General features: G+C 71.0%; 41 protein-coding genes and 1 other RNA gene. 26 read left to right on the plus strand and 16 right to left on the minus strand.

The window, feature by feature from the left end:
- Nucleotides 1-117: 117 nt before the first annotated feature.
- From ACFV8H_RS28750 to lanL, 3 genes are all read right to left on the minus strand, one after another.
- Nucleotides 118-261, minus strand: coding sequence for a VenA family class IV lanthipeptide (locus ACFV8H_RS28750; protein ID WP_157882160.1), 144 nt, complete (start codon nt 259-261; stop codon nt 118-120).
- A gap of 146 nt (nt 262-407) precedes the next feature.
- Nucleotides 408-2,399 (minus strand): alpha/beta fold hydrolase, encoded by a 1,992-nt coding sequence (locus tag ACFV8H_RS28755; RefSeq protein ID WP_380405635.1) that lies wholly within the window; start codon nt 2,397-2,399, stop codon nt 408-410.
- Nucleotides 2,400-2,406: 7 nt separating this feature from the next.
- Nucleotides 2,407-5,511: a class IV lanthionine synthetase LanL gene (lanL, locus tag ACFV8H_RS28760; protein WP_380405638.1), complete on the minus strand. Its 3,105-nt coding sequence runs from the start codon at nt 5,509-5,511 to the stop codon at nt 2,407-2,409.
- A 419-nt stretch (nt 5,512-5,930) separates the two neighbouring features.
- Here lanL and ACFV8H_RS28765 point away from each other — a divergent pair, with 419 nt between their 5' ends.
- From ACFV8H_RS28765 to ACFV8H_RS28775, 3 genes are read left to right on the plus strand one after another with little or no spacing between them, the layout of a single operon-like run.
- Nucleotides 5,931-6,767 (plus strand): Nif3-like dinuclear metal center hexameric protein, encoded by an 837-nt coding sequence (locus ACFV8H_RS28765; protein ID WP_380405641.1) that lies wholly within the window; start codon nt 5,931-5,933, stop codon nt 6,765-6,767.
- A gap of 23 nt (nt 6,768-6,790) precedes the next feature.
- Nucleotides 6,791-7,534, plus strand: coding sequence for a zinc ribbon domain-containing protein (locus ACFV8H_RS28770; protein WP_380405644.1), 744 nt, complete (start codon nt 6,791-6,793; stop codon nt 7,532-7,534).
- Nucleotides 7,535-7,538: 4 nt separating this feature from the next.
- Entirely contained in the window at nt 7,539-8,702 is a 1,164-nt protein-coding gene (locus ACFV8H_RS28775) for a bifunctional RNase H/acid phosphatase (protein ID WP_380405646.1), read from the plus strand.
- 18 nt (nt 8,703-8,720) lie between these two features.
- On the opposite strand, the gene yaaA is transcribed toward ACFV8H_RS28775, so the two are convergent.
- The gene (gene yaaA, locus ACFV8H_RS28780; RefSeq protein ID WP_380405649.1) at nt 8,721-9,506 is read right to left on the minus strand and encodes a peroxide stress protein YaaA; all 786 of its coding nucleotides are present in this window, start codon (nt 9,504-9,506) and stop codon (nt 8,721-8,723) included.
- A 10-nt stretch (nt 9,507-9,516) separates the two neighbouring features.
- Nucleotides 9,517-9,966, minus strand: a complete 450-nt coding sequence (locus tag ACFV8H_RS28785; RefSeq protein ID WP_380405652.1) for a DUF3995 domain-containing protein — start codon at nt 9,964-9,966, stop codon at nt 9,517-9,519.
- Between the two features lie 144 nt (nt 9,967-10,110).
- On the opposite strand from ACFV8H_RS28785, the gene ACFV8H_RS28790 reads away from it, so the two are divergent.
- The 10 genes from ACFV8H_RS28790 (at nt 10,111) to ACFV8H_RS28835 (ending at nt 34,481) form a co-directional block, all read left to right on the plus strand.
- Entirely contained in the window at nt 10,111-10,488 is a 378-nt protein-coding gene (locus ACFV8H_RS28790) for a hypothetical protein (protein WP_380405655.1), read from the plus strand.
- Entirely contained in the window at nt 10,485-10,859 is a 375-nt protein-coding gene (locus tag ACFV8H_RS28795) for a type II toxin-antitoxin system death-on-curing family toxin (RefSeq protein ID WP_380405658.1), read from the plus strand. Before ACFV8H_RS28790 ends, ACFV8H_RS28795 begins: the two co-directional genes overlap by 4 nt.
- A 96-nt stretch (nt 10,860-10,955) precedes the next feature.
- Complete coding sequence (locus ACFV8H_RS28800) at nt 10,956-12,422, plus strand: RNB domain-containing ribonuclease (RefSeq protein WP_380405660.1); 1,467 nt, start codon at nt 10,956-10,958, stop codon at nt 12,420-12,422.
- 97 nt (nt 12,423-12,519) lie between these two features.
- Entirely contained in the window at nt 12,520-13,989 is a 1,470-nt protein-coding gene (locus tag ACFV8H_RS28805) for an MFS transporter (protein ID WP_380405729.1), read from the plus strand.
- A 13-nt stretch (nt 13,990-14,002) separates the two neighbouring features.
- Nucleotides 14,003-14,400: RNase P RNA component class A (gene rnpB / locus ACFV8H_RS28810), an RNA gene on the plus strand.
- A 419-nt stretch (nt 14,401-14,819) separates the two neighbouring features.
- Nucleotides 14,820-16,166 (plus strand): serine/threonine protein kinase, encoded by a 1,347-nt coding sequence (locus ACFV8H_RS28815; protein WP_380405663.1) that lies wholly within the window; start codon nt 14,820-14,822, stop codon nt 16,164-16,166.
- A 163-nt stretch (nt 16,167-16,329) separates the two neighbouring features.
- Nucleotides 16,330-19,395, plus strand: a complete 3,066-nt coding sequence (locus ACFV8H_RS28820) for an SNF2-related protein (RefSeq protein ID WP_380405666.1) — start codon at nt 16,330-16,332, stop codon at nt 19,393-19,395.
- Between the two features lie 49 nt (nt 19,396-19,444).
- The gene (locus ACFV8H_RS28825) at nt 19,445-25,114 is read left to right on the plus strand and encodes an Eco57I restriction-modification methylase domain-containing protein (protein ID WP_380405668.1); all 5,670 of its coding nucleotides are present in this window, start codon (nt 19,445-19,447) and stop codon (nt 25,112-25,114) included.
- Nucleotides 25,111-32,145: a DEAD/DEAH box helicase gene (locus ACFV8H_RS28830; protein WP_380405671.1), complete on the plus strand. Its 7,035-nt coding sequence runs from the start codon at nt 25,111-25,113 to the stop codon at nt 32,143-32,145. The genes ACFV8H_RS28825 and ACFV8H_RS28830 overlap by 4 nt, the downstream gene beginning before the upstream one ends.
- The gene (locus ACFV8H_RS28835; protein WP_380405674.1) at nt 32,142-34,481 is read left to right on the plus strand and encodes a UvrD-helicase domain-containing protein; all 2,340 of its coding nucleotides are present in this window, start codon (nt 32,142-32,144) and stop codon (nt 34,479-34,481) included. Before ACFV8H_RS28830 ends, ACFV8H_RS28835 begins: the two co-directional genes overlap by 4 nt.
- Before the next feature lie 61 nt (nt 34,482-34,542).
- Here ACFV8H_RS28835 and ACFV8H_RS28840 read toward each other — a convergent pair whose 3' ends face one another.
- Entirely contained in the window at nt 34,543-34,665 is a 123-nt protein-coding gene (locus ACFV8H_RS28840) for a hypothetical protein (RefSeq protein WP_380405677.1), read from the minus strand.
- 538 nt (nt 34,666-35,203) lie between these two features.
- Between ACFV8H_RS28840 and ACFV8H_RS28845 the strand changes: the two genes are divergently transcribed.
- Entirely contained in the window at nt 35,204-36,310 is a 1,107-nt protein-coding gene (locus tag ACFV8H_RS28845; protein ID WP_380405680.1) for a hypothetical protein, read from the plus strand.
- A gap of 122 nt (nt 36,311-36,432) precedes the next feature.
- Here ACFV8H_RS28845 and ACFV8H_RS28850 read toward each other — a convergent pair whose 3' ends face one another.
- Nucleotides 36,433-36,816 (minus strand): hypothetical protein, encoded by a 384-nt coding sequence (locus tag ACFV8H_RS28850; RefSeq protein WP_380405683.1) that lies wholly within the window; start codon nt 36,814-36,816, stop codon nt 36,433-36,435.
- A gap of 63 nt (nt 36,817-36,879) precedes the next feature.
- Here ACFV8H_RS28850 and ACFV8H_RS28855 point away from each other — a divergent pair, with 63 nt between their 5' ends.
- The 4 genes from ACFV8H_RS28855 to ACFV8H_RS28870 all read left to right on the plus strand — a co-directional run bounded on the left by ACFV8H_RS28855 (nt 36,880) and on the right by ACFV8H_RS28870 (nt 43,059).
- Nucleotides 36,880-37,512, plus strand: a complete 633-nt coding sequence (locus tag ACFV8H_RS28855; protein WP_380405686.1) for a hypothetical protein — start codon at nt 36,880-36,882, stop codon at nt 37,510-37,512.
- Nucleotides 37,509-40,610, plus strand: coding sequence for a hypothetical protein (locus ACFV8H_RS28860; protein WP_380405689.1), 3,102 nt, complete (start codon nt 37,509-37,511; stop codon nt 40,608-40,610). Before ACFV8H_RS28855 ends, ACFV8H_RS28860 begins: the two co-directional genes overlap by 4 nt.
- Nucleotides 40,607-41,890 (plus strand): hypothetical protein, encoded by a 1,284-nt coding sequence (locus tag ACFV8H_RS28865; RefSeq protein ID WP_380405692.1) that lies wholly within the window; start codon nt 40,607-40,609, stop codon nt 41,888-41,890. The genes ACFV8H_RS28860 and ACFV8H_RS28865 overlap by 4 nt, the downstream gene beginning before the upstream one ends.
- A gap of 332 nt (nt 41,891-42,222) precedes the next feature.
- The gene (locus ACFV8H_RS28870; RefSeq protein ID WP_266269172.1) at nt 42,223-43,059 is read left to right on the plus strand and encodes a class I SAM-dependent methyltransferase; all 837 of its coding nucleotides are present in this window, start codon (nt 42,223-42,225) and stop codon (nt 43,057-43,059) included.
- Between the two features lie 11 nt (nt 43,060-43,070).
- Here the strand turns inward: ACFV8H_RS28870 and ACFV8H_RS28875 are convergent, their stop codons facing one another.
- From ACFV8H_RS28875 to ACFV8H_RS28885, 3 genes are all read right to left on the minus strand, one after another.
- Nucleotides 43,071-43,784 carry a phytanoyl-CoA dioxygenase family protein gene (locus tag ACFV8H_RS28875; RefSeq protein ID WP_380405695.1) on the minus strand — a complete coding sequence of 238 codons (714 nt, stop codon included), beginning with the start codon at nt 43,782-43,784 and terminating at the stop codon, nt 43,071-43,073.
- 486 nt (nt 43,785-44,270) lie between these two features.
- The gene (locus ACFV8H_RS28880) at nt 44,271-44,528 is read right to left on the minus strand and encodes a Prokaryotic metallothionein (RefSeq protein WP_375887995.1); all 258 of its coding nucleotides are present in this window, start codon (nt 44,526-44,528) and stop codon (nt 44,271-44,273) included.
- Nucleotides 44,529-44,661: 133 nt separating this feature from the next.
- Nucleotides 44,662-45,060, minus strand: a complete 399-nt coding sequence (locus tag ACFV8H_RS28885; RefSeq protein WP_380405698.1) for an ACT domain-containing protein — start codon at nt 45,058-45,060, stop codon at nt 44,662-44,664.
- Nucleotides 45,061-45,308: 248 nt separating this feature from the next.
- Between ACFV8H_RS28885 and ACFV8H_RS28890 the strand changes: the two genes are divergently transcribed.
- Nucleotides 45,309-45,893 (plus strand): PadR family transcriptional regulator, encoded by a 585-nt coding sequence (locus ACFV8H_RS28890; RefSeq protein ID WP_380405701.1) that lies wholly within the window; start codon nt 45,309-45,311, stop codon nt 45,891-45,893.
- 54 nt (nt 45,894-45,947) lie between these two features.
- Here the strand turns inward: ACFV8H_RS28890 and ACFV8H_RS28895 are convergent, their stop codons facing one another.
- Both ACFV8H_RS28895 and ACFV8H_RS28900 read right to left on the minus strand, forming a co-directional pair.
- Nucleotides 45,948-46,157: a hypothetical protein gene (locus tag ACFV8H_RS28895; RefSeq protein WP_375887998.1), complete on the minus strand. Its 210-nt coding sequence runs from the start codon at nt 46,155-46,157 to the stop codon at nt 45,948-45,950.
- Nucleotides 46,158-46,198: 41 nt separating this feature from the next.
- Nucleotides 46,199-46,489 carry a hypothetical protein gene (locus ACFV8H_RS28900; protein ID WP_380405704.1) on the minus strand — a complete coding sequence of 97 codons (291 nt, stop codon included), beginning with the start codon at nt 46,487-46,489 and terminating at the stop codon, nt 46,199-46,201.
- A gap of 448 nt (nt 46,490-46,937) precedes the next feature.
- On the opposite strand from ACFV8H_RS28900, the gene ACFV8H_RS28905 reads away from it, so the two are divergent.
- Complete coding sequence (locus ACFV8H_RS28905) at nt 46,938-47,636, plus strand: bifunctional DNA primase/polymerase (RefSeq protein ID WP_375888002.1); 699 nt, start codon at nt 46,938-46,940, stop codon at nt 47,634-47,636.
- A 19-nt stretch (nt 47,637-47,655) separates the two neighbouring features.
- Here ACFV8H_RS28905 and map read toward each other — a convergent pair whose 3' ends face one another.
- Nucleotides 47,656-48,501, minus strand: coding sequence for a type I methionyl aminopeptidase (gene map, locus ACFV8H_RS28910; RefSeq protein WP_375888004.1), 846 nt, complete (start codon nt 48,499-48,501; stop codon nt 47,656-47,658).
- A gap of 116 nt (nt 48,502-48,617) precedes the next feature.
- On the opposite strand from map, the gene ACFV8H_RS28915 reads away from it, so the two are divergent.
- The 3 genes from ACFV8H_RS28915 (at nt 48,618) to ACFV8H_RS28925 (ending at nt 49,465) form a co-directional block, all read left to right on the plus strand.
- The gene (locus tag ACFV8H_RS28915; RefSeq protein ID WP_380405707.1) at nt 48,618-48,848 is read left to right on the plus strand and encodes a hypothetical protein; all 231 of its coding nucleotides are present in this window, start codon (nt 48,618-48,620) and stop codon (nt 48,846-48,848) included.
- A gap of 91 nt (nt 48,849-48,939) precedes the next feature.
- Complete coding sequence (locus ACFV8H_RS28920) at nt 48,940-49,209, plus strand: type II toxin-antitoxin system Phd/YefM family antitoxin (RefSeq protein WP_380405710.1); 270 nt, start codon at nt 48,940-48,942, stop codon at nt 49,207-49,209.
- Nucleotides 49,202-49,465, plus strand: a complete 264-nt coding sequence (locus ACFV8H_RS28925; protein WP_380405713.1) for a type II toxin-antitoxin system RelE/ParE family toxin — start codon at nt 49,202-49,204, stop codon at nt 49,463-49,465. The genes ACFV8H_RS28920 and ACFV8H_RS28925 overlap by 8 nt, the downstream gene beginning before the upstream one ends.
- Before the next feature lie 25 nt (nt 49,466-49,490).
- Here ACFV8H_RS28925 and ACFV8H_RS28930 read toward each other — a convergent pair whose 3' ends face one another.
- Together ACFV8H_RS28930 and ACFV8H_RS28935 are read right to left on the minus strand one after the other, a co-directional pair.
- On the minus strand, nt 49,491-50,819 hold the full coding sequence (locus ACFV8H_RS28930; protein WP_380405716.1) for an MFS transporter: 1,329 nt from the start codon (nt 50,817-50,819) through the stop codon (nt 49,491-49,493).
- A gap of 46 nt (nt 50,820-50,865) precedes the next feature.
- On the minus strand, nt 50,866-51,507 hold the full coding sequence (locus tag ACFV8H_RS28935; RefSeq protein WP_380405719.1) for a hypothetical protein: 642 nt from the start codon (nt 51,505-51,507) through the stop codon (nt 50,866-50,868).
- A 47-nt stretch (nt 51,508-51,554) separates the two neighbouring features.
- Here ACFV8H_RS28935 and npdG point away from each other — a divergent pair, with 47 nt between their 5' ends.
- Together npdG and ACFV8H_RS28945 are read left to right on the plus strand one after the other, a co-directional pair.
- Nucleotides 51,555-52,247: an NADPH-dependent F420 reductase gene (npdG, locus tag ACFV8H_RS28940; RefSeq protein ID WP_375892651.1), complete on the plus strand. Its 693-nt coding sequence runs from the start codon at nt 51,555-51,557 to the stop codon at nt 52,245-52,247.
- A gap of 113 nt (nt 52,248-52,360) precedes the next feature.
- Nucleotides 52,361-52,552 (plus strand): hypothetical protein, encoded by a 192-nt coding sequence (locus ACFV8H_RS28945; RefSeq protein WP_380405722.1) that lies wholly within the window; start codon nt 52,361-52,363, stop codon nt 52,550-52,552.
- On the opposite strand, the gene ACFV8H_RS28950 is transcribed toward ACFV8H_RS28945, so the two are convergent.
- A complete protein-coding gene (locus tag ACFV8H_RS28950; RefSeq protein ID WP_380405725.1) occupies nt 52,549-53,364 on the minus strand; it encodes a site-2 protease family protein in 816 nt (271 codons plus the stop codon). The two genes, ACFV8H_RS28945 and ACFV8H_RS28950, sit on opposite strands and share 4 nt — an antisense overlap.
- Nucleotides 53,365-53,557: 193 nt before the next feature.
- On the opposite strand from ACFV8H_RS28950, the gene ACFV8H_RS28955 reads away from it, so the two are divergent.
- Nucleotides 53,558-56,956, plus strand: a complete 3,399-nt coding sequence (locus tag ACFV8H_RS28955) for a BTAD domain-containing putative transcriptional regulator (protein ID WP_380405728.1) — start codon at nt 53,558-53,560, stop codon at nt 56,954-56,956.
- The last annotated feature ends 45 nt before the right edge of the window (nt 56,957-57,001 follow it).

The raw sequence follows: 57,001 nt of genomic DNA on the forward strand, positions 1-57,001 counted from the left end.
TTTGGGTGTGTTGGACGGGGGCTGGGTACGGCGGTTTGGGTAGGGGGGGTTTGGTACGGGGGTGGCCGCCCTCGCCTGTCCGGACAGGCGAGGGCGGCACCCGTGGGCCGTTCCTGATCAGCTGTTGGTGAAGATCAGACAGGTCAGGATGAGACAGGTGTACTGGCAGCCGCTGCCGTGGCCGGTCAGCTCGACGGACTCGGTCTCCGGCAGGTCCTGCAGCGCCGCGAGGTCGGTCTCGAAGTCCACCATGTTCTCCATGATCGGGTCCTCCCCTTGAGGGTGTCGCCCGCCGCGATCTGCCTGCGGGCGTCGGGTGTTGACCCCCGGCGCGGCCTCCATCCGCCGCACCGGGGTGGTGCCCCGGGCCTCGACGGGCCCGGGAGTCTGTGGGTGGCCGGGCGGGATCAGCCCGGTCGGCCGGTCCGCAGGAACGCGGCCAGCAGTTCGTGCAGCACGGCGGCGCCCTCCTCGGCGAGCACCTCGTGGCCGGAGCCGGCCGCCTCCACGTACCGGAAGTCCGCGCCCTCGATCCGGCCGATCCGCAGCAACTCGTGCCGCAGCGACCGGGATTGGCCGACCGGTACCACCTCGTCCCGGTTGCCGTGCACGACCAGCAGCGGGGCGCTCAGCCGGTGCGCGAGCTGGAGCACGTCGCGCGGTCCGCGGGCGTCCAGGATCGGGTCGCCGCCGCCCAGCCGGGTGGTCAACGCCCGTACGGGGGGCGCCGCTTCGGCCATCAGCCGGGCGCCGGACAGGAACGGTGCGACCACCGCGCAGCGGGCGACCTGCTCGGTCGGCGCGTGCGCGGCCGCCAGCAGCGCCAGGAAGGCGCCGTAGCTGACCCCGAACAGGGCGGGCGGTTCCAGGCCGAGTGCCGCCCGCTGGCCGGCGATGCCCTCCAGCAGGTAGAGCACGTCGTCCAGGTCGGGGCCGCCCCAGGCGCCCCGGATGGCCAGCGCGTGCGGCACCCCGTAGCCGGTGGAGCCGCGCTGGTTGGGCGCGACCACCGCCAGGCCCTCGGCGGCCATCCGTTGCAGCGCCGGGTCGAACTCCAGCCGCCAGGCGTCGGCGGGGCCGCCGTGCAGCGCCAGCACCAGGTGCGGGCTGCTCAGCCAGGCGTCGCCGCCGTACACCACGGCCTCCAACGGGCCCGCCGGGCCCGCGAGTTCGAGGCTCTGGGCGGGCTGCCAGCGGCTGCCGTCGCCGGGCTGGGTGCTGCCGTCCAGACGCCACCCGGCCGGCGGGGTGCGGGTGACGCGCGGTGCACCGGGCTGCCAGGGCAGGGCGGTGTCCCGCCACGGGCCGGGCAGGCCCGAGCCCAGGGGCGCGAGTTGCAGCGGCAGCGGCATCGGGGCGGTCTCGGCGAGGGCCGGGCCGTGCGCCAGCAGGGCGTCCACGTCCAGGGTGGCCAGCGCCGCCGGGTGGTCGGGCGAGGAGTACGGGATCCGCAGCCCGGCGCCGTCCCAGTGCCCGACCGCGCCGAGCCGCCCGGGTGGCACCGGCAGCGGGTCCAACCGCCCGACGGCGGGCCGCCACAGGGCGAGCGCCGAGCCGGCGCCGTGGTCGATCTGCACCGCGACCCGCGGGCCGTCCGCCGCCTGCCGCAGTGCCACCGGGCGCAGGAACATGCCCGAGACGTGCAGGCATTCCGGGAACCGCAGTGGTTCCCCGCCGCCCAGCACGCCCCAGCCGAGCCGGTCGGTGCCGGGCGCGTCGCTGCGCACCATCGCGAAGCGGCTGTCGGGGTCGAACAGCACCAGCCGGTCGTTGCTGTGCTCGCCGATCTCCAGCAGCGGGGTGGTGGTGCCGCTGCGCAGGTCCAGCACCACGCTGCGGACCAGCCCGCCGGCCACCCGGTCCAGGGCGAGCAGCGCGCCCGCGTGGTCCAGCCAGGCGCCGCCGCCGTGCAGGCCGGGGATCTCGGCGACCGGCACGGGCTCGCTGCCGTCCGCCCGGATCAGCCAGGCGGTGGTCGCCGGGCGGGTGTCGGTGCCCAGGGCGATCGCCACCGGGGTGCGCGGGTCGGCGCCGGGCGCCACCGGGAGCGGCAGCAGGCGCAGTCCGGGCATCCGCAGCGAGGCCAACTGCTGTTCCACGGTGCCGTTCCCGCCGTACGAGAGGCGGACCAGGTCGTGCCGCTCGCCGTCGTGCCGGCAGACCAGCACCGAGCCGTCGGGCAGGGCGACGAGCTGCGAGCGCAGCTGCTCCGACCGGTTGCCGGACAGCGGCAGCGCGGCGGGTACGGCGGGGGAGCCGTCCTGTGGGAGCCGCCAACTCTCCACGTACCAGCCGCTGTCGGCGGCCGCGGCCAGGCAGGCCGCGTGGCTGCCGTCGGCGGCGAAGGAGAAGCTCAGCCGACGCAGGGCCCGGGTGGTGGCGCGGGTGGCCGTGTTCACGTCTCGCTCACCCCGTCGCCGTCGTCAGGGAGTTGGTCGCGGCCGGGAGTCGGCGAGGAAGGGGGGCGAGCGGGTGGCCGGGGGAGAGCGGGTCCAGCCAGAGCCGGGGGCCGCCGTGCCGGAGCCGGAGCAGGAAGGCCAACGGCCCTGCCGTGCCGGTGCCGTAGGCGGTGGCGCAGCCCGTACCCGTCTCGTCGGGCAGGACCAGCAGGCCGTTGCGCAGTGCGCTCCGGGCCGCGATCAGTCGGGCCAACCGGCGTGCCCCGGAACGGAATTCGGGATCGTCCGTGGCCTCGGCGAGGTCCAGCAGGTACTCGCCGTCACCGGCCAGGCCGTGGCAGGCGCTCACTCCGCCGTGCCAACGGCCGGCCAGGACGGCCCGGCCGGCGGCCCGGGCGAGGCGCAGCGCCTCGGTGTCGCCGCTGGCCCGCCACAGCCGCAGCAGGAAGCTGCCCGCGCCGGAGGAGCCGCTGCACCAGTGCGGGAGCCGGATGTGCGCGGGGTCGGCGGCGCTCTGCGGCCACCAGGCGCAGGCCCGGTCGGTGCGGCCGTCGCCGTGTCCGTCGCCGCTGCCGTCGCCCTCGCTCCACCGCACGGTGGCGCCGAGCGTCCGCCCGGCGTCCAGGGCGGCCGTCGTGCAGGCGTCCCGCAGGGCGCGGTCGCCGGTCGCCCCGGCGGCGGCGAGCAGGAAGGCGCCGACGCCCGCCACGCCGTGCGCGAAGCCGAGGTGGGTGATCCCGGCGAGCGCCGAGTCGAAGTCGGCCGGCACCGGCCAGACCGTCCCGTACGGTTCCCGTCGCGCGGCGGCGAGCAGGGCGCGGGCGCAGCGGTCGGCGCGCTCGGCGAAGCCGTGGTCCGCGCGGAAGTGCTCCCCGGCGAAGCGGAGTTGGGCGAAGCCAGCGCCCGCTGCGCCGTGGCAGACATCCGGGTTGGGCCACTCGACGGCGATCCGCCGGGCGAGCGCGGCGGCCCGCTCGGCCGCCTCCTGGTCGCCCAGCACCCGGGCGGCGTCGAGCAGCGCCCAGGCCGTCCCCGACCGTCCGAAGTGCAGCCCGGGCAGCACCACCGGCTCGGCGGCGACCCGCCGCTCGATCCAGTCCGCGGCGGTCCGGGCCGTACCCGCGGCGGCCGCCCGGACCTCGGCCGGCAGGCCGGGTGCTGCGGCCGCTCGCGCCAGTACGGCGAGCACGCCCGCGGCGCCGTGCTGGACGTTGCACGGGTCCGTCCGTTCCCCGGCGGGCACCACGGGCCACAGCCGGTCGGACCGCTGCGGTGTCGCGCCGGCGGCGAGGTGCCGCAGGCCGTCGTGCAGCAGCCGGTCGAGGGGCGGGGCATCGGCGTCCGTGCCCGGCCGAGGGGTGGCCTGCCACAGCGGGGCGACCACGGCGGACACGGCCGGGCGCACGAACGCGGTCGGCCTCGGGGCGACACCGGGGTCCACGCCGCCGCCCCACCCGCCCAGCGCCTTCCCGCCCAGCGCCTCCCGGGCCCGCGCCAGGCTCCACCGCAGCTCCGGCTGTTCGGCCCGCAGCCCCAGCACCACCGGCGCCAGCCGCCGCGCGGTGGCACCCGAGCGGGCCGCCAGGTCGAGCCAGCGGCCGAGCCGTTCGGCGACCGGGCGGGCCCGCGGCAGGTCCTCGGGCAGCAGCGGGTCGTGCCCGGTGGCCAGCAGGAAGAACAGTCCGCCGAGGGCGTAGCGGTCGGCGGCCGGGTCGGCGGTGCCGGTGCCGGCGAGGGCGAGCCGCCCCTGTTCGGGGGCGCGGTAGCCGGGGGTGCCGGCCGTGCCGGCCCGGTGGCCGGTCTCGGCGGCGAGTTCGAGGTCGATCAGCCGCAGGCTGCCGTCCGGCCGGACCATCACGTTGCCGGGGGAGAGGTCGCGCAGCACCAGGCCCTGGCCGTGCACCCGCCCGACCAGGTCGAGCAGTCCGTGCGCCAGCGGTCCGGCCTCGGCCCAGTCGACGTCCGGGCTGCCGTCGCGCCGCAGCCGGGCGGCGACCCAGGCGCCGAGCGGTTGCCCGGCGATTCGTTCCTGCACCAGGAAGACGGAGTCGTCCTGCTCGATCAGTTCGACGGCGCGCGGTACCAGCCCCTGCCCGTCCAGCCGGGCGAGCAGCGCGGCCTCGTGCCGCAGCGCGTCGCGGGCGTCGGTCCCGGCGCGGTCGACCTCGATGTGCGCGCGGGCCTGCTTGACCACGACCTCCGCGCCGCTCGCGGCCTCACGCCCGAGGAACACCCCGCCCTTGGCGCCGTGCCGTACGGCGGCGGTCACCGCGTAGCGCCCGGCCAGCAACACCCCACCGCCGCGCCTGCCCCCGGGCCTGCCGCTGCCTCCGTCCCCGCCTCCGTTCGCACGCCTGCGGGGGTGGTCGGCACCGCGGAACGGGTCCCGGACCCACCCCGGCGCCCGGTACGACCCGCCGCGCACGTCCTCGGCCCGCTCCCCAGCGGGCCCGCGCAGCACCGAGCGGTACTCCCCGTCGTTGCCGAGCTCGGCCCGGGCCGCGAACGCGCCGTAGCGGTAGTGCACCCGGCTGCCGGGCCGGTACGGCCGGTCGGAGAGCACCACCGGCCCGGGCAGCCCGGCCGTCACCCGGTCCAGTTCGGCCGCCAGCCGCTGGAACTGGGCGTCGTCCGCCGGGTAGACGGTGATGAACTTGCCCGCCGAACCACGGTCGCTGTTACGGGAGTTGAGCTCGCGCAGCCGCTCCTCGGCGGCGGCGAACTTGAAACTGCACGGGTCCGCGGCGAGCACCCGGACCACGGCCGCGAGCACCTCCCCGCCGACCACCGAGGCGGCGCTGACGTGGAGCTTCCACCCCTGCGCCGGTAACGGCGCGGACGCGGACGGCCGGGCCGTGCACCAGAAGCCCCCGACGGTGACGTCCCAGTCGCCGTCGCCTCCCCGGCCCCCGGCGCCGGCCAGGGCCGCCCGCGTCGCCTCCGGCCACGAGCCGGCCGCAGCCGGTCCGCGGCCCGCCGTGCCCCCGCCCGCCGTTCCCCTGTCGGCCGTTCCCTCGCCCGCCGTTCCCCTGTCGGCCGTTCCCTCGCCCGCCGTTCCCCCGTCGGCCGGTCCCCTGTCCGCAGCAATGCGCAGCGATGTGTCCGCCCCCATTCGTCACCACACCCCTTCGTCTTCTGCTCGGCTGTTCGCGACCCCTTCCAGGGGCTCCCGGCCGAGGTGACCGGGGCAACTCCCGTTCGCAGGAATGAAGTTAGTTTCGAGAAATCCGAAGCCTCAACGCCGAGCCGGTCACTTCACTCGTAAGGGTGATCAGTGGGCGGTTTCGAATTCGTACGAGAACGCTGCTGTGAGTAACGGGCGCACGGCGTGCGGGCGCGTACGCCGCGCGCGGAACCCGAACACGCGCCCCAGCTGCAGGTTGACGCGCATCCGTACGCCTGCGGCACCCGCGTCCGAAGCACGCCCGCCGCCGTCCCGCCGCCGTCCCGCCGCCGCCCTGCCGCCGTTCCGCCGCCGTCCCCCGATCGGCCGAGGCCCGACCGGCCCCGCGCGCACGGTAGTCTCGACAGGTGCCGAAACTGTCCGACGTCATCACCGCGCTCGAAGAGGTCTACCCCCCGCAGTGGGCGGAGTCCTGGGACGCCGTCGGCCTGGTCTGCGGTGATCCTCAGGCCGAGGTCAGCCGCGTGCTGTTCGCCGTCGACCCCGTCCAGGCGGTCGTCGACGAGGCCGTGGAGTGGGGCGCCGACCTGGTGGTCACCCACCACCCCCTGTACCTACGCGGCACCACCAGCGTCGCCGCGACCACCTTCAAGGGCCGGGTGGTGCACACCCTGATCACCAACGGCATCGCCCTGCACGTCGCCCACACCAACGCCGACCACGCCGACCCCGGCGTCTCGGACGCGCTGGCCGAGGCCGTCGGCCTGCGGGTCACCGGCCCGCTGGTGCCGGACCCGACCGACCCGCTGGGCCGTCGCGGCACCGGCCGGATCGGCCTGCTGGAGCCCCCGCTGACCCTGTCGGCCTTCGCGGCGCAGGTCGCCGCCGGTCTGCCCGCGACCGCCGCCGGTGTGCGCGTCTCCGGCGACCCGGACCGGCTGATCGGCCGGGTCGCGGTGTGCGGCGGTTCGGGCGACGGCTTCCTCTCCGACGTACGGGCGGCCGGCGTGGACGCCTACGTGACCGCCGACCTGCGCCACCACCCGGCCTCCGAGGCCACCGAGGCCGCGCCGGTCGCGCTGGTCGACGCCGCCCACTGGGCCACCGAGTGGCCCTGGCTCGGCCTGGCCGAGCGCGCCCTGCGGGCCGTCGCCGACCAGCACGGCTGGGCCGTGGAGACCAAGGTCTCCCACCGGGTCACCGACCCGTGGACCGCGCACGCCCCCATGTCCTTCACCGCCTGACCCGATCCACAGGAGCTTTCCCCTTGAACGCCGCGCCCGCCGACCAGATCCGCCTGCTCGACCTCCAGGCCTTCGACTCGAAGCTCGACCAGCTGGCCCACCGGCGCCGGGGCCTGCCCGAGCACGCCGAGATCGACAAGGCCACCGCCGACCACACCGCGCTCAAGGACCTCGTCGTCGCCGCCGAGGCCCAGAAGGGCGACACCGCCCGCGAGCTGACCAAGGCCGAGCAGGACGTCGAGCAGGTCCGCGCCCGCTCCGCCCGCAACCAGCAGCGGCTGGACTCCGGCGCGATCACCTCGCCGAAGGACCTGGAGAACCTCCAGCACGAGATCGGCTCGCTGGCCAAGCGCCAGGGCGACCTGGAGGAGGTCGTGCTGGAGATCATGGAGCGCCAGGAGAGCGCCAAGACCCGGGTCGACGAGCTGACCGCCCGCCTGGAGCACTCCACCGTCGTCCTCACCGAGGCCGAGGGCCGTCGCGACGCCGCGTTCGCCGAGATCGACGGCGAGGCCGACAAGGTCAAGCGCGACCGCGAGACCGTCGCCGCCGTCATCCCGGCCGACCTGCTGAAGGTGTACGCCAAGCTGCGCGAGACCCAGGGCGGCGTCGGCGCGGCCCGGCTCTACCAGCGCCGCTGCGAGGGCTGCCGCACCGAGTTCTCGATCACCGAGCTGAACGCCATCAAGGCCGAGCCGGCCGACAAGGTGGTCCGCTGCGAGAACTGCGGGCGGATCCTGGTCCGCACCGCCGACTCGGGCGCCTGATCCGGTGGCGGCGCGCTTCATCGTCGAAGCGGACGGCGGGTCCCGGGGCAACCCGGGGCCGGCCGGCTACGGCGCGGTGGTCCGGGACGCCGACACCGGGCAGCTCGTCGCCGAGGCCGCCGAGTTCATCGGCCACGCCACCAACAACGTGGCCGAGTACCGGGGCCTGATCGCCGGGCTAAAGGCGGCCCGCGCGCTCGACCCGGACGCCTCCGTGGACGTCCGGATGGACTCCAAGCTGGTCGTCGAGCAGATGTCCGGGCGCTGGAAGATCAAGCACCCCGACATGCAGCCGCTCGCCGCCGAGGCGCGCACGGTCTTCCCGCGTGGCCGGGTCGGCTACACCTGGATCCCGCGCGAGAAGAACAAGGACGCCGACAAGCTGGCCAACGAGGCGATGGACGCCGGCCGCGACGGGCGCCAGTGGGAGCCGAAGCCCAAGGCCGCAGCCGGGGCCGCCGTGGTCGGGGCCGCCGCCACGGCCGAGGAGCCGCTGCCGAAGCCCCCCGCCCCCAAGGCCGGCTGGGCCGCCCCGGCCGACCTCGGCACCCCGACCACCTTCGTCCTGCTGCGCCACGGCGAGACCCCGCTCACCCCGGAGAAGCGCTTCTCCGGCAGCGGCGGCACCGACCCGGAGCTGTCCGACAAGGGCCGCTGGCAGGCCGAGCGGGCCGCCGAGGCCCTGGCCGCGCGCGGCAGCGTCCAGGCGGTCGTCGCCTCCCCGATGCGCCGCACCCGGCAGACCGCCGAGATCGTCGCCGCCCGGCTCGGCCTGGAGGTCCGGTACGAGGAGGGCCTGCGCGAGGTCGACTTCGGCGACTGGGAGGGCCTGACCTTCGCCGAGGTGCAGGAGCGGTACCCGGACGACCTCTCGGCCTGGCTGGGCTCCGCGAAGGCCAAGCCGACCGGCAGCGCCGAGAGCTTCACCACCCTCACCCACCGGGCCGGCGTCGCCCGGGACAAGATCCTCGCCCGGTACGCGGGGAAGACGGTGCTGGTGGTCTCGCACGTCAGCCCGATCAAGACCCTGGTCCGGCTGGCGCTCGGCGCCCCGCCGGACTCGATGTACCGGATGGAGCTGTCCGCCGCCTCGATCTGCGCCGTCCAGTACTACGCGGACGGCAACGCCTCGCTGCGGCTCCTGAACGACGGCTCCCACCTGCGCTGACCCTCCCCACCCGGGGGGTCAGTGCACCTCGGTGACCACCACGTCCAGCTGCCACGGCTTGCGCGCCGTGCCCTCCGCCGCCAGCTCGACCCGGTGGCCCAGCGCCAGCAGCGCGTCCATCAGCTCGGTCGGCGTCTTCGGCTCGGCCCCGGCGACCATCAGGTCGCGTACCAGCCGCCCCTTGGTCGCCTTGTTGAAGTGGCTGACCACGCTGCGCTTGCCGTCCCGCTCCTGGAGCACCCGGACGGTCGCCGTACGGGCGGCCACCTCGCCGGCCGGCTTCCAGGCCGCCGCGTACGCGGAGCTGCGCAGGTCCAGCACCAGCCCGTCCGCCACCTCCGGGAGCACGTCGGCCGTCACGCCCCGCCAGTACGCGCCGAGCGCCCCCAGCTCGGGGAGTTTCACGCCCATCGAGCAGCGGTAGGACGGGATCCGGTCGGAGATCCGCACCGCGCCCCAGAGACCGGAGAACACCAGCAGCGCCCGCTCGGCGCGGTCGTACGCGGCGGCGTCCAGGGTGGCCAGCCCAAGGTTGTCGAACAGCACCCCGGTGTACACCTCGGCCGCCGGTCGGGCCCCGGCGGTGGGCAGCCCGGCGTTCTTGGCGATCTCTCCGCGCAGCCCGGGGGTGAGGCCGAGCACCTCGGCGGCGGCGTCCTCGTCGCCCCGGCAGAGGCCCACCAGCGCGTCCAGCACCGCGCCGCGCGCCGCCGTCAGCCCCGGCAGCGACAGCCCGTCGAGCGCGAGCGGCGCGCCGTCCCCGGACGCGGCCTTGCCCTCCGAGGGCGGCAACAGCACCAGCACAGCGGACTCCTCAACAATCTGTGGCGGACGAACCCCGCCACCCTACTGCGGCCGCTCCGGCTCCCAACGCCACGCACAGGGGCGAGTAGTAGCGCAGGTTCAGCCGCCGGAACCGCGCCGAGCGCTCGCTCAGCCGCCCGAACACGACCGGCCCGGTGAGCCCGCGGGCGAGCAGCACCCCGGCCGCCGTCCGCACCCCGGCCCGCCGCAACCCCCGCGGTCCCGCGGCCGGCAGCAGCCCGGCCTCCGCCGCCACCAGGTAGGAGGCCGTCCCCAGCAGCCCCGCCACCACCAGGCAGGCCGACGGTGGCGGCGGCCCCTCGCCCGCGCCCACCACGGTGTCCACGAACTCCTCCGGCGTCCGCAGCGGCCAGGGCGTCACCGCCCACACCGCGTGCAGCGCCCCCGTCACCGCCAGCCCCGCCGACACCACGCCCCCGGCCGCCTTGACCGCGTCCATCGCCCGCACCCCCTCCGTGAAGCAACTCCCGACCCCACCGTACGAGCCCTTACACCCCTCCGGCCCCCGGCCCGCCCGGGCGGCAATTCGGTGGGCCGGCCCGGCGTTGCCCACTACGGTGACCGGCGAAGGAGAGTGAACGAGATGACCATGCGACCCCTGGACCTGGTGCCCGGCGACGGCGACGCCGAAGAGGAGTCCCTGCCCGTGCGCCTGCCCGCCGGCCTGCCCGCGGAGACCAGGCAGGCACTGGAGTTCGCGGTGCGGGCGGCGGCCGAGGCCGTGCTGGCCGGCCGGGTGCGCGTGACGGGGTCGGCCACGGAGGCGGACACGGCCGAACTGGCCTTCGAGGTCCGCCAGTCCGAACTCCCGGAGGCACTCGCGGACCCGCTCCCGCCGGCGTCGGCGGACCCGGCCCTGCAAGACAAGGCCCCGCAGGACAGGGCCGCGCGCCGGGCCGCGATGGTGGCCCGGATCCGCGCCGGGAACGCCGAGACGCTGGAGAGGTTGAAGGACCTGTGACCACGGAGTATCTGGACCTCGACGACGTCACCTACCTCGCCGGGGGCCCGCAGAACGTCCGCGACCTCGGCGGCCTGCTGTCGGCGATCGCCCGCCCGCAAACCACCCTGTTCGGCGACGACGCCTACCCCGACCTGTGGACCAAGGCGGCGGCCCTCGGCCAGAGCCTGGCCCGCAACCACCCGCTGGTCGACCGGAACAAGCGCACCGCCTTCGAGGCGATGCTGCTGTTCCTGGACTACAACGCGGAGCCCTACACCGACCCGCACCCGGACGACGCCGTGGCCTTCGTGCTGCGGCTCGCCACCGGCGGCTACGACGACGCGATCGCCCTGGCCGCCAAGGACCTCAGGTCCCTCCTGGGCCGCTGAGCCCCGACGGGCGCGGCCCCCGACGGGCGCGGGCCGCCGGCGGACGCGCCGGGGGCCTGCGCCCGGAAGCTCCCGGTCCGCCCTACGCTGGCCTGCATGCCTCGCCGAAAACTGCGCGTCAAGGCCGTCGACTCCGCCCGGATCAACACCGAGCTCACCGAGCTCCGCACCCGCCTGGAGATCCACACCGAGTGGCCCGAGGCCGTGCTCGCGGAGGCGGAGGAGGCCGCCGGGCACCCCCGGTTGCCGGAGTACGACGCCACCGACCTGCCGCTGTTCACCGTCGACCCGCCCGGCTCCCGCGACCTCGACCAGGCCATGCACCTCACCCACCGCCCGGGCGGCGGCTACCGGGTGCACTACGCGATCGCCGACGTCGCCGCCTTCGTCCGCCCCGGCGGAGCCGTCGACACCGAGGCCCGCCGCCGGGTCGAGACCCTCTACTTCCCGGACCACCGCGTCCCGCTGCACCCCGCCCGGATCTCCGAGGACGCCGCCAGCCTGCTGCCCGGCGAAGCCCGCCCCGCCCTGCTCTGGCAGCTGGACCTGGACGCCGACGGCGCCGTCGTGCTGGCGGACCTGCGCCGCGCCCTGGTCCGGTCGCACCGCCGACTGGACTACGCCGCCGTCCAGCGCGCCGTGGACCTCGGCGGCGCCGACGAACAGCTCGCCCTGCTCGCCACCGTCGGCCGGCTGCGCGAGGAGCAGGAGCGGGCCCGGGGCGGGATCAGCCTGCCGGTGCCAGAGCAGGAGGTCGAGGAGACCCTGCACGGCTACGTCCTCGGCTACCGCGCGCTGAGCCCGGCCGACGGCTGGAACGCCCAGATCTCGCTGCTCACCGGCATGGCCGCGGCCGAACTGATGCTGGACGCGGGCGTCGGCCTGCTGCGCACCCTGCCGGCCGCGCCCGCCGCCGCGTACGAGCGGCTGCGCCGGATCGCGGCCGCCCTGGACGTCGACTGGCCGCAGGCCCTCCCGTACCCGGAGCTGATCCGCTCGCTGGACCCGGACGCGCCGCTGGACGCCGCCTTCCTGAACGCCTGCACCGGGCTGCTGCGCGGCGCCGGCTACCACGCCTTCGACGAGTCCCGCGGCCTGCCCGCCCCCGCCGAGCCCGGGCACGCCGCGCTGGCCGCCCCGTACGCGCACTGCACCGCGCCGCTGCGCCGGCTCGGCGACCGCTTCGCCCAGGAGGTGTGCGCGGCGGTCGCGGCGGGCGAGGACGTGCCGGACTGGGCGCGCGAGGCGCTGCCGGCCGTACCGGCGCTGATGGCGAGCGGGGACCGGCGGGCGGCCGAGGTGGAACGGGCCTGCGTGGACCTGGTGGAGGCCGAGCTGCTGGTGGGGCGGGAGGGCGAGGAGTTCTCGGCGGTGGTGATCGAGGTGGACGGCAAGCGCCCCGGCTCGGGCGTCGTCCAGCTGCGCGAGCCCGCCGTCCGGGCCCGCTGCGACGCCGCCGACGGCACCGGGGGCGGGCCGCCGCTCCCGCTCGGCCGGGTGATCGACGTCCGCCTCACCCGGGCCGATCCGGCCACCCGTACGGTCCGCTTCGCCGCGGTCTGAGCCCCCCTCACCCGGCCCGGAGTGGGAGGATCGGTCCGTGCCCGATGCCCAGCCTCCCGTCGCACCCGCCGCCGGACCCGCTGCCCCGTCACCCGCCGTGCCGGACACCGGTCGCCGCCGCCGGCTGCTGGTCCTCGCGATCTGCTGCCTGAGCCTGTTCATCGTCGGCCTGGACAACACCGTGGTGAACATCGCGCTGCCGGTGATCCAGAAGGACCTGGACGCTCCGGCCTCCGGTCTGCAGTGGATCATCGACGCCTACACCCTGGTGCTGGCCTCGCTGCTGATGCTGTTCGGCTCGGTGGCCGACCGCTTCGGCCGCCGGCGGGTGTTCCGGATCGGGCTGGCCTGCTTCGCCCTGGGGTCCCTGCTGTGCAGCCTGGCGCCGAGCCTGGAGTGGCTGGTGGCCTTCCGGGCCGTGCAGGCGGTGGGTGGCTCGATGCTCAACCCGGTGGCGATGTCGATCATCACCAACACCTTCACCGACCCGAGGGAACGGGCCCGGGCGATCGGCGTCTGGGGCGGCGTGGTCGGCATCTCGATGGCGCTCGGCCCGCTGCTCGGCGGCTTCCTGGTGGACGGCGCCGGCTGGCCGTCGATCTTCCTGATCAACGTTCCGGTGGCCCTGGTCGCCATCCTGCTGACCTACCGTTACGTCCCCGAGTCGCGCGCGCCGCGGCCCCGCCGGCTCGACCCGGTCGGTCAGCTGCTGATGATCGTCCTGCTCGGCTGCGGCACCGCCGCGATCATCGAGGGCCCGGGCAACGGCTGGACCTCCCCGGTGATCCTGGCCCTGGCGGCGGCCGCGGTCGCCGCGCTGATCGCCTTCCCGCTCTGGGAGCGGCGGGTCGCCGAACCGCTGGTGGACCCGCGCTTCTTCGCCAGCGCGCCGTTCACCGGGGCCACCGTCACCGCGGTCTGCGCGTTCTCGGCACTGGGCGGCTTCCTCTTCCTCAACACCCTCTACCTCCAGGACGTCCGGCACTACAGCCCGGTCGAGGCGGGCCTGTGGACGCTGCCGATGGCCGGGATGATGCTGGTCTGCGCGCCGCTGTCCGGGCGGATCGTCGGCAGCCGGGGCCCGCGCCTGCCGCTGGTGGTGGCCGGGCTGGGCCTCGCGGCGAGCGGCCTGCTGCTCACCCGGCTCAGCGCCGACTCCCCGGCCGCGCTGCTGCTCGCCGCGTACGCGCTGTTCGGCTTCGGCTTCGGCCTGGTCAACGCGCCGATCACCAACGCGGCGGTCTCCGGCATGCCGCGCTCCCAGGCGGGCGTGGCCGCCGCCGTCGCCTCGACCAGCCGCCAGGTCGGGCAGTCGCTGGGCGTCGCGGTGATCGGCACGGTCGTCACCTCGGCCGTGGTGGGCCCGATGGCCACCGGCTTCGCCCCGGCCAGCCACGCCGGCTGGTGGATCCTGGTCGGCCTCGGCGGCGCCGTCCTCGTCCTCGGCCTGGTCACCACCGGCGCCTGGGCCGACCGGACCGCTGCGGCGGTGGCCGTCCGCCTCGGCGGCGAGCCGCCGGCGGCCCGGCCCAGTGTTCGGGAGGCTCCGCCCGAGCGGCTACCATGACCACTACGGCGGAAGAGCCGGCCGGGCGGTCGCGACGGGTCCCTGACCCGCCGAGGAACGTCCGGGCTCCACAGAGCAGGGTGGTGGGTAACGCCCACCCGGGGTGACCCGCGGGACAGTGCCACAGAAAACAGACCGCCCACCGCTTCGGCGCGTGGGTAAGGGTGAAACGGTGGTGTAAGAGACCACCAGCGACCGGGGTGACCCGGCCGGCTAGGTAAACCCCACCTGGAGCAAGGTCAAGATCGGTGCCCTCGGGCACCGTGCGCGAGTGTTCGAGGGCTGCTCGCCCGAGCTCGCGGGTAGACCGCACGAGGCTGTCGGCAACGGCAGCCCTAGATGGATGGCCGTCTCCCCGGGCCGCGCGAGCAACCCGGGTGACAGAACCCGGCGTACAGGCCGGCTCCATCCGCCGTACCAGGGGCTTTGCCCCCGGAAGGGCCTCTGACCTGCGTCGGAGGCCCTTTCCGATCTTTCAGGGGCTTACCGTGTTAGGCGGCAAAACGTCCCTCGAAAGTCCCTCGGACAGAGCTGAAAGTCCCTGAAAAGTCCCAGAGACAGAGGTCTCCGGGAGGAGCCCGAAGCAGCTGAGCTGAGCCGTCTGATCAGGCAACTCGGAGGTGTTGGCGAGACTGCCCCCTGCGCGGTGAGCTCCGCTGTGGATGCTGAAGCGTGACGGGTTCCGACGGATCGGGCCGGGTTAATGTGCACGCGCTCTAAACTGATCAGTGGGCTGTGCTGTGGGTTCGTAGCGGGTGCGCCGTGCCGCTTTGCACGTGGCCGCGGGGTCAGGATCGAGTTCCGAGTCGGGCGGGGGTACGAGGGCGCTGATGAAGCCGTTGGACAGCGATGTGGATCCCCTGGTCATCGGCCCGTTCGAATTGCTGGCCGTTCTCGGCGAGGGGGGCATGGGCCGGGCCTACCTCGCACGGCGGTTGCCGTTGGACAACCTGGGCCCCGAGTTGGAAGCCGGGTACTACCTGGCTGAGGGCGATGACGACCGAGAGAACACCCTCTCGGTCGTGAAGGTCATCAGCCCGAAGTACCTGCAGAGCACCCAGCAGGACGAGGATGAGAAGCGGGCCCGGTTCGCGCAGGAGATCAGCGCGGTAAGGGCCGTCGTTAGTGACAGGGTGCCTTCGCTGCTTGCTGCCGACCCGGAGGCTGCACAGCCGTGGTTGGCGATCGACTACGTGCACGGCCCGGACCTCAGCACCATGATCAAGAAGAACGACGTCTTCTCGGTCGGCCCCTACGCTGCGCTGGGGCTCGCGCTGGTGGAGGCGCTGCGTGCCATTCACGGGGCGAAACTGCTGCATCGGGACTTGAAGCCGGGCAACGTCGTCCTTGGCCCCACTGGCCCCGTCGTCCTCGACTTCGGCCTGGCGGTACTGGTCGACCGCCGTACCAGCCAGGCCGTGACCAAAACCGGCTTGGGGTTCGGCTCGGCCGGCTACATGCCGTTGGAGCAGGCGACCGACCTGAAGCGAGTCAAGGAACCCGCTGACGTGTACGCGCTTGGCGCCACGCTGTTCTTTGCGGCGACGGGCCGTCCCCCTTTTCCGCTCGGCCCGATGCTGGTGTCGCCGGTCTGGGATGACGTCGACAAGACCTTCGTCCCGCTGCTCGCCAAGATCCTTGTGCCTATTCCAGAGCAGCGCCCGTCGCTCGACGGCGTGGAGCAGGGCTTGCTCGAGCTCCTCGTCCAGCACGGGCTGTCATCCGAGGACGCGGATGCGCAGTTGCGTGAGGTCGTGGAGCGGGCAGGCCTCGCGCCGGAGCTGCCCCCCTCGGCGATCGAGAGTGCCGCGAATGCTGAGGTGCAGGCGGCGGCGCAGCAGGCGGTTGACGCCGGAGCTGCACCCGACGCGCCCTGGGTCGGTGGTGATGATCTCTTCGCGCAGCTCTTTGGCTCGGATGAGCTCGAAGTGGTGGTGCCCGAACCGGCGCAGGAGCCCGAAGAGGGTTACTCGCCCACGTTGATCGATCCGGCGAACGTGGTCACGGTGCAGCTGACGCCTGCGGATGCACCGTCAGGCAGAACGACCATGATCCTTCCGATCGAACCGCCGCAAGCCAGCGCCGACGCTCAGGCGCCGCCGCGGGTCGCACCTGCGGCCGCGCTACGCGTCGCCAAGTACCTCCGCGAGGCGTACGCCCGCAGCCGCAAACTGTAGGCGCACGCTCCAGCCGCCGACGGATACCCGGTGGCCGATGGGACCGAAGTCACCACTCGCCCTCTTCCCCGGACAGTCGGGACCTAGGGTGCTAATAGAAGAACATTCCGCCAGCTCAGCGCCCAAACAGCGGCGCGATCGTTTTTCGAGAGGTCACCACGCGATGCCCGACGCAGCAGCCGCCTCACCCGACCACGTCGGCGCAGCCGCACCGCTCGGGATCGCCGTCGGCACCGTCATCGAGGTGCGCGACGAGGACTGGCTGGTCCAGAGCATCAGCGAGCCCAGGGAAGGCGAGTACCTGATCAAGGCGACCGGTGCCTCCGACCTGGTCCGAGGGCACGAGGCCCGCTTCCTCACCTCCCTGGACCAGCCCCGGGTGCTGCGTCCTGAGGACACCCGGCTGGTGCCCGATACCTCGAAGGAGTTTCGGCGCAGCCGCCTCTTCCTGGAGGCAGTCATGCGCAGGACGCCCCTGCCACAGTCTGAGAAGGGCTTGGCGCTGACCGATGGATTCCTGCTTGACCGCATGGACTACCAGCTGCGCCCCGCTGAGAAGGCCCTGACCAACCCGCTTCGGCCACGTTTGCTGATCGGCGACGTGGTGGGGCTCGGCAAGACCCTGGAGATCGGGGTGCTGCTCGGTGAGCTGGTGCGGCGTGGGCGTGGTGAGCGGATCCTCGTGGTAACGCCGGCCCCGGTGTTGGAGCAGTTCCAGCACGAGATGTGGACCCGGTTTGCGCTTCCGCTGGTGCGGCTGGACAGCGTTGGCATCGCCCGCATCGAGCGGCGTGTCCCGGCGGGGCGCAACCCCTTCACCTACTACAAGCGCGTGATCGTCTCCATGGACACGATCAAGAATCCGAAGCGCTACAAGCCATGGCTGGAGAACGTCCACTGGGACGCAGTTGTCATTGACGAGTCGCACAACCTCATCGGGGAGAGCAGCGACCGCCGGGCGCTGGCAAACCTCCTGGCGGAGCGCACCGACGCGCTGATCCTGGCCAGCGCCACGCCCCACAACGGCAAGATGCGGTCCTTCGCCGGCCTCGTCCGGCTGCTCGATCCGATGGCCATCAAGGACGTGAACGACCCCCAGCCGGACGAACTGAGGCACCTCTACATCCGCCGCACCAAGACCAGCCGTGAGGTCTCGCAGGTACTCGCAACGAAGACCGAGGTGCGGGACGGGAAGACCGTCGAGGTGGTGAAGTGGGCGCCCCGGGGAGGCTCGTACCCGGTGGAGCGGAATGCGACGGATCTGGAGGAGCAGGTCTTCGCCGAGCTCGCTTCGTTCTGGCTGCGACGCCCCGGTGAGCGTGGCGGAGAAGGAACGGAGTCGCGCAGCGACGAGAACAGACTGTTTCCGTATGTGCTGTTGAAATCGTTCCTGTCTTCGCACCGTGCGCTGTTCGCGACTGCACGGGAACGACTGGGGAAGCTGGGCCACCAGCTGCCGCATGACCAAAAGCACGTCACCGACCCGCCGCTCGTGGACCCGCCGGCGTCCACCCCGGAGGTGGCCTCCCTGCTGCGCCTGGCCGATCTGGCCCGTGACATCGAGCAGGCCGTCAGCACCGAGGGACAGCATGGGGCAGCGAAACTCGCCGGGCTGGTGGAGGAGTTGCGCGAGATCGGCGTCAGGTCTGGCAGCGGGACGAGGGCGGTGGTGTTCTCCGAGCGCCGCGAGACCCTCGATTGGCTCGGGGTGATCCTTCCGCCGTTGCTCGGCTGGAAGACGGACGAGAGCGGCAGGAACGCGGTCAAGGTTCTGCACAGCCTTGTGTCGGACACCGAGCAGCAGGAGTACGTGGACGAGTTCGCTCGGGCCGGCAGTGATGTGCGGCTGCTGTTGACCGGTGACGGGGCGTCCGAGGGCGTGAACTTGCACCGCCAGTGTCACCACCTGATCCATTGGGACCTGCCGTGGAGCCTGATCCGGGTCGAACAGCGCAACGGCCGCATCGACCGCTATGGACAGCAGCACCCGCCGGAGTTCCGCGCGATGATCCTCGCTTCCGGCGTTGAGGGTGCGCTGGACGACCGGGATGTCGCGCAGCGGGTTCTTGACCGTGAGGCGGTGGTTCACCAGGTGCTCGGCACGGTGGAGGCTGTCAGCCAGGAACACGATGCCGACAAGGAAGAGAAGCGGCTGATGGAGTCGCTCCTTGCCGGTCACCGCCCTGAGGACGCGGTTCGCGACCTAGAGGCCCACACGGCCTCTCAGGATGGCGAACCGCTAGTCGAGCAGGCGCTGATGGCCGAGTACGACGATGGCCCGATCGGGATGGACTTCCTCGACATGCTTGACGCCGGGGGCGAAGCCGAACCTGAGGAAGCGCCGGCGGACGACCTCCCCGCTCCGCCGGTCCTGGCAGAGGAACTGCGTCTCTTCTCCACCCGGCGCGACTACGTCCTGGCCGGGCTCGATGAGCTCGAGGACCTGGAATCGTTCCGGCTGAAGACTGTCGTCGAGGGCAACGACCTGAGCTTTGACACTCCCGAGGACCTAGCCGACCGCCTTTCCGTTCTACCCGACTCCTACCGCCGCGATCAGGGCATCGACCGGCGCCTGAATCTCACCTTCGACGCTGCGGACGCCGCCGACTCGTTGCGCCGTGCCCGCGAGGACTCCCATTCCAATTCCCTGTGGCCGGACTCCCACTACGTCGGTGAGCTGCACCCGGTCCTGGAGTGGATCACCGACAAGGTGCTGGTCCAGATTGGCCGCCAGAGTGCCCCGGTACTGCAGGTGGACGCCAAGAGGGTGCCGGAGCCGGTCTTCCTGACCCAGGGACTGTGGTCCAACTCGGAAGGGCGCCCAACTGTGGTCGCCTGGCTCGCCGTCGACCTGCTGACACAGGACCATCCACGAATCCGCCCGTTGACGCGCGAACTTCTCGCCGAGCTCGGCGTTGGGCCCGGCATGGACGACCACTTTGCTCCGGGTGATCGCGACGCGCTTACCGAGCTGCTCCCAGCGGCCGTCGCCGCAACCCGCCGTGAGCTGCACGAGCTGCGCAAACTCAGCGACGAGCTGGTGGATGCCCCGCTGCACGAGTACGAGAAGAAGATCGGGCGCTGGCAGCAGACCCTGCCCGGGCTCGGCGCCCTCACGCGTAGCGCACGCGACGAGACCGCTGAGCTGCTGCGTAAGCGCGCCGAGCGGCTCAGAACCGCGGGCAAGCCGATGGTGCGCGTCCTGGCCGTCCTGGAGCCCAGCGCATGAGCGCCAACGATGTTATGAGTAACCGCGGTAGCGGGCAGGAGGAACAGGCGTGACGTACGACTCCCTGGTCAACGAGGGCGAGTACTTCCCCGCCTTCTACCTCGACGAGATCCTGCCCACGCAGCTCAAGAACGGTCCCCTCAAGCAATGGACCGCCAAGGAACGCGCGGGGGAGGACACCCCACGGCAGGGCCTGCGCAACCTGTCGGCGCCTTATCTCACCGCTCGCGCCGCACTTCGCAATGCTGCGGACAAGTTCAACGCCACCGAGGACGTGTTTGCGGTCGCCGTCCAGCAGGCCGGCGCAGAGGCGCTGAAGTCGCAGCGATCCCTGGAACACGACGAACTGGCCGCCGCCGTCGCGCACGCGAGCCGCGAGTCCGGCGCCGCCTGGGCGAGCGACAGCAGCCCCGAGGGTGAATGGCGTACGGCCCTGGCTGGTTGGCACGACCGGCTGCTGCGTGCCCTGGGCTACAACCCGGCTCCCGGCCTGCGCATCGTCCACAGTCCAGCCGGGATGGTGGCAGTGCCCGTCGCCCTCAGCGAGGATCAACTCGTTGTACTCACTGGCGGCTTCGCCACTTCCGTGGATCAGGTGCGCGGTGGCGGGGAGGATGGGAGCGGCGGGGCGGCGGGCCGACTGCCTGCCCCAGTCCGCGTCGGCTCCGGCAAGACCCTGACGACCGTCACCGACCTCGCCGCCTGGCTGCTCAGCGCGGACAATCCGCCGCGCTATGCCTTGCTGCTCTTCGGCGGTGTGATGATCCTCGCCGACCGGGAGCACTTCGCCCGGGGCCGGTACCTCGCTGTCAGCCTTGACGTCGCGCTGCCCCGCAAGGGTGCCAAGGGCGCCAACGCCGGGGAGCTCGACGTCATCGCCGCGCTCTTCGGAGCAGACTCCTTGCGTCCCAAGGAGGACGGCAAAGAGGACGACATCGCCCGCTTCGTCGCGGAATCCCGTGATCACTCGGTCGGTGTCACCGGCGACCTGCGCAAGGGTCTGCAGGCTTCGGTCCAGCTCATCGCCAACGAGGTGCTGAACCTCGTCCGGGAGCAGAAGGTACGGGTCGAGGACCTTGCCGCGTGGCTGCCCGACGTCCTCAAGGAGCCTGGCGACCTGCCCAAGCTGCTGACGACGGAGTCGCTCCGGTACCTGTACCGGATCCTGTTCCTGCTGTACGCAGAGGCCCGGCCGGAGCTCGACATCCTGCCGATGAAGAGCGAGGAGTACGTCACCGGATACAGCGTCAGCCGCCTGCGGGAACTGGTGATCCCGGAGAAGTTGACGGACAGCCGAGCCCGGCGCGGACACCACTTCCACGACTCGCTGGCGCTGCTCTTCGACAAGGTCTTCATGGGCCATCCCGTGGCCGAGACCGTCTCCACGCGTGACGCGTTGGATAGGGTGGAAGCCGCGGAAATCAGCGGTGACGACGGGCAGGAGGGCGTGCGGATCGAGGCCCTGCGCTCGCGGTTGTTCGACCCCATGTCGATAAGGCTCGTCGGGCAGAAGCTCTCCGCGCCCAGCCACGGCGCCGGCGACAGCCCTGAGATGTTGGACCTGCGGTTGCGCAACGATGTCCTGCACAAGGTGTTGCGCCACCTCACCCTGATCGAGGGCAAGGGCCGATACGGCAGGGGCGGCTTCATTTCCTACGCCAATCTGAGCATCAACCACCTCGGTGCCGTGTACGAGGGCCTGATGTCCTACACCGGGTTCATCATGGACGAGGTGAAGTACGAGGTCGCCAAGGGCGGCGACCCGGAGGCTGGGTCCTGGCTGATCACGGGCAGTCAGGTCGCCTCCGGGCGCTACCCGGACACACCAGGCGACAGCGTCTTCGTGAAGCGGACGGTAAACAAGGAGACCCGCGAGGAGGAGTCCGCGACGTACCCGGTGGGCACGTATGTCTACCGGCTCGCGGGCCGCGACCGGCAGACCAGCGCCTCGTACTACACGCCCGAGTCCCTGACCCAGGCCACCGTCGAGCAGGCCCTGCGGTTCCGACTGGACCCGGAGGGGAAGGTCGACCCGAAGGAGCCGGAGAAGGCATGGGTGAACGCGGCGGACGTGCTGCGTTGGCGGGTGTGCGAGCCGGCGCTGGGGTCGGGCGCGTTCCTCAACGAGGCGGTGAACCAGCTCGCCGAGCTATACCTGCGCCTGGCCGAGCGCGAGCGGGGCGTGCAGATCGACCCCGAGGAGTACCAGCGGGAGTTCCAGAAGGCCAAGGCGTACATCGCCCTGCACAACGCCTACGGGGTTGACCTCAACGACACGGCGGTGGAGCTGGCGGAGATCTCGCTGTGGCTCAACACCATGTACCCGGGGATGAAGGCCCCCTGGTACGGGCTGCACCTGCACCGGGGCAATTCGCTCATCGGCGCGTCACGGAAGGTGTATCCGGGAAACGCCCTGCATGAGGGCGGATGGCTCAGGAGTAAGGGACAGGCCGCGCCGAAGGAGGTACCGCTTGGGCAGCCACTGCCCGGGCAGGCGGTGCACCAGTTCCTGCTGCCTGCGCTGGGGTGGGGGTCGGTGGTCGACGACGTGTCGGTGCGCAAGCCGAAGAAGGGCGCGGCCGACCAGACCGAGACGAGTGTGGTGGCCGGGGTTGAGGCCGAGTGGCTCGAACCCGAGATCATCGAGGCGATGACGAAATGGCGGGCGGGGCTTCGCCGTGCGCCGAAGGGTGGGGGCGCGGCGAAGAAGGCTGCGGCAGCGCGGAAGGCGGCGCCTGCGACCGTCACGGCTGACGTGGCGCTGCCGTTCGAGGACGAGCACGGGCAGGGGGCGCTGGACCTTGGGTTCGATACGTGGCAGCAGGGCGCCCTGAACCTTAGCGGGTCGGCAAGCGGCGGGCGGGGGATGGCCGCGGCCAAGCGCGTCCAGCGGACAGAGGTACGGCAGGAGGAGAGCGAGCAGAGCGCGCAGGTCGGCCGGCTGATGGCGCTTGCCCAGCGGGTCGAGTACCTCTGGCAGTTGGTCGTCAAGCGGCTACAGCTGTCGGAACAGGAGATCGCTCGCACGGTGGGTGTGTGGGGCGCGAGTGCCGACGTGCTCGCGAAGACGCGTGTCGCCGCCGGTGGACTGGCCATGGACCGCGACGCGGTGCTAGCGGCACTGCACGCCGAGGGCAGCCCGTACTGGCGTTTGCGACAGGTGATGGACGCCTGGTGCTCGCTGTGGTTCTGGCCGTTGGAGGAAGTCGGGCTGCTGAACGGCACCGACCGTGCACGGTACTTTCAGGGTGACATCGATCTGACGAAGATCAAGAAGGGTTACCCGGGACGCAAGACCGCACTGCAGTCCCTCGACGATTGGATCGAGTTCGGCGAGGCCGTAGTGGGGCGTGTGGACGTCGACGCGGGGAAGCAGAGGGTGTCGTTCTTCGAGGTCGCCGAGGTTACCGACCTGGAACAGCTGGACGAGGCGGAACGGAACCTCGACGCGCAGATGATCGACGCCACGGCGTGGGAGGAACCTTACGACCTGGGCGACCTGTTCCCTTGGTACGGGACGGCTTACCGGATCGCGCGCGAGCGCGGGTTCTTCCACTGGGAGCTGGACTTCGCTCATGTGTTTGTGGAGGGTGGGTTCGACCTGATGGTGGGGAACCCGCCGTGGGTCAAGCAGGAGTGGAAGGAGAGCGGTGTCCTCGCGGAGTTTGAGCCATGGTTCGAGCTTGGGGAGAAGCCGAGCAATGAGGCGTGGACAGAGCGCAAAGCGGCCGTCCTCGCCGACCCGAAGGCTCGGTCAGCATTCCTTGGGGAGTTGGCGAACTCGGCAGCAATGTCGGGCTTCCTGGGATCGGTGGATGCTTTCCCAGAGCTGGTAGGAACGCAGCCAGACTTGTATCGGGCGTTTATGCTGCAGTCGTGGCGCGCGATCGGGGAGCGGGGCATCGCTGGACTGCTGCACCCCTCCACGCACCTGACGGGGGCGAAGGAGGGTGCGTTGCGGAGGTTGGCCTATGGGCACTTGCGATTCCATGCGGATTTCACCAACGAGCTGCTGCTCTTTGCCAACCCAGTAGGAAACAGCAGCCACTTCAGCATCAACGTTTACGGCCGCTCTCAGGACATTAGCTTTCAGCACATGAGTTGGCTGCTGCATCCCCAGGTGCTTCTCCGCTCGATGCGCCACGACGGGCGCGGTCCACTACCAGGTATTAAGCATGACGGAGCCTGGGACCTGCGCCCCCATCGAGACCGCATCATCACTGTGACCCCAGCAACGCTGTCGGACTGGTTGAAGTTGGCAGGCGACGAGAATCCGCCACCCGCCCAGGAAGCTAAGCTGCTCTTCCCGGTCACCAGTGCCGAGGAGTCGGCCATCACTACCCTCGCCTCTTGGCCGTATCGGCTTCGTGCCCTCGGCCCGCGCATCAGCCCCGGGTTCCATGAGAAGAACGACCGGACGGCGGGCTATTTCACCTGGGATCCGGGTCCCGCTGAGAGCTGGAGCGAGGTGATCCTGCAGGGGCCACTCATCTCCCTTGCGACGCCGTATGGGAAGCAGCCGCCTGCAGGCGGCTCGAAGAGCATGCGGGACTATGACCCTTGGGACCACGTTAACCTCGCCGCCGACGCGGTTCCACGAACCAATTACCGTCGATCGAGGAGCTGTGAGCCCAGCGACTATTACGCAGCGTTGGCACGCAGAACCTGGTTGGACGGCGAATTGCTCAGCGCGCTGAGCTCGGATCCGGCGGTAGCGGACCAGCTGTCAGTGGACGCCATCGGAGACGACGGCAAAGCCGCCATGCTTCGCAGCTGGGCTTCGCGACCCTACTCTCGGTTCACCCGGGTAGCGTGGCGTCGGCAGATCGCGACGAACACCGAGCGCAGTCTCTTTGCTTGCCTCGTGCCACCAGGTCCCGCACACATTCACATGGCGCACAGCATGGCGCTGTCGACTACTCGGGAGACGGCACTCGTAGCAGGGTTCTGGGCCTCACTCCCCTTGGACTATTTCCTAAGGACAACTGGGCGCAATGATCTTCAGGTTGGTGAGGCCCAAGTAATGCCTGCGCCAACGCCGGAGCACCCATTGGAGTCCGCCCTGCTGTTGCGTACTCTGCGTCTCAACTGCCAGACGGCGGTGTACGACCGCCTGTGGCGAGAGCTCTATGAGCCGAGCTGGCTCCAGGACGCCTGGACCGCTGAAAGGTTTGGAAAACGACTGCCGCTCACCCAGAGCCTTGGGCCGACATGGACCTGGCACACGCCACTGCGCACTGAGCTGGCCCGCAGAGCAGCGCTCGTCGAGATCGACGCCCTCGTCGCCGTCTGGCTCGGCATCGATGCCGACGAACTAGTCGCCATGTACCGCTCCCGCTTCCCCGTGCTCCAGCAGTATGAGGAGAACATGTGGTTCGATGCGACTGGCCGCCGAATCACCAAGGCCCACCAGGTCCACGGCTATGGCCAGCCCAAGGACGCCTGGAAGCAACTCAGCTCCCACGACGAATTCCCGCTCACGGCGAATGTCCCCACCGGCTACACCGGCCCCCTTTACCGTGCCAACCGCGAAGCGGAGATGCGCGCTGCACACGCCGAGTTCACCAGGCGTATGCACGCCGCAGGCTGGGTCCCGGGAGGGTCGAAGCCCGGCCTGTCAGCGACAGCCGATACGTTCGACCCGAGCCATGAACACCGGGCATCTGAGACATTGTCGTCCGAACACTCGAACACCACGGGGGGCGGTTCCGCGCCATGAGGCCCACACTCGCCGCGCAGGCGCTGCGCGATACGACTGTCGAGTATCTGACGACGACGTTCGCGTTGGCCGAGCCGGACACGCAGGACGCATTGACAGAGCTCCTCACCGACCCCGCCGACGGGCTGTTCCGTGGCCCGTACCTGCGTATCCGCCGTCCGTTCCGCTCGGCTGACGCCGGCTGGCAGGAGCACCTCGACTGGTGGCAGGACGGCTTCTGGCCGTACGCGCACCAGGCGGAGGCGTTCGCGCGGCTGACGACCAAGGGTGGCCACACTCCCTTGCCGACCCTGGTGACCACTGGCACCGGCTCGGGTAAGACGGAGTCGTTCCTCGTGCCCGTTCTGGATCACTGCCGCCGTGCCCGGTTGCAGGGCCGCGGCGGGATCAAGGCGATCCTGCTCTACCCGATGAACGCCCTGGCCGGTGACCAGGCGGACCGGCTCGGCGATCTGCTGGAGGATACGCGTCTGGCGGAGGTCACTGCAGGGCTCTACATCGGTGAGGCGGGCGCCTCGCGTGCCGCCTCACCGTACAAGCGAGTCATGGTGGACCGGCAGGAAATCCGGCGCAATCCGCCGGACGTCCTGATCACCAACTACAAGATGCTGGACCTGCTGTTGCAGCGTCAGCATGACGCCCCGCTGTGGCTCGACGCGGACCTCGCCTACATCGTGATTGACGAGTTCCACACCTACGACGGCGCTCAGGGCACGGACGTGGCGATGCTGCTGCGGCGACTGGCCGCCGCTGTGGGAGCCTCCGAGCCGGGGCGCCCGCTGGGCGGGATCTGCCCGGTTGCGACGTCGGCAACCCTGGGCGAGACTCCAGCCGCCGCGAAGCCGGCTTCACCCGAGACGGGAACCGTCTTGCCCAGCGGCGTCACGTCGGCCCGTCCGATGCTGGACGTCGCCTCGCAGGTCTTCGGCGTGAGGTTCCCCGACGACGCCGTGGTCGGGGAGGATCGACGCGACCTCAACTCCTTCCTTTCCCCGCTCGACCTGACGCTCCCTCAGCCGACCCCTGCCGCCCTGGCCGCGCTCCCCGACCCCGCCCGCGCGCCGCACGCGCTGGACCGGATCGCCGAGGCCGTCGTCGGCTGCGATACCACCGACCAGCGTGAGCTGGGCAGCCGCCTACTGAAGCATCCACTGGTCCATGCCTTGCTGCGCGCTGACGTCGACGCTCCATTGACATCCGCCGAAGCTCTCGCCGCCTTCGATCCCACCTCTGCCTGGCGTACCACCGCCGCCCAGGACCCGACCACGGCCGCCGCCGCGCTGGCCCGCCTGATCGCGCTCATCTCGGTCGCCCGAGACCCGTCCGCGCCCGCCGACCGCGAGCGCCCGCTGCTGCTGGTGGAGACGCATCTGTGGGTGCGTGCGCTTTCCCGCGTGCTGCGGTTCATCGCACCCGAGCCGGTGTTCTCCTGGTCGGACGCCGACCAGGCCGCGATCACCAGCCAAAGCGCCCGACCGCAGCGAAGCCAGAGCCAAGCCACCCACGCAGGTCGTCTCCCGTCCGTGTACTGCCGCGACTGCGGCCGATCCGGATGGGCGGCGATCTCCCCGGAGCGCAACCCAGCTGCGCTTATCAATGATCCCGACGAGATCTACCGGCGCAGCGCCGCGGGCGGTCCCATCAAGGCACGGGTGCGGGCGTTGGTGTCCGCGACGCCGGCTGAGGCGGCCGAGCAGGCTCGAGCCATCCTGCAGCAGCGCGAGCGCCGAGGGCGCAGAGCCGCAAGCCATGACGCAACCGTCCTGGTCCTGGAGAACACGGGCGAGGCGCTTCGCCGCATCGACCCGGACGAGGTTCTGCTGGACAGCGGGCTGATCGCGACCGCGCCGGAGAACGGCGTCTACGTCCTCGCCTGGTACGACAATCCTGAGGCCGACGACTACTCCAAGAACGAACGCTGCCCGGCCTGCGGCCAGGCGCAGGGCATCCGCTTCCTGGGTGCCGGTGTCGCTCCGCTGGCCTCCGTGGTCGTGACCCAGCTGTTCACCGGTGGCGAGCTGCCCAGTAAGGACGCGAAGGGGCAGGATCGCCGTCGAACTCTGATCTTCAACGACTCGGTGCAGGACGCCGCGCACCGGGCCGGGTTCGTGGCGAGCCGGGCCTGGAAGTTCTCACTGCGCTCATTGATCCACGAGCAACTGCGTTGGCGTGCGCTGGACACGGACGACTACCGCGAGAACGGCCTACCGCTCAACGAGTTGATCGCCTCGCTCGTGAGCCGCGCCGCCGTGCCTGAGGAGAACCTGCTGGCATCCGTCGTCCCGCCGGATCTGCACGATGTGGACCGAGTGGCACGGCTGCTGGACAAGAAGAAGCGCATCCCCGCCAGCACCTGGACGTTGGTCGGTGAGCGCTTGGCGTTCAACACCCTTCTGGAGTTCGGACTGTACTCCCGGATGGGCCGCACTCTTGAGCTCACTCGGACCGTCGCCGCCGAGGTCTACGTCAAGGACCCGGCTCGGGCAGCGAAGACCGCCGAGGCGCTTCTCCAGGTGCATCTAAACCGCCGCCAGGTCCTGGACGGGATCGACGACCCGGCCGCTGCGGCGATGAAGCACCCGCTGCCGCCGGCCGGGATCGACCGCGACCGCCGCTTCGAAGGCTACGTCCGTGGCCTGCTGGAGCATCTGCGGCAGAGCGGTGGCATCCAGCACGCCTGGCTGCACACCTACGTCGACGAGGAGGGCCGCACCCGCTACCCCGTCTGGACCGGCCGCCCCGAGGGCATGCCTGCCTTCGGACGCGGCTCGGACGCGCCGTCGTTCCTGCTGGTGGGTTCCCGCTCGGGGCGCACCGACTTCGAGCGGGCCGACTCCAAGGACAGCTGGTACGCCGACTTCACCCACCGCTGCCTCGGACTGGACCACAGCGAGGCTGCCGCCTACCTGGCTGGCCTGGTACCGCGGCTGGCCGGAACGGACATCGAAGCGCTCGCGCACCGGCGCACTGGCGAGGGGCGTTCGGGCGGCCAGAACCACGACCATGGGGTGTACGGGCTGACGGCTGGTCATGTCCGGGTGCGTCCGCTGGACGACACCCAGACCGCCAAGGCAGCTGTGACCTGCCCCGAGTGCGGATGGACGCAGACCGTCCACCCGGACCGGGTTCCGGTGTGGCAGGGACTGCCCTGTCCCCTGAAGCGCTGCGAGGGCGCACTGGTGATGCCCTCGTCCAGCGCAGAGGGGCGCGCGGCGCGGGACTTCCGCTCCGACTACTACCGTCGGCTGTATCGGGAGTCCGAGCCCTACAGCGTGGTCGCCGCCGAGCACACCGGTGTGTTGACCCGCAAGGAGCGCGAAGCCGTCGAGAAGGGCTTCCGGCAGGGCAACGGCCGCCACACCGACCCCAACGTGCTGTCCTGCACGCCGACCTTGGAACTCGGGATCGACATCGGCCAGTTGGAGGCGGTCATCCTCGCCTCCCTGCCGTCGTCCACTGCGGGATACGTCCAACGGGTGGGCCGTGCCGGGCGTTCGACCGGCAACGCGCTGATGGTGAGCATCGCAGACACCAGTCCGCGTGCCCTCTACCACCTCGCCGATCCGCGCCAGCTCATTGCCGGGCGCATCCTGCCCCCGGGGTGTTTCCTCTCCGCGGTGGAGCTGCTGCGTCGCCAGTACACCGCCCACCTGGTCGACCTCACGGCCCGGGGCCGAATCGAGGGCGTCCTGCCGTTGCCCGACCGGGTCACCGCGCTGTTCGGCCGCAGCGGCTGGCTCAAGACCTTCGGCAAGGCGGTAGCCGGGCGTATGGACCTGGTCGAGGAGTTCCTCTGCCTCTTTCCCGACATCGACGGTGTCCTCGACGCCGGCGTGTCCCGCGACGCCCGCAAGGCCCTGCGCCGATACGCCGAGGCCGGCCTGGAGGACGAGCTCACGAAGGCCGAGGACGCTTGGGAGGCGGAGCGCACCGAACTGCTGGACCGCCGCGCGATGATCAACGAGGCAGCCGACAAGCTCCAGGAGAACGTCGAGGACGAGGCCCGCGAGAAGCGCAACCTGGAGCGCGAAGCCGCCGGCGTCAGCCGCCGTCTGGACGAGCTCGGCCAGGCCAGCGCGCAGAGCTTCCTGGTCGAGCAGGGCCTGCTGCCCAACTACAGCCTCGTCGAAGACGGCGTGCGCTTGGAGGCTACCCTCAGCCACAAGGAGCCCGCCCGTAAGCAACGGAACTCCGACGCCGAAGACGACCAGGCGACCTCGAAAGCCCGGTGGCGCACCGATCTACGTACCTATAAGCGCCCCGCCGAGGCCGCGCTCACCGAACTCGCGCCCGGCAACGCCTACTACGTACGCGGCTACCGGCACGAGATCGACGGATTCGACCTCGGCCCGCGCTCCCGCCGCTCCGAGAGCGGCACCTCGGAAGGCGTACAGATCTGGCGGGTATGCCAGGACTGTGGATATGTGCGAACCCGCGACGCCGAGAGCAACACCTCCGCGTGCCCGCGCTGCACCGGCACCGGCATCGGCGGGCGGGCAGCCCTGCAGGCCGTGATCGTGCCCCGCAAGGTCACCTCCCGTGACAAGCGCGACGACGCCCGGATCATCGACGACCACGACAGCCGCCAGAGCGGCGTCTACACCATCGCGACCGCCGTCGACGTCGACCCCGCCGCGATCAAGGAGACCTGGCGGCACACCAAAGCCACCTTCGGTGTGGACCACGTCCGCGAGGCCGTCATCCGGCGCTTCAACCTCGGGCCGGCCAAGTATGGGCGCCGACCCGACACCGCGTTTGCCGGGCAACCTGTCACGGTCACGGGCTTCACCGTGTGCCCGATGTGCGGAGGAGCGACCGAGCGCGAACCAGGCAATGCGCCTGTTCAGGAAGTTCTCAGCGAATCCTTGGCCGGACGCCCTGACCTGGCCCACCATCGCCCCTGGTGCCCCACCCGCAGCCGCAGCCACCCCCAGCAGCCCGACGACCGGCGCGTCATCACTGCCACCGAGCACCGCACCGAGGCCCTGCGTATCTTGCTGCCTGCCGCCACCCTCCAAGTCCAGGAACGCCTGGCCTCCTTCTCCGCTGCCCTGCATCTGGGCATCGGCCTGCGCTACGGCGGCGACCCCGCCCACATCCGCTCCACGACCAGCACCGAACCCGACCGCGACACCGACCTGACCCGCCACTACCTCGTCCTGTACGACGCCCTCGCCGGAGGCACCGGCTACTTGCAGCGCTTGGCCGACGCTGACGGCGAGGAATTCCGAGCTGTCCTCGCCGCCGCCCAGCAGGCCCTGCGCACGTGCCCCTGTGTGGAGGGGCAACGCCGCGCCTGCCATCTGTGCCTGCTCGGCCATGCCCCCCAGCGCGACTACCGACTGCTGGACCGCCAGGAAGCTCTGTGGATGCTCGACGAGCTCCTCGGCCCTGACGGCCACAGCCGCTGGAGCGTCCGGAAGGAAGGGACTGGCGAAGCACGGCAGCGGTTCGCCAACCAGGCTGAGAGTGACCTGGAACGCCGCTTCATCGAAGCCCTCGACCGCTGGCTCGCCGATCCCGACAACCACGCCGTCCCGAGCCACGACGAGACACCAACCGGACGCGCCGGCAAGCAGTTCACGCTGCACCGAGGCGACCCGGCGGGCCCGTCCGTCCACTGGGAGCTCGTAGCCCAGAAGTACTTGCCCGAGCACGCCACACGCCCCGACCTGTTGCTGCGCCCGGTGGCCGGCGACACGACGGGCGACGGAGCCCCGCCGCTAGCGGTCGCGATCTACCTCGACGGCTACCGCTGGCACGCCTCCTCGAAGACAAACCGCATCGCGGACGACGCCGCGAAGCGCGCCCGGCTGCGCGCGGACGGCACCCTGGTGTGGCAGATCACCTGGGATGACGTCATGGCCTGGGAACAGAGCCTCCGCGGCGCGACGAAGCCCCGCCCCGACGACGTCGACGCCCCCGTCAACCCCCTTGCCGCAGTGATCGCCGGGCCTGCCGCCGACGCCGCCTGGCCCCCGTACGACACCACGAGCGACGCCAGCCCTGGTGGCAAGGTCCGCGCGCAGTGGCGCAAGGCGAGGCGCGACCCACTCGAGCTCGACGAACTGGTCTACGCCGGAGCCATCCCCTCACTCCTGGGATTCCTGCGGAACCCTGACCTGGCACGTTGGCAGGACCTCGCCGTCCACGCCGTGGGCGGGCTCCTGTACGGGGTCCGCCCCGGCGACGCGGTGGACTCCCAGCCCGCCGCGGCCAGGCCCTGGATAGAGGCCGCGCTGCGAGAGGAGACCCGGCCACCCGTCACCGGCAACGGCCTCAAACTGATCGCGGTCCGCGACGCCTCCGGTCTCCCGCTCACCTTGATCGCGGACCGGTCGAAGGGACTGCGCTGGAGCGGCCTGGCCGTCCTGGATGACCGCACCCAGGCGGTGGACGGCGATCGCGCCGAACACCGCCGCCGCTGGAAGGCATGGCTCTGCTGGGGCAACCTGCTGCAGTTCCTCGACCCGATCGGCACGGGACGCGCTGACGGCTTGCAACTCGCCCGCTCCGGCCTCGACGCCTTCGACGCCGGACTGCTGGCTGCGGTATCCAGCGCCGCAGCTGCGGACCAGGCCACCGGGCTACTGGCCGCGTTGCGCGACAACAACCCCGGCACCGGTCTGACCTTCGCACCCCCGGCCGAGCCCGAACCTGGACCGGCGGCCGCCGACCAGACGCAAACCGAGCTGGAACGTGCCTTGTGGCAGATCGTCCTCAAGGAACTGTCCTACACGGGCGACCCCGACGTCGGCGCCCTTGCGCGCCTGCTCGCCGATCGCAAGGGTGCCCCGGTAGCCCGGGCAGGCCTGGACATCGTCGGCGTCGAGCGGCCCATCGAGCTCGCCTGGCCCGATCACAGGATCGGCGTAGTCCTGGCCGAGGACGCCGACGACCAGGCCTACATGGACCAGTGCCGCAGCGCGGGCTGGAACGTGCGCGCACCGGGCGACTGGACGATCGACGAACTCCTCGCCCTGCTCAGCGAGCCGACCGAGCCCACCCCCACGTCCGGAGGTGGACGGTGAACAAGATCAGCACCCAGGTCACCGTCTCACCCCAGGCCCACCAGGACATCCGCCGACTGGGACGCGGCGCCAAGGACGCCCTCGGCGACTTCGTTCGCCGACTACGCGCCGACCGCACCAACCGTGCGCTGCGCCTGCTCCCGTTGCGCGCGGCCGGCGACAACGGCCAGCTGTGCACGGCTGTGCTCGACAGCACCCGCATGGCGCTGCTCCTGGAGACTGAGGAGAACCGCCTCACCGTTCTCGCCCTGCGCGAAGGCTCCCTTGCGCACGACGAGCTCACGCGCCTGACCGTCGACATCAACCCGGTCTCCGGCGGCATCGAGCTCGTTGACCAGGCCGAGGTTAGTGCCAACGTCGTCGCCCTGCCCGAACGCCCCGAACCAGCGGCGGCTCAGGAGCCGGACTCGCCGTCGCAGCCGACCCTAAATCTGCCGGTACGACTCTTCGCGCGCTTCGACGACGCCACGCTCACCAGCCTCGGCGTCATCGCCTCCCTGCTTCCCGCACTTCGCAAGCTCACGGACGCACATCAGCTCGACGCCCTGCTCGCTCACAATCTTCCTGAGCTCACCAAGGACGTCCTGCTCGCCCTTCACGGCGGCATGGACCCCGACAACGTGCGCCAGCACATCACCAGCCAGTGGAAGGCCGACGAGCAGGTCGACCCCCACGACTGGGCCCAGGCAGCCCGTCGCCCTGTCTCCCAGGTCAGTACCGAGGACGCCGCCGTCCTCGACGCGCTCGGCTCCAGCTTCGACGCCTGGCGGCTGTTCCTGCACCCCGAACAGCAGCGCTTGGCCACCGCTACCTTCAAGGGGTCGGCAAAGGTCACCGGAGGCCCCGGCACCGGCAAGACCGTCGTCGCCCTGCACCGTGTGCGCCACCTCGTCGACCAACTACAACCGGGCCACACCCGCCCTGTTCTGCTGACCACTTACAACACCAACCTCGCCGCCGACCTACGGCACCGCCTCCAGCTCCTCGGCGGCCCCGAACTGCTGCGGCGCGTCGACGTCAAGTCCGTCGACCAGCTCGCCCGCGAGGTCGTCGAGGAGCAGCCGAGCGTGCGCCTGGGGCGGCCGATCGACGACGAGACGGCACTGAACCTGTGGCACACCGTGTGTACCGAGGCAGGCGAGTATGAGTTCGACGTGGAGTTCCTCGACTCGGAGTGGAAGCACGTCATCCTCGCCCAGGGCTGCGGCACCTGCGCGCAGTACATGCGTGCCCCACGCAAGGGGCGCGGCCAATTCCAGCGCTCCCAGCGCGCACGCGTCTGGGCCCTGGTCGAGGCGTACCAGACCAAGCTCGCCGAACCGCCGCTCCAGACCACCTACGCGCAGATCGCCGACCAGGCCGCCCGCACAGAGGAACACCGGATGTCCCGCGTCGAGGCCCAGGCACAGTACAAGGAGGAACACGGCGGCCTGGACCTCGTCCACCGCGAGGCCGGCAGCGGAATGTGGCTCAAGCCCCGTTACCAGCACATTGTCATCGACGAGGCTCAGGACCTCTCCTCCTCCCACTGGCGGATGCTGCGCGCCATGGTCCGGCCCGGATCGAACGACATCTTCCTCGTCGGCGACGCCCACCAGCGCATCTACTCCCACCAGGTAGTCCTGGGCCAGCTCGGCATCAAGACCCCAGGCCGCGCCTCACGCCGCCTGACGCTGAACTACCGCACCACGCGCCAGATCCTCGGCAGCGCCCACGGCCTGATCACCGGCGAGACCTTCGACGACCTCGATGATGGCATCGACACCCTCGACGGCTACCGCTCGGTGCTCTCCGGCCTAGCCCCGCAGCTCTACCGGGCACCCGATTGGCAGACTGAGATGCGGACCGTGGCCACCCTCATCAAGGAACGCCACGACCAGTACGGCACTCCGTACGAGGCGATGGCCATCAGCGTCCCCGATGGCGCTTCGGCAACTCAGATAGCACTGATCCTTGCGCATCCGCCGTTCTCCATCCCGGCCACGCAACTGGGCAAGGACGGCCCACGAAGCTCTGAGGGCGTGCGGATCGGAACTATGCACCGCTTCAAGGGCCTCGAATTCCAGCGGGTGTTCCTCACCAGCGTCAGCGACGGACAGGTGCCGCACCAGCGGATCGAGACCCATCGCCTGAGCAACCCCCAGCGTTACCGTCAAGAAGAGCAGCGTGCCCGATCGCTCCTCTTCGTTGCCGCCACCCGCGCTCGCGACGAACTTGTCATTACCTGGAACGGCAAGGCCAGTCGGTTCCTCCCCAGGGACGCCGCCCAGCAGGCCCTCAGCGCCACGGACCTACTGGCAGGCGAAGGGCCGCCGTCCGGCTCCGCCGCAGCCTGAGCAGGCGTCGCGGGTCTTGGGCGTTGTGGCGGAGGGCGGTGGCGATGTTGGTGACGCCGGTTCATTTCAGGGCGCCGCTGACCAGGTTGCGGAAGGTCGCCATCGCTCGTGGCACGTTGCCGATCAGTAGTTGGGAGGCGTCCTCGGCGAAGGCGGTGTCGCGCGCACACCGCGTCGGCGGCACCCTCTCCCTGCTGTCCAGTTCGGTGGGGGAACTTCAGGGTCCTGGCGTCCTTGCCCCAGGCCGGACGAGCCTGTGTGTGGACCAGCCTGGCTGCCTGACGGCCAGGGAGTGCTGGGCCGAGTTGGGCGGGCAGTATCACGGCACCGCCAGGTCTGACGGCGTGGAAACCTTGGCAGTGATCGTCCAAGGAGGCCAGCGATGGCACTCCCAATGCCATTTCGAACGCATATCTGAATTAAGGTGAGGGTCATAGTCGAACTCTAATTCGATATACCGGTCGGGAATGTCGTCGTCCGCTTGGGGAGAGCCTTTCACTCCATGGTTGATTGTCAGAGGCGTCGGTTAGGTTCCGGGCATGCAGCCAATTGGAGTACCTGCGCAGCAAGACGCGGAAGGCCAAGGGCTCGAGGGGGGCACTCTGCCGAGGCTGTCCGGCATCCCGCGACAGGCATTGGAGTTCCGTTCCGTCCGGTCAAGGAACGCCGCCGGAGTCTTCGGGCCGGTGATCGCCAGTGCAGCCGGCCTCAACCTCAGTGACATGGAGATCGACTGCGCCAAGGCGATCTGCGATCTGCTGGCCGCTGGAGAGGACGACAGCGGCTTCCCCATCCGCGAGCTGTACGTCAGGTTGACCGGTCGCTTCGGTCGCGACACCGTCAAGGCCCGTCTGACCCAGCTGATTGCTACGGGCTCGGTCCGGCTGGTCAGAGGCAAGCTGCATGACACGCACGTGGAACTCGCAGATGCCGGCCACGTCGGCTTGCTGTTGTTCCCCATGGTGACGGACACGCTCAACCACCAGGTCCTGATGGAAGTCCTCACCTATTTCATGAACGGCCTGGAAGCCCCGGGGGCTGAGGCTGACGAACTTCGTCAGAAGCTACGTGCCTTCCGGGGGTTGGTCCACGGACGGGCGCGTGCGCTGCGCGAGGTGATCGTCCAAAACGATGTCCCGGCTGCCATCGAGCTCGGAAAGGTGGACACCAAGGACCTGGCCGATCGCATTGGGCTGGCATGCGCTCGAGCTGTGGACAACCTCACCAAGGTTCACGAGCTCGCCGACGACCTGGACCGCATGATCACGGCGGTCACGAAGTACATCGGGGTCCGCGGCGACCTGACGGAACTACTGCGCCGTGAAGCACGCCTGGACCGAAAGGCCGAACTCCACACCGCCGCCCTGACCCGGGCTGCGAAGAGCGCCACCATCGAGGAGCTCGCCGCCCTCTGGGACGGCATCCACTTCGACAGCGTCCGCCCCTGGCTCGACCCGGCCGCCATCGAATGTGCGGCCGAAGAACTTCTCCTCGAGCCGGCCGCCGACATCATCCCGCAGCGCCCTGATCGAAACGCCGTCCCACTCCCTGAACCGCAAGACCACCTCCTACGGGCTATCGCGGACGAGCTGCTCGGCGAACACGACGAGATCGACTTGACGCCCATCCTTCTGTCCCGCCCGTGGCACAGCGGCTCCGAACTGTTCTGCAAGCTCATCGAGCTCTCGGCCCTCGACCCCCGATACAGGCTCCACAGTCGCAAGGAGCCCCCGCAGCACGGTGATCCGGACCCGTCCAGAAGGCGCCCGTCCTGGGTCACGCCCATGAGCCTGCGCCGAGCCCCCGACCGAAAGGACCCTCTTCAGTGACACCGGACGGTACGGCCGTGGCCATGGCCCGCCTGCGTTACAGCGGCGGGATCCTCCCCGCATCGCAGCTGTCGCTCACCGCCCTCGAACAGACTGCCACTGAGGCCGGACTGCGCGTCCACCTAGTGGAGCAGGAAGGCGGCGAAATGCTCGCTGTCCTTGGCTGGTCCGGCGAAGAGCCGGCGGCATCCACGGACAATCCCCGCCTTCCTCGAAATCGACTCAATCCCAAGGAAGTCGTGGCCTTCATTGCGGCCTACACCCTCCTGAGTCAAAGAGACCAGCCACCCCAGCGCCCGCTCGCCGACATTGTGGCCCTGCTTCGCGATTGCACCGACAAACAAGCACACACCTGGGCCGTACCAGCACTCGAGCGCACCCTCCCGCACGCCGGGCTGCTGCAACTCCTCCCGCAGCGTGCAGTGCGCCTCGGTCCTGGCGCGGCAACCTTCAGCCCTTCGACTCACGCCGTGCTTACCCACGCCGCCACACAGCTGCGACGCCATCGTTCCTATCCCCACCGCGGAGACGAACGGCACAGCGCGCCGACCCCTCACACCCCGGAAATCGTGACAGCCAAGTCGTCATGGGTTGAGAACGATGCCATCGACTGCGTTCGGGCGCTGGAAGCCGCCGACGCCCCACTCCCGGCCCGCGACTGGGAGCAGTTCCAGGAGCCTGGGACCAGGAGAGAGATCGAGCGACTTCTCGCCACCCTCGGCCGCACCCTTAACGAGGTCACCACCATTCGAGATAGCGGCCGATCAGAGGTGACTGGCTACATCAGCAGCTGGCACCCGTCTGTCCTCCCGACCTTCCGGGCGCCGCTCGCAAGCCTGACCACCACAGACCTCGCAGTGCTCGCACTCGTCTACCTCCACGACCGACTCATCCCCGAATCCGGTGGCGCCGCCATACGCGGCCGAACGATGGAGAGCCGTCTACGGGACCACAAGGGACCTGATGGCCGCCAGTGCCTCAGCGTCAAGGACATAGCTGACGCCCTGCCTCGGCTGCGAACCCTCGGTCTCATCGACCACCGCAACCACCTTGAGGACTCACTCCTTCAACGGCTCACCCCGGAACAAGCCAAGAGGCTGCGGGAGAACGCCATCATGCTCGCCGACCCGGACAGCCTCGTCGCAGACGAGCTGCGCCGACGCCACCGCGCCGAATCAGCCGACACAGGAGCCGCCGCGTGACAGAAGAACCGCAACTCGGCATGCCACTCGAGGCATTGGGCGCCGTGGGCGCAAAATCCCTGAGACTGTTCCAGCTCGTGAGAATCGGCCGTCACCCCAGCACCGTCATCCCCGTGGGCAGAGCCGACGTCACCCTGCTGACCGGCACGGGACCAGAGGGAGGATCAAACGGGGTCGGCAAATCGATGATGGCGAGTGCCATCGCCCTGGCCAACGCCGACGCGGACTGGCTTCGCGGGGGGATTGGACACCACGCCCGCAACCTTCTGTTCAACCACAATGCTGCCGAGACCAACCAGGTCTCCGATGCGCCGCACGGCTTCATCATCAGCGTCTACTGGAAGGACGGCGAACCCCGAACCACCGCGGTGACCGTCTGGATGCGCATCCAACGTACGGACCCGTTCGTTCAGGTCAAGTTCGCACCCGGGATTCACCTCGCGGCTGGCCCCACCGAGCAGGACTGCGCCACTCACGCGACGGAGGTGTGGAACAGTCTTGCCGGACCCGCACTCACGTCCGGCAAGTATGCCGAGGCGCTGTTCGGCAACGGCACCCGGTGCCTCGCCTACCTCCGCAAGCGCGGCGAGAAGAGCATCGACGACGGCATCCTCGCCTCGGCCGGCCAGCCTCACAAACCAGAAGCCCTCGCGGACATGCTCATCAGCCTGGCGGGCAAGAAGAAGCTCCTGATCGACGAGCAGAGAACACGCCAGGAGATCTTCGAGCACCGGCGCGGCCTCGAAACCGACAAAGAGGCCTTGCGCCGACAGGAGCAACAGGACGAGATCACCCTGAAGGCGATCTCCCGCATGCTCGAAGCAAGCGCAACGCTCGACGAGGCCGAGGCCGACTGGAACCTGTACCTCGCTGCTCGCATCGTCGCCGACGAACACAACAGCGAAGTTGCCTCGGACAGGGCACGAGAAGCAGGAGAGAAGCTGGAAGCCACCAGGCAGGAAATCGATGTCCTGAAAGGGCAGCTCGAGATCTGCCAGGACACCGATGAACTCGCCCGCCGAGTCAGGGAAACCAGCGCCCTTCTGCGTACAGCCGAAGCGAAGAGCACTGACCTGACCCGAAGCCTTGGAGGGATCGAGGCTGAGTGTGGATTGCTGCGACGTCGGATCGCGGAGATCACCGAGCGGGCTGACCGAGGCGACGCCGGTGCGCTGGAGCAGGCCCTGGCCGGTCGGGCAGAGGCACATGAAGCCGCTGTCAACGCCCGTGACGCGGTACGGGACGCCGAGGCCAATGAGAAGGCATTACGCGCCGCCTACGAACAGGAAGCGGAAGGGCAATCGGGGCGAGCGGGCGAGATCGTCACCGCTCTCAAACGCGCCGACCTGCCGGCAACGCCGCTGCTGGACGCCATCAGCTTGGCTGACCTCTTGGACCACGAACGCCACCAGTGGGAGGCGCGCCTCTCCGCCCACGCGGACACAGTCATCGTTCGGAGAGCCGACCTGCAGGCCGTCGAGAAGACCCTTGCAGCGGCACAGCTCCTCCCAGGCTCCTCGCTGCTCCCGATGGACCAGCTTTCGCCACCAGGCGTGACCCTTCCTCTGGATCACGCCTTCCTGGCGGCCCTGGAAGCGCGGGTCCGTGCTGCGGATGGCCCTCATGCGGTCGAGGACGGACCTCTAGGTCTTCGCCTGTACGGCGGCTTCGAGGTGCCCATGACGGACCGGCCAGCCAGGACGGCCGCAGCAAGGAAGCGGCTAGAGGGAGCTGTTGGAGAGCGCGAGGCCGCGCAGCGGATGGAAGAACAGGCCAAGCGCGATCGCGAGGACGCCGACGCTTGGGAAGAATGCTGCCGAACCGCCGCGCTGATGATCGAACTCAGGGTGAAAGTCGCAGAGTTGAATAGCCAGATGGACACAATGCAGGCGGATATCGAGGACGCCAAAGCCGCTGAAACGAAGGCTCGCATCCGCAGCACGAAGGCGGCGGACGCCTACAAGTCGGCCGCGCAGGACATCAAGTCCATCAAGGAGCGGATCGCGACTGCGGAGACCAAGGCCCTCGCTGAGAAGAAGGAGCAACATGACCAGCGCGCCGTCGTCGCGGGCTTGACGGAATCGCTGAGGCTGCTGGGAGAGGCCCTTCTCGGAGGCGCCACGACTGCCCACGCGCTCGTGAACGCCCAGGGCAAGCGGCCCTCAACAGAGGCTGCCTTCTGGGCCGCCCGGGACAAGATCGGTACGGCTCTGGACCTTGCGGGATGCTCACGTACGCGCCGAGAGGAGGCCCTGACATCCGACCGCGTGGACGACGTGTCCTCAGACGTTTCCGCGCAGGTCCGAAAGGGAGCCGAGATCCTATTGGATTGGCTGAAGAGCGTTCCCGACCCCGGCGAGAGGGCACGGTCGTTCCACGACGTCTGCGCACCGGCCCGTCGGTGGATCGACTTCCACAGCGGAGGCGGCGAAGAGGAACTACAGGCGATCACCGCCCGCAGCGAGCGCAGCCGCAAGGCCCTCGAAGCATCCGAGACCTCCATCGCCGAGACGATCAAATGGAGCGAGGGCAACAGGGAAACGCTGATCAAGAACCTCCAGGCGCTCTTCGCGGAGGCCGAGAACCGCCTGAACTCGTTGCTGGACTCGGCCGGCCAGAGCCGGGTGAAGCTGAATGTACGTCACCGTGCGCCCACCGCCCCAGAAGACCCCCTGCGATGGGAAGTCCGCCCTGAGTGGACCAAGCCCGGGTCTGACCCCATCCCCTATCACGGCGGCGACCGCAACACCGCCGAGTACGTCATCCTCCACGCCTTTCTCGCCGCTTCGACCCTCGTCGCCGGCGGCACACCGGCAGGACGCATGCTGATCATCGACGAAGCGGGGAACAACCTCGACACGCGCAACGTCGGCGAAGTCGCCAAAGCCCTGCGCCGCATCGCACGCGACTACGGGATCACCGTGATCCTCGCCGTACAGAGCCAGGACATCAACTCTCTGCGCCCCCACTGCTCGACGCTGATCAACCTGTCGCGCTACCCCGGCGACATTCTCAATGCTGAGCCCATGGTCATGAGCGACCTGGACGTCGACCTTCCCGCCATCTCCGGCAGCATCCCGAGGGAGTACATGCAGTGAGCACTCCCGAAAGCGAGAACTGCACCCGCACCGTGATCAGCACCTCGGCTGCCCCGGTCGAAGGCTTGCCGACGGGACTCGGCGCCTATCCCGTCTACCGCGAACGGTACGAAGACGGAGCTGTGAAAGGCCGCTCTCGCCTGGTAGCACTAAAAATCAAGCCCATTCGGCCACCGGCACCGGAAGCCGCGCAGCAGGCACTCGACTCCATGGACGACAAGGAACGCCGCTTCGTCCTCGCCTCTCCCACCAGACGAGGTGTCACAGTCACCCGCCGCTACCCCGCACTCCAGCAGCTCAGCTCTCTGATCCTCGCTGATGTAGTGACAGTCACCACCAAGCCGCCGGGCCTCGACAAACGGGCGGGCGACTTCGTGGAGTGGGAACAGACCCAAGCCACCCGTACCTACGCCGCCAGAGCCAAGGGCGACGCCGTAGATCGTCGAGCCGAACTCCAAACGGAAGCACTCTCGTTCGCACAGCAGATCCGCAGACAGGAACCAGAGGCTGCGCCACTTGCTGCCGCTCTCGAACTACCACGCGACGCGGGGCGGCTGGACCTCTATGTCGCAGCCGCTCGCGCCCTGCTGAGCGGCGAGGTCTTCCTCGGAGTACGGGACTTCTCCAGCCGACTGCGAAACGACACAAAGGCCGTCGATGCTGACAAAGCCCTGACCGACATTGGGGTGAACAAGGCCGTCCGCGAGCGACTCGGCGTCCTCAAGTACCCCGAACTGGCGATCTCGGGACCGTTGACCATCCGCCAAGGGCGCGGCCACCTTCAGATGCAGGGGCTCGGCGTGCTGGTCACGGTGCCGTTCACCTCAGATCCGATGGTGCTGAACACATGCGCAACTGAGCTGGTCGTCGTGGAGAACAAGGAGGCAGCAGCATTCCTGGCCCGGCACCTCCCAGATCACGTGGTCGTCTGGTGCAGTGGGTTCAGCGGTGAAGAGCTCCACCACGTGCTGTTGAATCTCGGTTCAACTTGCCCAAGGGCTTGGGTGGTCCCTGACGCCGACACCGACGGCGTCCATATCGCTAGTCTCGTGATCGCGAGTGTTCCACACGCAGTGGTTGTTGACGTCGGCTTGATGCCGGGTGCCAGAGCCCGGCGCGACCGGATGTATGCGGGATCCAGAACTCTTCGGCGGCTCATCGAGGACACTGCCGTCGCACCCCAAGTTCGACGCTTCGCAGAGCAGGTGGAAACACGTGGCTTCGAGGTGGAACAAGAAGAGTTCATGCCCGAGGTGCTCAGCTTCATCGTCGGGAGGTAAATCGCATCGCGCATGTTCGGCTCGAACCCGGCCAACCCGTGCGGGCAGGATGGTGTGTCGTGACGTCAGTGTCGCCGGGGCGGGCGCGCGGGTGGCTGGTAGTGCGGGCTGAGGGGCGTCTACGTAGAGGAGGAGCACCAGCCGCGCGACAGCCCCCGGACGGGTGGAAACCGACGAGCCGGGCACAAGCGCGTGGTCTGCAGCGACGGGGCCTTGCGCGGTGATGAGGACCTGGACAGGTCCATGTCCGGATTCCGGGTGAGGAGTTCGGCGATGGATGTGCCCAGGGTATCGGCGAACCAGCAACCCCGAGGCTGGTCGTCGGTGTAACGGTGAGAACACCTGCCAGAACGATCACCGCGTCGTCGGTGGTGAAACACACTGCCCTCGCTGGGGCGACCATTGCCGGCGAGTTCGCCGCGGCCTATCGGCCGGGCTACGACGAGCGGATGTTCACCCACGTCGCTGAACGCATCGGCCTTGACGGAACCGGGTGCGCATTGGATCTGGGCACCGACACTGGAGCGGCGGCCCTGCCCCTGGCCTGCCTGGTGAGCTCGGTGATTGCCGTCGATCCGCAGCCGGGCATGCTTGCCGAGGCCCGAGCGCTCGCCGCAGCCGCCAGCGTGACCAACATCGAGTGGCGTCTGGGCGAGGCGGCGCAACTGGCCAGCATGGACCTGCCGCCGCTACGGCTGGTGACCGTCGGAGCCGCCTTCCACTGGATGGATCGTGTCGCCGTCGCCCGGGATCTGGACGCTCTCATCGATGAGGGGGGTGCGATCGTACTGGCCTCCGGCGGGCCTCGGGGCGACATCGCGCCGCAGCCCTGGTCGGAGGTGATCAGGGAGGTCCGGGTTCGATACCTCGGCCCGGAGCGCCGGGCCGGGCGCGGCACCTACGCGCACCCGGCCGAGCGCCACCAGGACGTGCTGGCCCGCTCCCCGTACTCCCGGATTGAGACCGCACACTGGGACCGGACGATCACCCGGACCGCGGACGAGGTGGCCGGCCTGCAGCTCTCCTACAGCTACAGCAGCCCGCGCCAACTCGGCCCGGATACGAAGGCGTTCGTGAACGACGTCCGCGAGGCCCTGCTGGCCTTCGACCCGTCTGGCACCTTCGAGCAGACGATCCGCACGGAGGCGATCATCGCGCGCCGCCCGTGACGAAGCCCCGACTAATCCGGCAGCGCGAACTCCGACAGCGGGTCCGTCACTGCTGCGCGCCAGCGCTCGCGATGGCCGACTGCGCGCAGCCGGAAGTACACGGTCTCACGGCGTTCGTCGTCGGCGGTGCCGAAGTGGCCGCCGATGTTGTGGGCGAGGAGGTAGTGGACGAGGACCAGGCTTCCAGCCGCGCCAGTCACCTGGAGCGGGGCGGGCAGGTCCACGGGCGGGTAGGGAGCGGCGTCGCGCAGTGCGTCCGCGCCATGGCGGCGCAGCCACGCTGCCGTGCTCAGGTGCGTACCCGGCCACACCCACAGATTGCCGCGGTCGTGCTGGCGCTGGTCGGTGAGTAGGAGGCCGGCCAGGACGGTGAATGTGCCGGGGCGGCCGTCGTCCTCGGTGGGGGTGAGACCGTCGATGTGTGGGGCGCCGGGGTGGCGTGGGTGCGGAGGCAGGGTGATTGCCAGCTGAGCGACCTCCGGGTCCGGCAGGGCGAGGTCGGGCCGCAGGAACGGGCGGACGGCGCTGTTGATGCCGCTTTCCTCGTAGAGGGCCCGCAGGGCGGCGTGGTGGGTAAGAGCCGGCCACAGGAAGTAGGGGCCGGTGAGCCCCGGCGCGGGCGGCTGGTCCACCAGATGGTCCGCGATCAGCGAACGCCAGCGGCGAACGTGCCCGGCGCTGAGGACGTCGGGCACGACGCAGTAGCCGTCACGCTGAAATGCCATGCTCAGAGAGCGAGTTGTCGTCTCCATTCTGTAATGGAAGCGGCAGCGAGCTGGGGTGGGCAACAGGATTTCCACCGCTTGTACGGCGGCGGGCCGCCCGTCCGCCCGGCACTGAGTTGGGTAGTGCTCGCTCGGCGGAGGCCCCGTCTCGGCGACATCGGGCTCGCCGTTGCCGTCTGTTGCCCCCCATCCGGCAGTTGACCGTTCCCGCCTGTCGTCTCGTGTTGCCTTCTATGTCGCGGCCGTTGCCCAGAGATGCGCCAACGCCAAGGCTGGGGTGGACGACGGTATCGGTGCTGACTACGTGACGGCCAGGCAGACCAAGCCAGTCCGTCCGCTCGCCGCGCTGGGCACCGCGAAGGGGTCTGGCGCCCTGGACAGATCGGCCAAGAGCGCGCGTACAGGCCGACTCTTCCGTCCCCCGAACAGCCGAAGGCCCTCCGACCCGCAACGGGTCGGAGGGCCTTTCGCGTCGTGGGGCCGGGTTCAGGCCGGGTGGGTGCCGACGGCGTCGCGGATCTGTTCGCCGAGGCCGCCGTTGACGCGGGCGCAGTTGGCGCAGCAGAAGAACATGCCGGCCACCTCGACGCCGTGGCCCACGATGCGCACGTTGCAGTGTTCGCAGCGGGGGGCGAGCTTCTCCATCGCGCACTCGAAGCTGTCGAAGGTGTAGGTGTCGCCGGTGACCGTCCTGATCTCGAAGGCGAGCCAGTAGTCGTTGCCGCAGGTGACGCAGATGGCCATGGCGGCCGTCTCCTTCCGGTGGGGGCCGGCCCTGGCGGGGCGGCTCCCTCCAGTCTCGAAGGCGCGCCCGGCGGCGGCCACCCGGTGGGCCCGTCCGGCGGGGCGGGCCGCTGGGGCGGGCCGGTGGGAGCGGTCAGCCGGAGTCGGCGGAGAGCTGTTCCAGTGCCTGGACGGCGCGGTCGGCGTCGTCGGCGGCGACGAACAGGTGGTCGTGGTGGAAGCCGGCCACCACGTTGCAGCTGATGCCCTGTTCGGCGAGGCGCCCGGCGACGGCCGCGGTGAGTCCGACGGCCTCCAGCGCGGAGTGGATCTGCAGGGTGATCCAGGCGGCCACGTACTCGTAGCGCAGCCCGAGCGCGTCGGCCTCCTCCTGGGTGACCACCACCGTCACCCCTTCGGGCTCGGCGACCGTCACCACCGGCCGCATCCCGGCGGGCACCTTCGCGGGGAGCGTGCAGTAGACGTACCGCCCCGGGTTGAGCTGCGGGCGCATCCCGCGCAGCAGGGTCGCAAGGTCTCGTTCACCGGACATGCCCGTCACCGTATCCGTTCGCCCCAGGCCCGCGCGGCCTGTCGCAACCGTGTCGGAACCGTATCGGGATCCGTTGACGAGCGACAGTCACCGATATATCGTCGAACTATCGAGACAGTGACTCGACTGTCTCGGAAACGAGGTGAATCCTCAAGGAGGTGGGCGCCATGCGCTCGGGAATGCGATTTCGCGTGGAGGACCCGCGCGGCGGCGGACGCCGTCGCGGTCCGGGTCCGGAGTTCCGGGGGATGCCCGGGGAGGGCCCCGGCGGCTTCGAGGGGCGGGCGGCCTTCGGCGGCTTCGGCCCCGGCCGGCCGATGGGCGGCCCGTTCGGGCACGGCTTCGGCGGCCACGGCGGCCGGCGCGGCGGCCCGCACGGGCGGCGCGGCGGCCGGGCCCGGCGCGGCGACGTCCGGGCCTCGCTGCTGGCGCTGCTCAAGGAGCGGCCGATGCACGGCTACGAGATGATCGCCGAGATCGCCGAACGGACCAACGGGGCCTGGCGGCCCAGCCCCGGCTCGATCTACCCGAACCTCCAGCTGCTGGAGGAGGAGGGCCTGATCACGGCGGAGGAGGTCGGCGGTAAGCGGCTGGTCTCGCTCACCGAGCGGGGCCGCGCCGAGGCCGAGGCCGGACCGGCGGAGCCGTGGGCCGAGGCCGGCCGGGAGGTCGACTGGGAGGCCGTCCAGGAGGTCGGCCAGGCGCTCGTCGCGGTCGAGCAGGCGGTCCAGCAGGTCATGCGCACCGGCACCGAGGCGCAGCGCGCCAAGGGCCTGGCGGTGCTGACCGAGGCCCGCAAGAAGCTGTACCTCGTCCTCGCCGAGGACGACTGACCGGTGCGGTGGGCCGGTCCCGGCGCAGGCCGGTGGCCCGGGCGGTGCCGCTGCTCAGGGGCGGACCAGGAACAGGCCCACACAGGCGAGCAGCAGCACCGCCCAGCCGAACCAGAGCCAGCCGTCGGGCCCGATCGTGACGCTGTAGAGGCAGACCACCAGCAGCAGGGCGCCCGTCACCCAGGCGACCTGCCGGTTGTGGTGGGCGGCCGCCCGCGCGCGGCTCCTGCCGTGCCGTTCGGGGTGCGGAACCGTCCTGGCCATGCCGACCTCCCGGGGAGGGCGAAGGGGGAACGGGCGGCCGGTCAGTCCGCGGGCCCGGTGGGGCCGGTCGGCTCCGTCGGTCCGGTCGCCTCCGCGGGCCCGGTGGGGCCGACGCCGGTGGAGGCCGCCTCGTCGTACTCGTAGCGCCAGAACCAGCTGAGCCCCCGCACCTGCTTGCTCCGGACGTACACCAGTGTGCGCGCGGGGGAGTCGCCCTGCGCGGGGACCGGGACCTTGTACTTCTTGGGCACGCCCAGCATCGGCCCCAGCGGGATCGGCAGGACCGTCCCGTCCAGGGGCCCGCCGACGAATTCGGTGTCCGCGCTCTTCACCCCTCCAGGGTCTCACCTCCACGTGGCGGCCACGCCGGGAGCACCCGGGAGCGGAGGCGCGGTGACGGCCGGGTGCCCGGAGTGTGGCCCGCGTGGCCGGGGTGTGACCGGAGAGGCACCGCCCCCGGTCATCCGCAGGCCCCGCGCACCCCTATCCTTTCCTGTACGCCCCCGGGGTCCACCCCGGGTCAGCGGGCCCCGTACGGGCCGGGCGAGGCGCGAGTCAGTGTGCCCTCCGGCCGTCACCGGCGCGGACAGCGTGCTGCCGCGACAGGCGTACCGAGACCCGGGCGTCGGCCGTCCGGTGACCCCGGCCGCGGTCGGCGGGGCGCGGACAGCAGGGCCGAGCACCGCCCCGGGAAGCAGCGGGGGATGCCGCGCGTTGCGTCCGAGTGGTACGTCGAACGCTGTGTCGCACCAGGCACGGCAGTTGCGCGGAAGGGGCACGATGGAAGCCGGCAGCAGGTGGACGACCTGGTGGCAGAAGCGTGACCGTGAGCGGGCCCGCCCGGGAGGCGCGGACCCGGCCGCCAGACTGGAACAGCTGCTCGGCGCCGTGCGCGCCGGATTCCCGCTCGCGCCCGCCGCCCACCCGGCCGGCTACCGCTGTTCCTGCGACCGGGTGGCCTGTCCGGCCCCGGCCCGGCACCCGGTCTCCTTCGCCTGGCAGACCCAGGCCACCACCGACCCCGAGCAGCTCTCCCGCTGGCTCTCCCGCGACCCCCAGGCCAACTTCGTCACCGCCACCGGCCGGGTGCACGACGTCCTGGACGTCCCCGCCGAGGCCGGCCGGCTCGCCCTGGAGCGGCTGACCGCGCTGGGCGTCGAGGGCCCGGTCGCCGCCGTCGGCGAGGACCGCTACCTCTTCTTCACCGCCACCCGCGGTACTCCGCAGGACGAGGACGAGTGGTGGGACAGCGCCCTCGACTCCACCCCGGACACCGTGTCCGAGCACCCCGGTCTGCGCTGGCACTGCCGCGGCTCGTACACCCTGCTCCCGCCCGCCGCGCTGCCGGACGGCTCCGAGGTGCGGTGGCTGCGCGGGCCCGAACTGCCGCTGCCGGACCCGCTGCGCGTCCTGGACGTGCTCACCGACGCCTGCACCGAGGTGGGCGCCGTCGCCGAGGAGCAGTGGCTGATCGGCTAGCGGCGCCCACCGGGGTGGGTCACGGCAGGGTGAGGATCTCCGCGCCGTCCGCCGTGACCACCAGGGTGTGCTCGAACTGGGCGGTGCGCTTGCGGTCCTTGGTGACGACCGTCCAGCCGTCCGGCCAGATCTCGTAGTCGTAGGTGCCCAGGGTGAGCATCGGCTCGATGGTGAACGTCATGCCGGGCTTGATGACCTCGGTGGCCCGCTCGCTGTCGTAGTGCGGGACGATCAGGCCGGAGTGGAACGACGTGTTGATGCCGTGTCCGGTGAAGTCCCGCACCACGCCGTAGTCGAAGCGCTTGGCGTAGGACTCGATGACCCGTCCGATGACGTTGATCTGACGGCCCGGCTTGACCGCCTTGATCGCCCGGTTCAGCGACTCCCGGGTGCGCTCGACCAGCAGCCGGGACTCCTCGTCCACGTCGCCGACCAGGTAGGTGGCGTTGAGGTCGCCGTGCACGCCGTGGATGTAGGCGGTGGCGTCGATGTTGACGATGTCGCCGTCCTGCAGCACGGTCGAGTCCGGGATGCCGTGGCAGATCACCTCGTTGACGGAGGTGCAGACGGACTTGGGGAAGCCGCGGTACCCGAGGTCGGACGGGTAGGCGTCGTGGTCGCACATGTACGCGTGGGCGACGGCGTCCAGCGCGTCGGTGGTGACACCGGGGGCGATCAGCTTCGCCGCCTCCTCCATCGCCCGGGCCGCGATCCCGCCCGCGATCCGCATCTTCTCGATCGTCTCGGCGGTCTGCACCTCGGGCCCGGTGTACGGCGTCGGGGCGGGCTTCCCGACGTACTCGGGGCGCGCGATGTGCGCCGGGACCTTGCGGGTGGGGGACTGGATGCCGGGTACGAGAGCCATGCCGGCGAGTCTAGTCGCCGCCCCCGCCGCCACCCGGCGGTTCCCGCGCGGTGTGCACGGCGGCCCCGCCCGGGGAATGATCGGTACCGACCCCCATGTCTGGACGGGAGAACGCGATGCCCCTCGGATTCCACCGCAAGCCGACCGGCCGACCCGGCGAATGGTTCTACTGCATCAAGCACGCCAAGGTCGAGGAGGGCCCCGAGTGCCCCGCCAAGGACCGCCTCGGCCCCTACGCCACCCGCGAGGAGGCCGCCCACGCCCTGGACATCGCGAACGAACGCAACCGCGAGTGGCAGAACGACCCGCGCTGGGACGACCGCCCCAAGGACGAGGGCAAGGAGTGACGAGGGGGCGGCACGACGGGGCGGCGCGGCTGTCAGGGGCGCCATCCATGCGCCCAGGTGTACACCTAGGACATCGGGTACGCTTGGGCACATGACGCAACCGCTACCCATGGAGTCGATCCGCGATGTCCGCGCGCACCTGGCCGAGGTCGTGGAGCGGGCCGATCGGGACGACGTCCCCACCGTGATCACGCGTCGGGGCAAGCAGGTCGCCGCCGTCGTGTCGATCGAGGTCCTGAGGAAGTACCAGGAGTGGGAGGAGCGCGAGATCAACCGGATCATCGACGCCCGCATGGCCGACTCCTCGCCGGGCGTTCCCATCGAGGACGTCATGAGGGAGACGCTGGCTCGCAGTGAGTGAGTACCGCACCGTCTTCCGGCCCGAGGCCCGGGACGAACTCCGCAAGATCCCCCGTGACATGGCGCTCCGGATCCTGGCCAAGCTGACCGAACTGGAAGGCGATCCGCTCGGCTGCAACACCACCGCACTCGTGTCGCAGCCCGACCGTCGGCGCCTGCGCGTGGGCGACTACCGTGTCGTCTACACGATCGACAACGGGCAGTTGGTGGTGTGGGTCGTCCACGTCGGCCACCGCTCCACGATCTACGGCACCTGACGGTCCATCACCCGCCCCGGGGCGGTCAGGCCGGGGCGGGGGTGTCGAGGGCGTTGCGTTCGTGTTCGGCGCGGACGGCGGCGGTGTGCGGGTCGGTGCGGTCGTCGTAGGCGAGCAGGCGGGGGAGGGCGGCGGCGAGGGCGAGGACGGCGGCGACGCAGGCCAGGCCCCCGGTCCAGACGGCGGCGCGGACGCCGATCAGGCCGGCCATGGTGCCGGCCCGGACCTGGCCGAGCTGGGGCCCGACGGAGTAGCTGAGCAGCTCGACGCCGGCCATCCGGCCGCGCACCTCGTCCGGGATGGACTGGTTCCACATGGTGGCGCGGGCGATCCCGCTGATCTCGTCCGCGCCACCGGCCAGGGCCAGCCCGAGCAGCACCACCCAGACGCTGCCGGACAGTCCGGCCAGCGTCATGGCCGCGCCCCAGCCGACCGCGGCGGCCACCAGCAGCCGTCCGTGCCGGTGCACCTGGGACGTCCAGCCGCTGGTCGCACCGACCAGCAGGCCGCCGATGGCGGCGGCGGCGTACATCGGGCCGAGCGCCCAGTCCGCGCCCAGGTCCGAGGCCAGGAAAGGGAAGACGGCCACCGGGAAGGCGAACAGCATGGCGCACAGGTCGATCGCGTAGGTGCCGAGCAGGTCCTTGCGGCTCCACGCGTACCGCACACCGGTGAGCACCGCCCGGATCGACGGGCGCTCGGCGCCGGTGGCCGGCGGCACCGCCCTGATCCGGACGAGCAGCAGCAGCGAGACCGCGAAGGTCAGCACGTCCAGCGCGTACGCGGTCTGCACCCCGGACACCGCCACCACGACACCGGCCAGCGCCGGACCGGCCACCGAAGCGACGTTGTGGTAGAGCGACTTGAGGGCGAAGGCGGCCGACAGGTGCTGGTGCGCGACCACCCGCGGCAGCAGCGAGTCCAGCGCCGGGCGCTGGAGCCCGTCACAGGCCGCGACCAGGGCGGCGACCAGGTAGATCGGCCAGAGCACCGGGTGCGGCAGCAGGGCGTTGAGTAGCAGCAGCCCGGCGAGCAGCCCGAGCGCGGCCTCGGAGCGCAGCACCAGCCTGCGGCGGTCCAGGGCGTCGGCGAGGGCGCCGCCCCAGAGGCCGAAGACGATCAGCGGAACGAGTTCGACGGCGCCGATCAGGCCCACCGCGAAGGAGGAGTCGGTGAGTTCCTTGATCTGCATCGGAACGGCGACGTACGTCAGGAAGCTGCCGAAGCTGGTGACGAAGCCGCTCGTCCACAGGTAGCGGAAGTCCCGCGAGGCGCGCCAGGGGGAGAGGTCGGGCGCCAGCGAGCGCAGCAGGGTGCGCGCCCGACCGGCGGGCGGTGGTTCGTCGTCGTTCACGAACGACCATCCTCGGACGGTCGGTTCCCGGCCCGCAACGGATTTATCACCAGCGCGTGAACGCCGGTGGTGAGGTGAGCCGGCCGGCGAGGTCGGCCAGCCGGTCCAGGGCGGAGCGGCGGCCGACCGGCTGCCCTGCGGCGGCACTGACCAGGTGCTGCGCCAGGTCGAAGGGCTCCTCGGCGGCGGTGCCGACGGCGAGCCGCTCGTGCGCGAGACCCGCGAGGTCGGCGAGACCCGCGAGGTCGGTGGGATCGGTGGGATCGGCCGGGGTGGTGGGGCCGGCGCCGTCCAGGGCCAGGACGGTCGCGCCCTGCCGACGGGCGTCCTGCACCCGCTCCAGCAGCGGGGCACCGGCCGCGCCGGGGGCCACCACCAGCACGGTGGCGCCGCGCCCGGCCTCGGTGAGCCGCCGCAGACCGTGCGCCAGGTGGGCCGGGGCGGCGGCGGGCGGTGCGTGCCGCAGCAGGGTGGGCGCCAGCCGGGGGACGGCCGACCAGGCGGCCTCGTCCTCCAGGTGGGCGGCCAGGTGCCAGGGCTCGTACGCCTCGGTGCCGACCAGCAGCAGCTCACCGGCCCCGCGCCGGTCCACCGAGCGCCGCAGCGCACCGGCGAAGCCGCCGACCGCCTCCAACCAGCCGGTGCCCGTGAGTCGTTCACGAAGTGCCGAAACTCTCACTGCGTCCATGCGGGCCAGGATGTCGCGCCGGGCCCGCGGTTTGGGAAGATCGGCCCATGACTTCCCTCGATTCAGCGACAAACCCGGCCCATGAGCTGCCGGACGTCTCGCAGTTGGTGGTCGGTGTCCTCGGCGGCACCGGAGACCAGGGACGCGGCCTGGCCCTGCGGCTGGCCAAGGCCGGCCAGCAGGTGATCATCGGCTCCCGCGACGCCGCCCGGGCCGAGGCCTCGGCCGCCGAGCTGGGCCTCGGCGTGCGCGGTGCCGACAACGCCACCGTCGCCCGGGAGAGCGACGTGGTGATCATCGCTGTCCCGTGGGACGGCCACGCCGCCACCCTGACCGCACTGCGCGAGGACCTCGCCGGAAAGATCGTCGTCGACTGCGTCAACCCGCTCGGCTTCGACAAGCAGGGCGCCTACGCGCTCAAGCCGGAGGAGGGCAGCGCCGCCCAGCAGGCCGCCGCCCTGCTGCCGGACTCCCGGGTCACCGCCGCCTTCCACCACCTCTCGGCGGTGCTGCTCCAGGACGAGTCGGTGGAGCGGATCGACACCGACGTCATGGTGCTCGGCGACGAGCGGGCCGCCACCGACGTCGTGCAGGCCCTGGCGGGCCGGATCCCCGGCATGCGCGGCGTCTTCGCGGGCCGGCTGCGCAACGCCCACCAGGTGGAGGCGCTGGTGGCGAACCTGATCTCGGTCAACCGCCGCTACAAGGCCCACGCGGGCCTGCGGATCACCGACGTGTAGCAGTCGGAGGTTCGTGTCGACCTCACCCCTGGACCCGCTCCGGAGGTGAGGTCGGCGACAATGGGTGGCGGCCGACCCCGGCCGTCCGCACCCGGTCCTAGGAGCTCCGCGCCATGCCTCGCACGTCCCTCTTCGCCCTGCTCGTCGTCGTCCTCGCGCTGGCGGCCGCCGTGGTCTCGATGGTCGAGGGCTTCTGGATCGGGCTGATCTGGCTCCCGCTGGCCGGTGTGGCGAGCAACGTGCTCTGGCTGAACCGCCGCAAGGCGAAGATCGCCGAGGCGGCGGCCACCGCCGAGCAGGGCTAGTTCTTCCAGAAGCTGAACAGGTACCGGCCGAGCGTCGCGTAGTCGGTGTCCACGCCGAAGAGGTTCATCAGGTCGTGGACGATCCCGAAGAAGAACGTGTTCACCTCGGGCTGCCACAGCAGCGCGAACACCGCGAGCATCCCGTACGGCGCGAACGGCTCGACCGCGCGCCGGGTCTTGTAGGACAGCCACGGCTCGACGATGCCGTAGCCGTCCAGGCCGGGAATCGGCAGCAGGTTCAGCACCGCCGCGCTGAGCTGGAGGAAGCCCAGGAAGCCCAGGGCGCCGGAGAACGGCGAGTAGGGCAGTTCGTAGCCGTTCCAGACCGCGTGCACCGTCGGGTCGTCCAGCCAGCCCGCGCCGATCGGGATCAGCAGCGCCGCCGCGATCACCACGTTCACCAGCGGCCCGGCCGCCGAGATCAGGCTGTGCTTGAGCCGGCCCTGGATCCGGCTGCGCTCGATCCAGACCGAGCCGCCGGGCAGGCCGATGCCGCCGAGGATCATGAAGACGATCGGCAGCACGAAGCTGAGCAGCACGTTGGCGTACTTCAACGGGTTGAGCGTGAGGTAGCCCTTGGCGCCGACGGTGATGTCGCCGCCGTGCAGGGCGGTGCGGGCGTGGGCGTACTCGTGCAGGCAGAGCGAGACCATCCAGCCCGAGATCACGAACAGGAACACCCCGAACGAGGCGTTGCCGTAGCCGGAGTACACCGCCCAGGCGGAGGTGCCCAGGGTGGCGAGGAGCACCCAGAACACCGGACTGATCCGGCGGTCCTCGCTGCGGGAGCGCGGCGTGGCGGCGAAGGTCATCTGTGGGTGCTCCGTGGACAGAGGGAAGGGGGATACCGGCTGGGACCGATCATGCCGGGCGGGCCGGTGGCCGGACAAGCCGTCCAGGGTGAACGTCCGAGGGGAGGCGTCCGGTTCCGACGCGCCCCGGGGCCGGGGGAGGGGACGGCACAATTGTGCGGCCACGCCGCCGTCCATCGACCAGAATGGTCCGGTGCACTACGGCATCCTCGGTACCACCACGGCCCACCACGACGACGGCACGCCGGTCCCGCTCGGCGGGGCCCGGCTGCGGGCGCTGCTCACCGCGCTGGCCCTGCGGCAGGGCCGGCCGGTCCCGGCCGACCTGCTGGTGGACGAGGTGTGGGACGCCGAGCCACCGCAGGACTCCTCCGCGGCCCTGCAGACCCTGGTCGGCCGGCTGCGCCGCACCATCGGCCGGGAGCGGGTCGGCTCCGGGCCGGCCGGGTACTGGCTGGCCGAGCCGGCCACCGACCTCGCCGACTTCCAGCGGCTGAGCACCGAGGGCCGGCACGCCCTCGACGCCGGTGACAGCGCGCTGGCCGCCGAGCGGCTGCGCGCCGCCCTGGCGCTGTGGCGCGGTCCCGCCCTGGCCGACCTGCCCGACCGCGCCGCCGCGGCCGCCCGGCTGGAGGCCCAGCGGGACGAGGCCCGCCGGCACCGGATAACCGCGGACCTCGGCCTGGGCCGGGCCGCCGAGCTGGTCGCCGAACTGGCCGAGCTGTGCGAACGGCAGCCGCTGGACGAGCCCTTGCAGCTGCTGATGCTGCGGGCGCTGCACGGGAGCGGCCGTACCGCCGAGGCACTGCGCCACTACGAGCGCACCCGGCGCGCCTTGGCGGACGAGCTCGGCGTCGACCCCGGCCGTCAACTCCGGGACTGTTACGCCGAGTTGCTCGGCTCGGCCGAGCCGACGCCGGCCCCGGCCCCGGCCCCGGCCGCGACAGCGCCCCCGGTCGCCGCCCCGGTCCGACCGCATGAGCCGCAGCCCCCCGCCCCGGCGCCCCAACTCCCGCGCGCCACCGGGAACCTGCGCGGCCGGCTGACCAGCTTCGTCGGCCGCGAGGGCGATCTCATCGCCCTGCGCGGCCTGGTGGCGACGAGTCGGCTGGTCACCCTGACCGGTCCGGGCGGTTCCGGCAAGACTCGGCTGTCGGTCGAGGCCGGTCGCGCCGAACAGTCCGCCGGGCACTGGCCGGACGGCGTCTGGCTGGCCGAACTCGCCCCGCTGGAGAGCCCGGAGGCCGTCCCGGCCGCCGTGGTCTCCGCGCTCGGCATGCGCGAGATCGTGCTGCACGCCAGCAGCATGGTCGCCGAGGTGATGGAGAAGCGCGCCCAGGACCCGGTGCGCCGGCTGGTCGAGTACTGCGGCCAGCGCCGGATGCTGCTGGTCCTGGACAACTGCGAGCACCTGATCCAGGCCGCCGCCGATCTGGTGGACACGCTGCTCGCCGAGTGCCCCGGGCTGACCGTGGTCGCCACCAGCCGCGAGCCGCTCGGCGTCCCCGGGGAGACCGTCGTGCCGGTCGAGCCGCTGCCCGACCCGGTGGCGCTGCGGCTGCTCACCGAGCGGGCCGCGGCCGCCCGTCCGGGCTTCGACCCGCAGAGCGACCCGGAGGCCTGCGCCGAGATCTGCCGCCGGCTGGACGGCCTGCCGCTGGCCATCGAACTGGCCGCCGCCCGGCTGCGGGTGATGACGGCCCGGCAGATCGCCGACCGCCTGGACGGCCGCTTCGCCCTGCTCACGGCCGGCAGCCGCACCCTGCTGCCGCGCCAGCAGACGCTGCGCGCGGTGGTCGACTGGAGCTGGGAGCTGCTGGGCAAGCGGGAGCGGGCGGTGCTGCGCCGGCTCTCGGTGTTCGCGGGCGGCTGGCAGCTGGAGGACGCCGAGCCGATCTGCGCCGATGGCACCGAGGTGGTCGCCGGCGAGGTCGCCGACCTGCTGCTCTCCCTGGTCGACAAGTCCCTGCTGGTGGCCGATCTGGCCGACGACGGCGTCCAGCCGCGCTACCGGATGCTGGAGACCATCCACGAGTACGCCACCGAGCGGCTCGCCGAGTCCGTCGCCGAGCGCGACGCCACCGGCGCCCGCCACCTGGCGCACTTCCGCGGGCTGGTCGCCACCGCCGACCAGAACATCCACGGCCCGCGGCAGCTGCACTGGCTGACGGTGCTGGACCGGGAGCAGGACAACATCCGGGCGGCGCTGCGCCGGGCGATCGACCTCGCGGACGAGCAGCAGGCGCTGGTCATCGCGGTCGGCCTGGGCTGGTACTGGTCGCTGCGCGGCTACAGCCTGGAGGCGCGCGGCTGGTACACCGCGATCGCCGCGCTCGGCCCGGACCCGTTCGGCCCGGACGCCCCGGCGCCGGTGCCGCTGGAGCGCAACGTGCTCTCGTACGACCTGCCGATGCCCGACGGGGTGGTCGAGGAGGCCCGCCGGCTGGTCGCGATGTTCCTGCTGCTCGGGATGTTCGAGGGGAACCTGGACATCCTGGGCGACGCCGGTGCGGTCCGGACGGCGGAGCGGCTGTTGGACAGCTACACCACCGAGCTGCCGCAGGCCTATCGGTTCCCGGCGCTGATGCGGGTGTTCGCGGCCTTCCTGGCCGGCCGCCTGGAGCTGATGAAGAGCCTGCTGGACGACGCGGTCCGGGGCTGCGAGCTGTACGGCGACCCGTACGACCTGGCGTTCGCCCTCCAGGTCCGGGCCAGGATGCTGAACGACTGGCCGGACGGCGAGGAGCAGGGCGTCCGGGACGGTCTGCGCGCCCTGGAGCTGTTCGAGGAGGCCGGTGACCTCTGGGGGGTGTCCCAGGCGCTGGCGGTCCGCGGTGAGTCGCTGGCCATCCGGGGCGACTCCCGGGGCGCCGCCGACGCGTACGAGCGGGCGATCCGGCTGGCCGAGGAGCTGGGCGCGCCGCACGAGGTGCCGATGCTGCGGGTGAGCCTGGGCAACGCCCTGCTGGAGCAGGACATGGAGCGCGGGGAGCGGATCGTCCGGGAGGCGCTGGCCGCCATCGACGGCACGGGCCTCAACGAGTCCACCACCGGTGCCCTGCTGATCGGCCACCTGACGCTCAGCGGCCTCCACGCCCAGCGCGGCGACTTCCAGCAGGCCCTGGACGGGTTGGACGCGCTGGAGGGGATCGGCATGGGCGGCTTCATGCCGGGTGTCGTGGGCGGGCTGCTGGTCAGCACCCGGGGCTGGATCACGGCTCGGGCCGGGGACCCGGACACGGGGCTCGCCCTGCTGTGCGAGGGTCGTCGGATGCTCCTCTCGGTGACCGTGGCGGCCGGTTTCGCCGAGCAGATGACGGTGATGGTGGTGCCGGCCGTGGTCGGCGTGCTGCGCTCCTTCGCGGAGCGGGACGGCGACCTGGAGCGGGCCCGGCGGGCGGTGGTGCTGCTCGGCGCGCACAAGGGGCTGAACGGTCCCAAGGGCGGCTACCTGGACAAGGTGGAGCGGGAGCGGTCGTCCGCCGCCCTGCGGGGGCTGCTGGGCGAGGCCGCGTTCGAGGCGGCGTACGCCGTGGGCGCGGCGATGGCTCCGGAGCAGACCCAGGCGATGCTGTCCGAGCTGCTCGGCTGAGACGCCCGGAGGGCGGTCGGCCGGTGCCCGTCCCCTGGTCACCGG

Origin of the sequence: Kitasatospora sp. NPDC059827 (assembly GCF_042731675.1) — a bacterium.
In the GTDB taxonomy this organism is placed as follows: domain Bacteria; phylum Actinomycetota; class Actinomycetes; order Streptomycetales; family Streptomycetaceae; genus Kitasatospora.

Bases quoted from the DNA above. Each gene is read 5' to 3' on its own strand.
- ACFV8H_RS28750 (WP_157882160.1), bottom strand. From the start codon at position 261: ATGGAGAACATGGTGGACTTCGAGACCGACCTCGCGGCGCTGCAGGAC.
- lanL (WP_380405638.1), bottom strand. From the start codon at position 5,511: ATGGGGGCGGACACATCGCTGCGCATTGCTGCGGACAGGGGACCGGCC.
- ACFV8H_RS28785 (WP_380405652.1), bottom strand. From the start codon at position 9,966: ATGGACGCGGTCAAGGCGGCCGGGGGCGTGGTGTCGGCGGGGCTGGCG.
- ACFV8H_RS28790 (WP_380405655.1), top strand. From the start codon at position 10,111: ATGACCATGCGACCCCTGGACCTGGTGCCCGGCGACGGCGACGCCGAA.
- ACFV8H_RS28800 (WP_380405660.1), top strand. From the start codon at position 10,956: ATGCCTCGCCGAAAACTGCGCGTCAAGGCCGTCGACTCCGCCCGGATC.
- ACFV8H_RS28815 (WP_380405663.1), top strand. From the start codon at position 14,820: ATGAAGCCGTTGGACAGCGATGTGGATCCCCTGGTCATCGGCCCGTTC.
- ACFV8H_RS28820 (WP_380405666.1), top strand. From the start codon at position 16,330: ATGCCCGACGCAGCAGCCGCCTCACCCGACCACGTCGGCGCAGCCGCA.
- ACFV8H_RS28830 (WP_380405671.1), top strand. From the start codon at position 25,111: ATGAGGCCCACACTCGCCGCGCAGGCGCTGCGCGATACGACTGTCGAG.
- ACFV8H_RS28845 (WP_380405680.1), top strand. From the start codon at position 35,204: ATGGAGATCGACTGCGCCAAGGCGATCTGCGATCTGCTGGCCGCTGGA.
- ACFV8H_RS28850 (WP_380405683.1), bottom strand. From the start codon at position 36,816: ATGGCGTCGCAGCTGTGTGGCGGCGTGGGTAAGCACGGCGTGAGTCGA.
- ACFV8H_RS28875 (WP_380405695.1), bottom strand. From the start codon at position 43,784: ATGGCATTTCAGCGTGACGGCTACTGCGTCGTGCCCGACGTCCTCAGC.
- ACFV8H_RS28880 (WP_375887995.1), bottom strand. From the start codon at position 44,528: ATGGCCATCTGCGTCACCTGCGGCAACGACTACTGGCTCGCCTTCGAG.
- ACFV8H_RS28885 (WP_380405698.1), bottom strand. From the start codon at position 45,060: ATGTCCGGTGAACGAGACCTTGCGACCCTGCTGCGCGGGATGCGCCCG.
- ACFV8H_RS28890 (WP_380405701.1), top strand. From the start codon at position 45,309: ATGCCCGGGGAGGGCCCCGGCGGCTTCGAGGGGCGGGCGGCCTTCGGC.
- ACFV8H_RS28895 (WP_375887998.1), bottom strand. From the start codon at position 46,157: ATGGCCAGGACGGTTCCGCACCCCGAACGGCACGGCAGGAGCCGCGCG.
- ACFV8H_RS28905 (WP_375888002.1), top strand. From the start codon at position 46,938: ATGGAAGCCGGCAGCAGGTGGACGACCTGGTGGCAGAAGCGTGACCGT.
- map (WP_375888004.1), bottom strand. From the start codon at position 48,501: ATGGCTCTCGTACCCGGCATCCAGTCCCCCACCCGCAAGGTCCCGGCG.
- ACFV8H_RS28915 (WP_380405707.1), top strand. From the start codon at position 48,618: ATGCCCCTCGGATTCCACCGCAAGCCGACCGGCCGACCCGGCGAATGG.
- ACFV8H_RS28920 (WP_380405710.1), top strand. From the start codon at position 48,940: ATGACGCAACCGCTACCCATGGAGTCGATCCGCGATGTCCGCGCGCAC.
- ACFV8H_RS28935 (WP_380405719.1), bottom strand. From the start codon at position 51,507: ATGGACGCAGTGAGAGTTTCGGCACTTCGTGAACGACTCACGGGCACC.
- npdG (WP_375892651.1), top strand. From the start codon at position 51,555: ATGACTTCCCTCGATTCAGCGACAAACCCGGCCCATGAGCTGCCGGAC.
- ACFV8H_RS28945 (WP_380405722.1), top strand. From the start codon at position 52,361: ATGCCTCGCACGTCCCTCTTCGCCCTGCTCGTCGTCGTCCTCGCGCTG.
- ACFV8H_RS28950 (WP_380405725.1), bottom strand. From the start codon at position 53,364: ATGACCTTCGCCGCCACGCCGCGCTCCCGCAGCGAGGACCGCCGGATC.